This window comes from Marinobacter changyiensis (assembly GCF_009193265.1).
GTDB classification, from domain to species: domain Bacteria; phylum Pseudomonadota; class Gammaproteobacteria; order Pseudomonadales; family Oleiphilaceae; genus Marinobacter; species Marinobacter changyiensis.
Genome location: NZ_VZZZ01000002.1, coordinates 459781 through 517451 on the forward strand (window position 1 = coordinate 459781; position 57671 = coordinate 517451).

Annotated in this window: 50 protein-coding genes and 2 tRNA genes (1 of these 52 running past the window's edge); 35 read left to right on the forward strand and 17 right to left on the reverse strand. The window is 54.1% G+C overall.

Going from position 1 to position 57671, the window contains the following annotated elements:
- Positions 1-301 precede the first annotated feature (301 nt).
- The 5 genes from F6Y09_RS07830 to F6Y09_RS20520 all read right to left on the reverse strand — a co-directional run bounded on the left by F6Y09_RS07830 (position 302) and on the right by F6Y09_RS20520 (position 2889).
- Entirely contained in the window at positions 302-691 is a 390-nt protein-coding gene (locus F6Y09_RS07830) for a glycosyltransferase family 4 protein (RefSeq protein WP_343031088.1), read from the reverse strand.
- A 350-nt stretch (positions 692-1041) separates the two neighbouring features.
- On the reverse strand, positions 1042-1629 hold the full coding sequence (locus F6Y09_RS07835; protein ID WP_152206353.1) for a fibronectin type III domain-containing protein: 588 nt from the start codon (positions 1627-1629) through the stop codon (positions 1042-1044).
- 485 nt (positions 1630-2114) lie between these two features.
- Positions 2115-2429, reverse strand: a complete 315-nt coding sequence (locus tag F6Y09_RS20510) for a glycosyltransferase (protein ID WP_343031082.1) — start codon at positions 2427-2429, stop codon at positions 2115-2117.
- Complete coding sequence (locus F6Y09_RS20515) at positions 2429-2647, reverse strand: glycosyltransferase (protein ID WP_343031089.1); 219 nt, start codon at positions 2645-2647, stop codon at positions 2429-2431. Before F6Y09_RS20515 ends, F6Y09_RS20510 begins: the two co-directional genes overlap by 1 nt.
- Positions 2614-2889, reverse strand: a complete 276-nt coding sequence (locus F6Y09_RS20520; protein ID WP_246180397.1) for a glycosyltransferase family protein — start codon at positions 2887-2889, stop codon at positions 2614-2616. The genes F6Y09_RS20515 and F6Y09_RS20520 overlap by 34 nt, the downstream gene beginning before the upstream one ends.
- Positions 2890-3375: 486 nt before the next feature.
- On the opposite strand from F6Y09_RS20520, the gene F6Y09_RS07845 reads away from it, so the two are divergent.
- The gene (locus F6Y09_RS07845) at positions 3376-3906 is read left to right on the forward strand and encodes a PEP-CTERM sorting domain-containing protein (RefSeq protein WP_152206354.1); all 531 of its coding nucleotides are present in this window, start codon (positions 3376-3378) and stop codon (positions 3904-3906) included.
- A 237-nt stretch (positions 3907-4143) separates the two neighbouring features.
- On the opposite strand, the gene F6Y09_RS07850 is transcribed toward F6Y09_RS07845, so the two are convergent.
- The 6 genes from F6Y09_RS07850 to F6Y09_RS07875 form a co-directional block, all read right to left on the reverse strand.
- Positions 4144-5571, reverse strand: a complete 1428-nt coding sequence (locus F6Y09_RS07850) for an exosortase/archaeosortase family protein (protein WP_152206355.1) — start codon at positions 5569-5571, stop codon at positions 4144-4146.
- Positions 5572-5686: 115 nt separating this feature from the next.
- Positions 5687-6259: a PEP-CTERM sorting domain-containing protein gene (locus F6Y09_RS20525; RefSeq protein ID WP_246180398.1), complete on the reverse strand. Its 573-nt coding sequence runs from the start codon at positions 6257-6259 to the stop codon at positions 5687-5689.
- Between the two features lie 295 nt (positions 6260-6554).
- Positions 6555-9191 (reverse strand): tetratricopeptide repeat protein, encoded by a 2637-nt coding sequence (locus tag F6Y09_RS07860; RefSeq protein WP_152206356.1) that lies wholly within the window; start codon positions 9189-9191, stop codon positions 6555-6557.
- A 268-nt stretch (positions 9192-9459) separates the two neighbouring features.
- Positions 9460-10497 carry an ExeA family protein gene (locus F6Y09_RS07865; protein WP_152206357.1) on the reverse strand — a complete coding sequence of 346 codons (1038 nt, stop codon included), beginning with the start codon at positions 10495-10497 and terminating at the stop codon, positions 9460-9462.
- A 78-nt stretch (positions 10498-10575) separates the two neighbouring features.
- Positions 10576-10740, reverse strand: a complete 165-nt coding sequence (locus tag F6Y09_RS07870; protein WP_152206547.1) for a polysaccharide deacetylase family protein — start codon at positions 10738-10740, stop codon at positions 10576-10578.
- Positions 10741-11871 (reverse strand): glycosyltransferase, encoded by a 1131-nt coding sequence (locus tag F6Y09_RS07875; protein WP_152206358.1) that lies wholly within the window; start codon positions 11869-11871, stop codon positions 10741-10743.
- 322 nt (positions 11872-12193) lie between these two features.
- Here F6Y09_RS07875 and F6Y09_RS07880 point away from each other — a divergent pair, with 322 nt between their 5' ends.
- The 4 genes from F6Y09_RS07880 (at position 12194) to F6Y09_RS07895 (ending at position 15095) form a co-directional block, all read left to right on the forward strand.
- Positions 12194-12511, forward strand: a complete 318-nt coding sequence (locus tag F6Y09_RS07880; RefSeq protein ID WP_343031083.1) for a DUF6639 family protein — start codon at positions 12194-12196, stop codon at positions 12509-12511.
- Positions 12512-12580: 69 nt separating this feature from the next.
- Positions 12581-13075 carry a nicotinamide-nucleotide amidohydrolase family protein gene (locus tag F6Y09_RS07885; protein WP_152206360.1) on the forward strand — a complete coding sequence of 165 codons (495 nt, stop codon included), beginning with the start codon at positions 12581-12583 and terminating at the stop codon, positions 13073-13075.
- Positions 13076-13221: 146 nt separating this feature from the next.
- Complete coding sequence (recA, locus tag F6Y09_RS07890; RefSeq protein ID WP_152206548.1) at positions 13222-14271, forward strand: recombinase RecA; 1050 nt, start codon at positions 13222-13224, stop codon at positions 14269-14271.
- Positions 14272-14624: 353 nt separating this feature from the next.
- Positions 14625-15095, forward strand: coding sequence for a flavodoxin family protein (locus F6Y09_RS07895; protein ID WP_152206361.1), 471 nt, complete (start codon positions 14625-14627; stop codon positions 15093-15095).
- Positions 15096-15145: 50 nt separating this feature from the next.
- Here the strand turns inward: F6Y09_RS07895 and F6Y09_RS07900 are convergent, their stop codons facing one another.
- A complete protein-coding gene (locus tag F6Y09_RS07900) occupies positions 15146-15430 on the reverse strand; it encodes a hypothetical protein (RefSeq protein WP_152206362.1) in 285 nt (94 codons plus the stop codon).
- A 205-nt stretch (positions 15431-15635) separates the two neighbouring features.
- Between F6Y09_RS07900 and F6Y09_RS07905 the strand changes: the two genes are divergently transcribed.
- From F6Y09_RS07905 to F6Y09_RS07925, 5 genes are all read left to right on the forward strand, one after another.
- The gene (locus F6Y09_RS07905; protein ID WP_152206363.1) at positions 15636-18041 is read left to right on the forward strand and encodes a Lon protease family protein; all 2406 of its coding nucleotides are present in this window, start codon (positions 15636-15638) and stop codon (positions 18039-18041) included.
- Positions 18010-18870: a M23 family metallopeptidase gene (locus F6Y09_RS07910; protein ID WP_152206364.1), complete on the forward strand. Its 861-nt coding sequence runs from the start codon at positions 18010-18012 to the stop codon at positions 18868-18870. The genes F6Y09_RS07905 and F6Y09_RS07910 overlap by 32 nt, the downstream gene beginning before the upstream one ends.
- A gap of 72 nt (positions 18871-18942) precedes the next feature.
- Positions 18943-19569 (forward strand): response regulator FixJ, encoded by a 627-nt coding sequence (gene fixJ, locus F6Y09_RS07915; protein WP_152206365.1) that lies wholly within the window; start codon positions 18943-18945, stop codon positions 19567-19569.
- A 45-nt stretch (positions 19570-19614) separates the two neighbouring features.
- A complete protein-coding gene (locus tag F6Y09_RS07920; RefSeq protein WP_152206366.1) occupies positions 19615-21183 on the forward strand; it encodes an ATP-binding response regulator in 1569 nt (522 codons plus the stop codon).
- 138 nt (positions 21184-21321) lie between these two features.
- Positions 21322-21398: transfer RNA gene (locus tag F6Y09_RS07925), tRNA-Asp, on the forward strand.
- Between the two features lie 217 nt (positions 21399-21615).
- On the opposite strand, the gene F6Y09_RS07930 is transcribed toward F6Y09_RS07925, so the two are convergent.
- Positions 21616-22677, reverse strand: coding sequence for an AraC family transcriptional regulator (locus tag F6Y09_RS07930; protein WP_179959372.1), 1062 nt, complete (start codon positions 22675-22677; stop codon positions 21616-21618).
- Positions 22678-22800: 123 nt separating this feature from the next.
- Here F6Y09_RS07930 and F6Y09_RS07935 point away from each other — a divergent pair, with 123 nt between their 5' ends.
- Both F6Y09_RS07935 and F6Y09_RS07940 read left to right on the forward strand, forming a co-directional pair.
- Positions 22801-24882, forward strand: a complete 2082-nt coding sequence (locus F6Y09_RS07935) for an oxidoreductase (protein WP_152206368.1) — start codon at positions 22801-22803, stop codon at positions 24880-24882.
- A 216-nt stretch (positions 24883-25098) separates the two neighbouring features.
- On the forward strand, positions 25099-26373 hold the full coding sequence (locus F6Y09_RS07940) for an AAA family ATPase (RefSeq protein WP_152206369.1): 1275 nt from the start codon (positions 25099-25101) through the stop codon (positions 26371-26373).
- 47 nt (positions 26374-26420) lie between these two features.
- Here F6Y09_RS07940 and F6Y09_RS07945 read toward each other — a convergent pair whose 3' ends face one another.
- The gene (locus F6Y09_RS07945; protein ID WP_152206370.1) at positions 26421-27359 is read right to left on the reverse strand and encodes a DUF1853 family protein; all 939 of its coding nucleotides are present in this window, start codon (positions 27357-27359) and stop codon (positions 26421-26423) included.
- Positions 27360-27461: 102 nt separating this feature from the next.
- Between F6Y09_RS07945 and F6Y09_RS07950 the strand changes: the two genes are divergently transcribed.
- From F6Y09_RS07950 to F6Y09_RS08055, 22 genes are all read left to right on the forward strand, one after another.
- A complete protein-coding gene (locus F6Y09_RS07950; RefSeq protein WP_152206371.1) occupies positions 27462-28346 on the forward strand; it encodes an NAD(+) kinase in 885 nt (294 codons plus the stop codon).
- 2 nt (positions 28347-28348) lie between these two features.
- Entirely contained in the window at positions 28349-29359 is a 1011-nt protein-coding gene (locus tag F6Y09_RS07955; protein WP_152206372.1) for a metallophosphoesterase, read from the forward strand.
- 79 nt (positions 29360-29438) lie between these two features.
- The gene (locus tag F6Y09_RS07960) at positions 29439-30239 is read left to right on the forward strand and encodes a rhomboid family intramembrane serine protease (protein ID WP_425481819.1); all 801 of its coding nucleotides are present in this window, start codon (positions 29439-29441) and stop codon (positions 30237-30239) included.
- 116 nt (positions 30240-30355) lie between these two features.
- Complete coding sequence (locus tag F6Y09_RS07965; RefSeq protein ID WP_152206373.1) at positions 30356-30616, forward strand: YeaC family protein; 261 nt, start codon at positions 30356-30358, stop codon at positions 30614-30616.
- 9 nt (positions 30617-30625) lie between these two features.
- A complete protein-coding gene (locus tag F6Y09_RS07970; protein ID WP_152206374.1) occupies positions 30626-31471 on the forward strand; it encodes a DUF2797 domain-containing protein in 846 nt (281 codons plus the stop codon).
- Positions 31472-31523: 52 nt separating this feature from the next.
- Positions 31524-34166, forward strand: coding sequence for an aminopeptidase N (pepN, locus tag F6Y09_RS07975; RefSeq protein ID WP_152206375.1), 2643 nt, complete (start codon positions 31524-31526; stop codon positions 34164-34166).
- Between the two features lie 193 nt (positions 34167-34359).
- A complete protein-coding gene (locus F6Y09_RS07980; RefSeq protein ID WP_152206376.1) occupies positions 34360-35748 on the forward strand; it encodes a DUF1329 domain-containing protein in 1389 nt (462 codons plus the stop codon).
- A 157-nt stretch (positions 35749-35905) separates the two neighbouring features.
- Positions 35906-37051, forward strand: a complete 1146-nt coding sequence (locus F6Y09_RS07985; protein ID WP_152206377.1) for a WD40/YVTN/BNR-like repeat-containing protein — start codon at positions 35906-35908, stop codon at positions 37049-37051.
- A gap of 47 nt (positions 37052-37098) precedes the next feature.
- Positions 37099-39486 carry an efflux RND transporter permease subunit gene (locus tag F6Y09_RS07990; protein ID WP_152206378.1) on the forward strand — a complete coding sequence of 796 codons (2388 nt, stop codon included), beginning with the start codon at positions 37099-37101 and terminating at the stop codon, positions 39484-39486.
- 171 nt (positions 39487-39657) lie between these two features.
- On the forward strand, positions 39658-40641 hold the full coding sequence (locus tag F6Y09_RS07995) for a TAXI family TRAP transporter solute-binding subunit (RefSeq protein WP_152206379.1): 984 nt from the start codon (positions 39658-39660) through the stop codon (positions 40639-40641).
- Between the two features lie 83 nt (positions 40642-40724).
- Positions 40725-43349: a TRAP transporter permease gene (locus F6Y09_RS08000; RefSeq protein ID WP_152206380.1), complete on the forward strand. Its 2625-nt coding sequence runs from the start codon at positions 40725-40727 to the stop codon at positions 43347-43349.
- A gap of 115 nt (positions 43350-43464) precedes the next feature.
- Positions 43465-45390 (forward strand): threonine--tRNA ligase, encoded by a 1926-nt coding sequence (gene thrS / locus F6Y09_RS08005; RefSeq protein ID WP_152206381.1) that lies wholly within the window; start codon positions 43465-43467, stop codon positions 45388-45390.
- Complete coding sequence (infC, locus tag F6Y09_RS08010) at positions 45387-45932, forward strand: translation initiation factor IF-3 (RefSeq protein WP_152206382.1); 546 nt, start codon at positions 45387-45389, stop codon at positions 45930-45932. Before thrS ends, infC begins: the two co-directional genes overlap by 4 nt.
- A gap of 93 nt (positions 45933-46025) precedes the next feature.
- Entirely contained in the window at positions 46026-46217 is a 192-nt protein-coding gene (rpmI, locus tag F6Y09_RS08015) for a 50S ribosomal protein L35 (protein ID WP_152206383.1), read from the forward strand.
- A 31-nt stretch (positions 46218-46248) separates the two neighbouring features.
- Entirely contained in the window at positions 46249-46608 is a 360-nt protein-coding gene (rplT, locus tag F6Y09_RS08020; protein WP_152206384.1) for a 50S ribosomal protein L20, read from the forward strand.
- A gap of 144 nt (positions 46609-46752) precedes the next feature.
- A complete protein-coding gene (pheS, locus tag F6Y09_RS08025) occupies positions 46753-47751 on the forward strand; it encodes a phenylalanine--tRNA ligase subunit alpha (protein WP_152206385.1) in 999 nt (332 codons plus the stop codon).
- Positions 47752-47848: 97 nt separating this feature from the next.
- A complete protein-coding gene (gene pheT, locus F6Y09_RS08030) occupies positions 47849-50221 on the forward strand; it encodes a phenylalanine--tRNA ligase subunit beta (protein ID WP_152206386.1) in 2373 nt (790 codons plus the stop codon).
- Between the two features lie 3 nt (positions 50222-50224).
- Positions 50225-50527, forward strand: coding sequence for an integration host factor subunit alpha (gene ihfA / locus F6Y09_RS08035; protein WP_152206387.1), 303 nt, complete (start codon positions 50225-50227; stop codon positions 50525-50527).
- Complete coding sequence (locus F6Y09_RS08040; protein WP_152206388.1) at positions 50508-50873, forward strand: MerR family transcriptional regulator; 366 nt, start codon at positions 50508-50510, stop codon at positions 50871-50873. Before ihfA ends, F6Y09_RS08040 begins: the two co-directional genes overlap by 20 nt.
- 135 nt (positions 50874-51008) lie before the next feature.
- Positions 51009-51085, forward strand: a tRNA-Pro gene (locus tag F6Y09_RS08045).
- A gap of 318 nt (positions 51086-51403) precedes the next feature.
- On the forward strand, positions 51404-52687 hold the full coding sequence (locus F6Y09_RS08050) for a PQQ-dependent sugar dehydrogenase (protein ID WP_152206389.1): 1284 nt from the start codon (positions 51404-51406) through the stop codon (positions 52685-52687).
- A gap of 4 nt (positions 52688-52691) precedes the next feature.
- Positions 52692-53099 carry a c-type cytochrome gene (locus F6Y09_RS08055; protein WP_218944124.1) on the forward strand — a complete coding sequence of 136 codons (408 nt, stop codon included), beginning with the start codon at positions 52692-52694 and terminating at the stop codon, positions 53097-53099.
- A 90-nt stretch (positions 53100-53189) separates the two neighbouring features.
- On the opposite strand, the gene F6Y09_RS08060 is transcribed toward F6Y09_RS08055, so the two are convergent.
- The 3 genes from F6Y09_RS08060 to F6Y09_RS08070 form a co-directional block, all read right to left on the reverse strand.
- On the reverse strand, positions 53190-54248 hold the full coding sequence (locus tag F6Y09_RS08060; protein WP_152206390.1) for a betaine/proline/choline family ABC transporter ATP-binding protein: 1059 nt from the start codon (positions 54246-54248) through the stop codon (positions 53190-53192).
- 10 nt (positions 54249-54258) lie between these two features.
- Positions 54259-55293: an ABC transporter permease gene (locus F6Y09_RS08065; protein WP_152206391.1), complete on the reverse strand. Its 1035-nt coding sequence runs from the start codon at positions 55291-55293 to the stop codon at positions 54259-54261.
- A gap of 118 nt (positions 55294-55411) precedes the next feature.
- Positions 55412-56380 (reverse strand): ABC transporter substrate-binding protein, encoded by a 969-nt coding sequence (locus F6Y09_RS08070; RefSeq protein ID WP_152206392.1) that lies wholly within the window; start codon positions 56378-56380, stop codon positions 55412-55414.
- A 395-nt stretch (positions 56381-56775) separates the two neighbouring features.
- On the opposite strand from F6Y09_RS08070, the gene F6Y09_RS08075 reads away from it, so the two are divergent.
- A protein-coding gene (locus F6Y09_RS08075) for a BCCT family transporter (protein ID WP_152206393.1) crosses the window boundary here: on the forward strand, positions 56776-57671 show its 5' portion. Its footprint extends 700 nt past the window's final position; 896 of the gene's 1596 nt are visible here — the first part of the coding sequence; the start codon lies at positions 56776-56778; its stop codon lies off the right edge, out of view.

Genomic DNA, 57671 nt, shown 5'->3' on the forward strand with positions numbered 1-57671 from the left:
AAAAGACTCATGTATTTAAAATACATATGTAAACAGCGCTGTTTAAGTTGCTCTGCTGATTAGACTTTCAGCCCGTCTTTGTGTCACGGATTAAAAGTGGTTTGTGTATAATCTCACATTACATAAAAATCATTTTCAGTCCGTCGGAATGTCCCAGTGTCAGCAGGCGGCCGGAATCGGCGTGCTGATAATGCCTCGACCCGCTGGACTATTTTACTTGTCAGTAGAAAAAGAGAATTTTTCAGTAAGCGGCGGCTGTTGTTAATTTCGTCTGGTTTTTATAAACAGTGGTGCGGGTAACCTAATAGCCCGTGCCTGCCTCGTAAAGCCGCTGGTATTGCTTAACCATTTTTGCAACTGAGAATCGGTCGCGGAATCGCTGTTTGGCCTTTTGAGCCCTCTGTTTGCGTTTGGCCAGCTGCGAAAGAAGCAGCTTCAGTGCACCGGTGAATTCACCCAGGTTATCACTTTCAGTCAGGATGCCGGTTTCGTCGTCAGCGACGATTTCCGGGGTTCCGCCCACACGGGTAGCGACCGTCGGTATGCCCAGGCTCATGGCTTCAAGAAGTGTCATCGAGGTGCCTTCGGTGAAGGAGAGCAGCCGGAAGATATCCATAAGGCCAAGGAAGTCGGCAGGTTGTGATTGGAAGCGTGCAAAGATTACTGAATTACTGAGCCTCCTAGTTTTAATTTGTTTGCCAGTGCTTCCAGGTTTCCACGTTCGGGGCCGTCTTCAACGATAATAAGTCGCACCGATTTTAGGACATCGTTACACCTTGTTTTTTAGGCGTCCAGCTTAGTGATGAGTTGGCGGATGATCTGTTCGTTTCCACCGAAACCCATGTTGAAGGTTATATGAAAGCTTCAGATCGTTTTTATAAGATCTGCCTTGCGCGCGCAGCACCTTTGTTATGGACGCCAAGGGTCTGATTATAGGGGGCATTACTAATCGTTGTTAGCTGTGCCGCGTACCAACATCATAAAAAAACCAGCAAAGAAGCTGGCCATCCCTGGCAGCGCTAGTCGGTTGACATGGAAATACTATTCTATGATGTGCTCAACTGGCTCCGAAAACACGCTCTGCAGCCCGCTTGAGTCGATTACCCGCATCGAAAAGTACCAGGTGCCGGCCGCCAGGTCACTGATCTCGGCGCTTGTGGCGTCGCTCGGGGCGGTCATGCTCTGGTCCTGGCTAGCCGGATCCTGGCCGTAGCGCATCCCGAAATGGTCAATCTCTGCGAGGGAAATGGAGCTGCCGTCGGTACGCTGCAGGGGCGCGGTCCACGACAATGTAAGCGCATTGGCAGCAGGCTCCGGCGCCGGTTCAGGCTCCGTAGTTACCGGCTCAGAGTCAGCTGTTGCCGGTGCATCTGCCGGATCGCTCGGGTCGGTGTTTGCCAGGTACTCCTCCAGGTTGCTGGAGCCGTCGCCATCCATGTCCTGGTTGGCGTCTGAAGGATCCAGCGGATCAAGTCGATAGGAGAACTCGACACCATCGGGGATACCGTCGCCATCAGTATCGGGATTGTTCGGCTTCGTTCCGAGCCAGGCCTCCTCCTGGGCGGTTAGCAGATCATTGTCACGATCCGAGCTGGTTGTTGATGCGCTCGCAATTTGAAATGCGCACATTATTGCAATAGCACTTACTAGCCCGAGGGCTTTGGTTATGGACATAGATTCCCTCAAAAATTTGGTCTACAAATAAGAGCGGGGCATTGTCATTGCGAGGGAGGTATATTGCTATGATCATTCTGTAACGTTTTTTTAAGTGCGGGATGATATTGTATGAAATTTAAACGACAATATAGTTTTTAAAAAGTCATGCATTTAAAATACATATGTAAACGACCCTGTTTAAGTTGTTCTGCTGATTAGACTTTCAGCCCGTATTTATGTCACGGATTAAAAAAAGTTTGACTATAATCTCAGATTACAAAAAATTATTTTCAGTCCGTCGGAATGTCCTAGTGTCAGTAGGCGGGTCGGGATCGGCGTGCTGATAATGCCTGGGCCCGCTGGACTACCTGGCTGTCAGTAGAAAGAGAGAATTTTTCAGTAAGCGGCGGCTGGTGTGTTAATTTCGTCTGGTTTTTAATAGACAGTGGAGCGGGAGCTTAATAGTCCGCTCTTGCCTCGTAAAGCCGCTGGTACTGCTCGGCCATTTGTGCCACTGAGAACCGTTCGCTGAATCGCTGTTTGGCCTGGTGAGCCATCCGGTCCCGTTTGGCCGGCTGTTCAAGAATCAGCATCAGTGCACCGGTGAATTCGTCCAGGTTATCACTTTCAGTCAGGATGCCGGTTTCGCCGTCAGCGACGATTTCCGGGGTTCCGCCCACACGGGTAGCGACCGTCGGTATGCCCAGGCTCATGGCTTCAAGAAGTGTCATTGACGTGCCCTCGGTGAAGGAGGGTAAAAGAAAGACATCCATCAAGCTGGGGTAGTCAGCGGGTTGATGAAGCGGGCTTTCTTCCGGTGCTGGTCCGGATGAAAACGGCCGTGCTCAGTAAACATCACCCTGGCACCGGTACCCCAGTGGGCGAACCAGCCATAGGTGTAGGGGGAGTATTGATGGCAATAGACGATATCGAAGTTGCCACTTTTTATGAGACTCCTCAGCCAGAAAATCTTATGAGACCCCTCAGCCAGAAAATCATTTTCAGATCGAGGCCCGCTGCTCGTTGTCTGGCGTGGATTTTTAGTCCTTGTTCAGCTTCCAGGGTTTGCCCGATCGCTCCCACATCGCCATCGATACAGGCAATTTCGCACTGGAAGCCTGCTGGATCAAATTTGGTAACCAGTTGGCGGATAACCTGTTCGGTGCCACCGAAGCCCATGTTGAAAGTTATTTGAAGTACTCGGGTGGGACAGGCCGCATCCTTATGGCTCACAGGGTTACCTCAGTTTGTTGTTTGCAGATTCGGGGCAGAGTATAGCAGTAACCGCTGCTTGGATTGGGGCTGGGGAAGTTGTTCACTTGAGTAGGTGGGTCGAAAAGTCAGAAATTTTTACACATTTTTTTATTGAGCAGATGAGTCGCGTTAGCAACCATTTGTAATAAATCGTTGTTTTTATTTTGGCTCAAAAAATGCTTCGGTATCGTTGCAGTTGGTTTGAAAGTTGGGCACCACCGTTATATTGCCATGATTCCGGCTGGGGGGAACAAGATCATTGGCCACAATCGTGCAATTGATTGAAAGAAAGAAAGGAATTGATTGAAGGGACGGAAAAATGGACCTTTCGACAAAGACCAAAATTGCTGTAATCGTTCATATATTTTTGGCCTATTCCTTATGTAGTAGATCGGAGTGTCGAGATTCTTGTCGATTTAGATCAAGAATCCAGGGATACATCACTAAACTACAGGAGTAGTAAAAATGTACATAAAAAATGCTTTGGCGAGTATCGTATTGGCTTTAGGTCTGGCAAGCAGTCCAGCCTACAGTTATGTTTTGACGGATGGAACAGATGTGGGTGGCTTGGATACATTCATCGCTGAAACAACAACGCTGGCGAATTCTAGTGAGGCTGTGGAAACGGCGTGGGCATCTGGCGAAGCCGGGACTACCCTGACTTTTAGTGGTAAGACCGATCCAGCCGAATTCCAAGTCGTACAAGGCGAGACGAGCATTATTGCGTTCTTACTGAAATTCAATCCGACGTACTTCCTGGTGAAAGATGCTCAAAAACATGTGCTCTTCAAGAACGAAATCGAGATTGATTGGGGGGTATTCAATTTGGCCACGTACTTTCCGAGCAAGGATCCGTCCGAATTGGAGTTGAGTCACCTGACCGAGTTTAATGGTAATGGTGATGTGCCAGTCTCCGAACCCGCCACAGCTTTGCTGCTTGCCATCGGTATTTTCGGTCTGGTTGCCAACCGTAAGCGGGTGAAGAAATCAGTCTGATGAGGCGACTGCTCTCAGCCTGAGAAATCAGGCGCTAGCGTGATGCCCGGCAAAGGACTTGCCGGGTTTTCTTTTTTTAGACACCATTCCAGTCTTGCGATCAGGCAACCTTTTAGGCGCTGCGATGCTTTCCATGGGAGTAACCTTGTTTTGGTGAATGTGAGGTTACTGTAGGACGAAATCCAGTGGGTGGCAGCACTCTCGGAATGAACGTGTATGGGTGCCAACGATCGTGGTTCATAGCTGAGAGCTGACAGCTGCCCTGATATTCTCCAGCTTGGCAGAGGCATCGTTGCAGTTTCCTCTACTGCACGGAATCTGTATTGTCACCAGCGCAAACCGGCTCTCTCCTGTGAGCGTGGCGGGGATCTGTAACAGCTTTGCCTCTCGGTAGCTCTCGCTACTTTTTGAACCTACCCGATACCACTGGGCCATCAGCACCTGATCTCTCGTGAGGATATTGCGGTAGACCCGGGAGCCTGCCTCTAGTTGCTCCTCGACTTGCCAGGTGGATCTTTCGAACATTTCAGGAATGTAGGGCACGATTTTTCCGTCGGAATCCGCTTTCTGACTCTGAGCAAGGGATACCCAGGTATTGCCTGACCTCCAGGTCCGGTTTGTCAGCACGCCCGGGAGCGACAGGGGTAATGGCAAACTGGTATCGGCGCGAGTTTCCTGGAAGCCGGAAAGTTCAAGTGTCCACGGAGATGACTGGCCGGATGAGGTTTTTGCAAGAAGCAGTGCCCCGGGGCCGATCAGAAACGCAATTATGACGGCCGCTATGCCGGTTTTCGGTACTGTAACTGTGGTGGTTGTTCCCACCGGAAGCTGAGATCGTTTACGTCCTGGCGAAAAGTAGAGTGCGGGCAGAATAAAGCCGCCGAAAACCAGCCAGCCCATCGCTTCGTGATCGGTAAGGAGCTCACTCTGCATGTTGGTTTCGTAAGCGACAACAACCAGGATGGTTATCCTTACCCAGTTGGCAATCAGCCCGATCAGCATGGCCACTGCCACCGCAATTACCCAGCCTTTCCAGCGATAATCATTCAGTATTGAAGCCATCGTTGCCAAAAGAATCGAAACAGCGAAGTAGCGGATACCCGAGCAGCCATCTTCAATGAGAAGTCGTCCGTACGGTAGGGTGATGGTGCTCCCTTCTATCAGGGCGGTCATTCCGAACCAGCGAACTCCCTCTCCGACAACAACACTGGCTAACGCCACCAGGCCTGGCACTATGTCCGCCCAGAAGGGCAGGGAAAGTGCCAGGAGCAGTACGTAGGGCAGAAAGCTCAGAGTTCGGTGTAAACCCAGCAAAGCCCACGACACGGCAACGATGCTCACTGGAAGCATCAGGAAGGCAAGGGTATCGATCCGTACCAGTTCCAGTACCCCCCATGCGAGAGTCACTCCAATCAGAAATATTGAGCCTGTAACCGTGTAGGGGCGCCTGATGGTGCGGCCAGATACGGACGGTTTTGGAGGGTGAATCAGCAGCAGGCCGAGAAATATAACAGCGGTAGCGAGGCCGTGTGCAAGTACCTGTTCAAACTCCAGCCAGATTCCTGTGAGCCGGTACCAGGTAGGAAAGAAGATCACCACGGCGACCGCGGTAACAATCAGGTAGGGCTTGGAGTAGGTGAGGTTGTCTAATGTCTGCCTTAACATCTTTTACCCGCCAGACTTCGGTGTTTCACGAAGCATACTGTGTATCTGGTTTGCGGAAAATCAAAATGCATAAAAAAGCCAGCTGGCGCTGGCTTTTTTCAATTCCCGGTCGGAATCAGGCTCTCTGACGACGACGGGCTACGCCAAGGCCGGCAAGGCCAATGCCCAAAAGGACGAGTGTGCCGGGCTCAGGAACTGAGATTGAAGCAGACCAAGAGAAGTTGTTCCGGGTGGCTTGGTTTCCAGTGAAACTCCACATTACATCTACTCCATCACCAAGGGTACCACCTCTAATAAATCCAGTACCCGAAATGATGAACTGGTTAGTAGAAGAATTTAAGCTGCCTGATGAAACGTTTTTCAAGAAAAACTGCATATTCGTGGGATTAAGGGAACCAGAACCGTCCCATATTTTCTTTGTTCCGCTGTAAGGATTGTAGATAAAATCGTAAAACTCAACTGTGTCGTTAAATGCAAACAAGTTGGCATAATTACCAGAGGTTGCCTTGATTTGGGCGTTATCTCCACTGGGATTAGGACTAGTTCCGAACGTGACCGAGTTGGCATCATATCCAGAGTTCGGAGCATTTGCTACGAAGCTGCCCCCCCCTGATATCGGCAGGGCTGCCGCAGCGGCCGTAAAGCCAACTAGTGCTGCGCCAAGCAGCGCTTGAGTATAAAGTTTCATTTTTTCTCCATAGAAAAGAGATCGCATTCCGTGCCGCCCGGCTATCTCCTAGAGACCCGTAGCTTTCAGCCCCACCCTCGCGAATGGTTTGGCTCCTGATCGGGAACTACTCCGATCTTCTTTTTTTACCTATGCGAAAATCGTTCCATAGTCGTAAGTAGATGATTTTACTTAATAAACTATAAATCGCTTAACTGTACGTGTAAAAAAGTTCGACATATTAATGAAAGAAGCCGGGGAATGCTGTTTTCCCCGGCCTCGATGTTTGGCTTTGTATAGTGTTATGTCGGGTTTTTTACATCACCTGTCTAACGGTCTCGAGATGAGCCTGGATCTCGGCGTTGTCCGGGGCCAGGGTTAGGGCTCTTTCAAGGGCCTTCTTCGCTTCGGAATGCTTGCCAGAAAGGTGCAGAATCCAGCCATAAGTATCCAGCACGGCCGGATTTTCCGGTGCCAATTCGCTGGCGCGATTGGCAAGCTCAAGGGCTCGAGTGGGGTTGTCTTCGCGCAGCAGCCAGGCGAGATTGTTAAGCGCGGCGATGTTGTCGGGTTGCCGGGCAATAACCTGCTCGTAGTGATTACTGGCGACAATCTCCTGTTTGTTGGTCATCAGCCAGTCGGCTCTGGCCATGTGTGCGGCCACGCTGTCTGGCGTCGCCTGTAGCCAGTGGTTGGTGAGTTCATTCAGGGTTTCGGGGGCTTCTGTTTTTGCAAGTCCAATGAGAGAGGGCATCAGGTCGGTATCCCGGGAGGTCTGCCATTGTTTCAGAAGATAATCATAGGCTGAATTGTTACCCTCCCGTTGCCTGCGGAGAGTTGCCCGGGACAGTACAACAGCGCTTTCATTGCCAAAGGTTTCTTCAACTGCATCGAGGGCAGAAACCGCCTCCTCCAGCTTGCCTTCCATCTGATAAATACCTACCGGCAGAAGGGCGAGCCCGAGATTCGCCGGTTCCAGTGCAATGGCTTCGGCCGCTTTTGCGCGTGCGATTGCGTAGTCGGCGGAGTTCGCTGCTACCTGAGCCTCGGCGCGCAACAGTTGTCCAATGGTGCTTCGAATAACGGCCGATTCTGAGTATTTCCATTCGTCAAGAAGGGAACGGGCCTCAACCAGATTACCCTGGCGAATTTTGCTCTGCGCCGCGAGGGCATCAGTATTCATCTTGAGCTCGGGATTCTCCTGCCCAACTTTACCAAGCCATTGTTCAACTTCCTGTGTCGAATGGTCCTGAGCGTAAATTTGACCGGCTTGCTGAAGCGGATGAATCGCCTCCGGCGTTATCCTGGCGGCATCGACCAATGTCTTCACCGCCTCGTCGTTCTGGCCGGCTTGAGCATAGATCATAGCCAGGGCAGTTTTGGGAGGTTGTAACTGCGGATTTTCTCTCACCAGCGTCTCGAGGCGCTTCCTGGCAGTGTCAATATTGCCCAAATGCGCGTCTGCCATGCTTGCCAAGAGTAACGCGGAGGGTTCTTCCCCATATCCGTTCAGTAGTGAGTCCCGGATTTCAATGACTTCGGAGGTTTCTTCCTGTTGGATAAGCAGGTTCAGATAGGTTGCCGTTGTGTCCCAATCCGCCGGATTGGCGGTAAAGGCCATTCGAAGTTGGCCCAGTGCCTGTTCAGGTTGATCGTTGCCAATATGGTACTGGGCCAGGGCGAGCCGCAGACGTACCCGCTCCGGTTCGTTGCTAATGGCTCTGTTCAGGCTTGTGACCCCGGCTTCCTCATAATCAGGAAGGCTCAGGGCGAGAATGCCATGGATGGCCAAAAGCTCGTTGTCATTCGGTCGCGCCTTGATTGCCCGCTCGAGAGTCTTCAGGGCATCTTCTCGTTCACCGGCGTCAATCCGGGCCATGGTTGCGGCGCGAATGAATTCGGTGGGGGTGGTTTCAGGGTCCAGATTCTCGGTGAGAAGGCGGCTGCCCTCTTCAAGCTCTCCTGTACGGGCAGAAAATACGCCAAGCATCAGGGCTACCTGCTCGTTATCCGGATCCAGCTTGAGCACATCGCGCAGGATGGTCTTGGCCTCCTCAATATTGCCATCCTGGATGGCGACGATGGCCGCTCTACCCTGTTCAGCTGCATCGGTGTTGAGGTTTTCCGCGAGAATTCGGTTGTAGATCTGAGCTTCTGTAATTTTGCCCTGTTCCGTGAGCACTCTGGAGAGGGTGGAGAGGAGGTCACGCCGGATAGGCAAGAATATGTCGGACGTTGGTAATTCGCTTACTGCCTCTGTAAGCGTCTCAGAGGCAATTTCAAGCTGGTTTTCCCGATACTGGGCAACGCCTTTCCAGTAAAGTACTTCCGCCTCTGGACCGTTTTTTGCCGTCCATTCGTCCAGCGTTTCAATAGCCTGACCGGTCTGCTTCAAATCAAGGTGGCTTCTTGCTACTCCGGTCACTGCCTCTATGCTTGCGCCATGGCTGTCCGCGAGGTTTCGGTAACGCGACAGTGCTTCTGTGGATGCTCCCGCGATTCTCATTGCTTCTGCGCGTATCAGGGAGGCCTCAAGCTGATCTTCCGGGGAATCCGGCGAGAAAGCTTCCAGCGTTTCTGTTGCTGATAGTTGCTTTCCTCGCTCCACGTAGGCTCTCGCCAGCAGAAGCGCAACTTCCCGGGGGTGATCTGCCAGCCAGGGTTCGAGAAGCTTTGATGCGCGTTCAAAAGCACCAATCGTCAGATAGAGCTCGGCGAGCCGCACAATGTGCCCCACGTTATCCGGATCAGACTGCATCGCATTCTGAACTTCCAGCAGCGCAGACCGGTATTGTCCCTGGTTGGCATAGGTATCGGCACGTGTTATGTGCGAGGTTGCTTCCGATGAGTCTGATTGATTATTGCACCCCGCCAGAAATGGTAACGGCAAGGCAAGGGCGCTGAGCAAAAACAGGCGGGGCAGAGGGTGGGATGTCTGTTTCCATGGTTTCATTATTGTTTTACTCCCTTAAACATTCCAGGTAGACGTTCTCATGACCGTCGACAGCTACACTTCATCCGTTTCAGCTGAGGTTTCGATTCGGTATTTGTTTGCCAGGTTATAATAAAGGGCAGCCCGCTTCACTCTGTTGATCATCTCGCGAACATTGCCGGGCCACGAGTAGCACTCCTGATTCTTAACCTAACATTGACACTTTGTAATGCCAGTCTTCGGTGGATTATATCTTCGTCATTTATTTGAAGTTGTGCCGTGGCTCGCTTTATTTTTGTCCAGGGGATAATGGCTTCACACTATTTGTAGCCCCGGGTCGGTCCGTGAGGTGTTTTTTCTCCGGCACCATTTGAGCCAGTCGGCTATCAATGCTTTCAAGCGCTTCAGCAATCCTCCTGAGAGTTTCGGTTGAACCTGACGATTCGTTGGCTTCCACCCTGTTTCGGATCTCAGGTGGTTGGTCTCTCTTATTGCTTGTTTGTGGTTTTGAAGTCTCGTCTGGAACATCCTCACCTAAAAGATCTTTCCGGATGCCTTGAAGATCGTAGGGATCGATAAAAGGACGATCTTCTGAGTAAGCACACATCATCAATCCGTCACAAAGCTTGTTAATGAGCCTTGGAATACCTTTACTCATCTTATAAATTTCTTTGACTGTTTCATCGTCGAACAGTTTGTTTCCGCCATGCCCAGAAACCAGCAAGCGGTAATCAACGTACTCCGCGGTTTCTGCAGCAGTAAGACCCTCGAGGTGGAAAAAAAGCTTTACACGCTGGCAGAGTTGAGGGATTGAGCTAACTGACTGTTTTAACTCGGGCTGTCCCAGCAAAATGACTCTCATGGACGGCCCGCCCATGCTCTCCATTCCTATCAACATCCTAATGTCTTCGAGATTTTCCCGGGTCAGGTTCTGTGCCTCGTCGATCGCAAGCACAACTGGGGTACCTGCCGCCGCCATTAGCTCTAAATACTCGGTAATCTGAAACAGCATCGCCACCTTGCTGTCCGTTTCGACCTCGAGACCGGCTTTGCGCAAAATAAGGCCAAAAAGATCCTTGGACTCAAGGTTGGTGTAAGAGATGTTGAGAAGCTTAAGGTCGCCTTCAAGATTCCGTATGGTTTTCTTCAGCAGGGTGGTTTTGCCGGAACCGATTTCCCCGCTGATGACAACAAACCCTTCCGAGCTCCAAATGGCGGAAGACATGTACACATAAGCCCGGGAATGCTGCTGGCTCATATAGATAAAGTCGTCTTCAGGAGTGATGCGGAACGGGTGCCTGTGTAAACCAAAAAAATCAAGATACATCGTCTGTTCCTGTCCTTTGCCTAGGCTAAGCGGGTCATTTGGTCACAGCGCAGGACGGTTTTATCCGGCTCTTAGGCATTATAGCTCTCGCTGACCATCCCGAAAAACCTCCCGTGACTGATAATAGCTAATTTGGTAACAGTAACCATGAGAGGCGATTTCGTTTCCATGATCAGAAAGTTTCTTTATAAGTTCGGGAAATCTCTCAGCAATCTGGCCCAGTACGAATAACGTAGCCTTGATTTAACGGGTTACTCTCGTTTCGTAGCATTGCTCGTACTGTTTAACCATTTTTTCTACTGAGAATCTTTCCTCGAATCGCCTTTTTGCCTGGCGCGCCATTTGGTCAAGCTTTGCTGGTTCGTCCATCAACATTTTTAGTCCGCTGAAAAATTCATCCAGGTCGTCACTTTCAACTAAAACCCCCGTTTCTCCGTCGGCTACAATTTCGGGTGTGCCGCCAACGCGGGTTGCAACCGTGGGGATGCCTAGGCTCATGGCTTCAAGGAGTGTCATCGAGGTGCCCTCGGTGAAAGAGGGCAGCAAAAAGATGTCCATCAAGCTGAGGAAGTCGGCAGGTTGTGATTGAAAGCCTGTAAAGATCACTGACTCCCCGAGTTCTAATTCGGCTGCCAATGCTTCCAGGTTTCCGCGCTCTGGGCCGTCCCCAACGAGAAGGAGTCGAACGTTATAATTCCGATCGAGTAGGGCTCGGGTCGTTTTCAGCATGAGCGCCTGGTTTTTCACGGCATCCAGTCTTGCCACAGTGCCGATGACGGTTTCCTCTGGTTTTAAGCCGAGTTCCTTTTTCAGGGTTTCCCGCTTTTCCTCGTTCACGGTAAGGGGGGCGATACCGTTGTAGATAACCTCAATTTTGTCTTTAGGCAGGTATTCGTATTCAACCAGTGCGTCCCTTGTTGCGGCGGATATGGCAATCAGTTTGTGGGATGTGTGGGCAATGATCGGGTTGATAAACCTTGCCTTCTTTCGGTGTTGGTCCGGATGAAAGCGGCCGTGTTCAGTGAAGACTATCCGTGCTCCTGTACCCCAGTGAGTAAACCAACCATAGGTATAGGGGGAGTATTGATGGCAGTGGACGATATCGAAGTTGCCGTTTTTTATGAGTCGTCTTAGCCAGAGGATCGTTTTCAGGTCGAGGCCCGGGGCTCTTTGTCTGGCGTGGATTTTTATACCATGTTCGGCTTCCAGAGTTTGGCCTATGGCGCCAACTTCTCCGTCAATACAGGCAATTTCGCACTGGAATTTCGCCGGATTGAGATTGGTAACGAGTTGGCGAATTACCTGTTCTGTGCCACCGAAGCCCATGTTGAAGGTTATGTGAAGGATTCGGATCGGTTTTTGGGGATCTGCCATGCGCGCGGAGCCACTTTATTATGGAAGCCAGGAGCCTGAGTATAGCGGGTTATTATTGAGTGGTCTTGGGCGTGCTTGGCAGGAGATGTCGTGGTCAAATGAAACCGGAAACCGACGTAGGTGGTAATATTGCTTTAAATCAGGCGAATAGATAGTTAACAAATGCAGGCAGGGACGCTCCTGTCGTCGTGTCCCTGCGGCAAGCGTCAGGATGCTATCCTCAGGAGTCAGTGCATGACGTCAGCCATTAGAGTCGGGTTTCTCTCAAATGAATGGAAGGAGATCGTGTGTTCCAGGTGGGCGAGGTTGCGAATAGGAGGAGGTGTGGGGTGAGGCGCACGAGGTAGCCCACGCGGTGGCCCAAGCAAACTTCCGGCTGCCGAAGCCTTCGCTTGAGACCCATGAATACATCGCCTACGTGGTGCAGCTCGCGACCCTTCCCGTGGCACTCCGGCAGCAGCTGCTCGTGCTGTTCGGTAATCCGGCGTTCCAGAATGAGAGGGAGATCAACCGAATTTTTCTTCAGCTGGACCCGGAGGTCTTTACGGTGAAAGCCTACAGGCACTTTATCGCCCATCCCGATTCGCAGGCATTTTTTCAGCGCCTGCTGAATAGCAGGTTCAGCTCGCCCCGTTACTGAGAACTTGCCGTGGTGATGTGGTCGGGAGTGTAAGAAAATAACGCCTCGGATGAAATGGAGGAGAACATTATGCCGGTAACAGACACGCAATTGGCAGAAGCCGGTACCAGATTGGCGGACTTGCTCGAACGGCAGGGCCTGATGATAACCACAGCTGAAAGTTGCACCGGGGGGTGGGTTGCCAAGGTGCTGACCGACCGGTCTGGCTCGTCTGCGTATGTCCACAGCGGTATCGTTACCTACAGTAATGACGCCAAGCGCGGGCTGCTCGGCGTCAACGAGAGCAGCCTGGAACGGCACGGCGCCGTCAGTGAAGCTGTCGTCCTTGAGATGGTGGCGGGCGCCCTGGCGGTAACCGGCGCTGATGTAGCGGTGGCGATCAGTGGAGTTGCAGGCCCCGCTGGGGGCAGTGAAGACAAGCCCGTGGGTACCGTCTGGTTCGCCTGGGGGCGGAGCCAGAGTGCCGCGGAAGCGGTTGTCCGGCTGTTCGAAGGTGACCGGGACGCAGTCAGAAGGCAAGCCGTTTTATGTGCTCTGGAAGGTTTGCAACGCTTTCTGGAATAATCCTCGAACAGGGGTTGGTCTCCCTCGAAGGTTATGTTTTAATACTGGTCAAATATACAGTTAATTACCTGGATGGCGTCGAGACGTTATCCGGTTCGGCTCCAAAAACGCCACAGGGCGGCACAGGTGAAGAAGGTATGGCAGCAATGGAAGACAACCGTAAAAAAGCACTGACCGCAGCGCTTGGGCAAATCGAGCGTCAATTTGGCAAGGGCGCCATCATGAAGATGGGCGATCATCCCCGCGAGGCGATCCCGTCCGTTTCCACCGGTTCTCTTGGCCTGGACGTTGCTCTTGGTATTGGCGGCCTGCCTTACGGCCGGATCTGTGAAATCTACGGCCCTGAAAGCTCCGGTAAAACCACGCTGACGTTGCAGGTTATTGCCGAAGCTCAGAAACAGGGTAAAACCTGTGCCTTCGTTGATGCCGAGCACGCCCTTGATCCCCAGTATGCTGAAAAGCTGGGCGTGAACGTTGACGACCTGCTGGTATCCCAGCCCGACACCGGCGAGCAGGCATTGGAAATTTGCGACATGCTGGTGCGCTCCAACGCGGTGGATATCATCATCGTGGATTCGGTTGCCGCATTGACGCCAAAAGCTGAAATTGAAGGTGAAATGGGCGACTCTCACGTGGGTCTTCAGGCCCGCCTGATGTCTCAGGCCCTGCGAAAGCTGAATGGCAACGTCAAGAACGCCAATTGCCTGATGATTTTTATCAACCAGATCCGCATGAAAATTGGTGTCATGTTCGGCAGCCCGGAAACCACCACCGGCGGTAACGCACTCAAGTTCTATTGCTCGGTACGTCTGGACATCCGCCGCATCGGCGCGGTCAAGGACGGCGATGAAGTGATTGGTAACGAAACCCGCGTCAAAGTGGTCAAGAACAAGGTGGCGCCGCCGTTCAAACAGGCGGAATTCCAGATTATGTACGGCAAGGGCATCTACCGCATGGCCGAAGTGCTGGACATGGGTGTGAAGGAAGGCTTCGTTGATAAGTCCGGCGCTTGGTATGCCTACAACGGTGACAAAATCGGCCAGGGCAAAGCCAATGCCTGCAAGTTCCTTGAAGAAAATCTGGACCTTGCCCGAGAAATTGAAGCCAAGATCCGTGAAAAGCTGATGCCCAAGCCTGTCAAGAAAGGGTCTGAGCCAGTAGAAGAAGCTATCGAAGAGACTGGGGAGCTGATCTGAACTGACTTGGCTATCCAGCCCTGAAAGGCGATCAAATCTCTACCATTTTAAAGCTGGCCAATGCGCCAGCTTTTTCGGTTACAGAACACTTTAATCAGAACGCATAAAATTTTTAGTGATAAGCGTCTACCGCACATGTCTAGTCGAGCGGGGTGGGGGAGGTCTTTTCCGGACTGTTGGAGGCCATGGATGGCCGGAAACAAGCTTACAGGGACGTACTTGCAGCGTGTCCGGAAAAGACCTCCCCCACCCCGGCCAGGCACCTCATTAACAGTCTGCTCCGGCTGCAGACTAAAGTTGCTTGGCCTTCAGCTGCTAGACTGGCGGGAATACAGTAAGAAAGGCTTGTTCTCATGGATACTCGCAAGAAACTGCTCATCGTCGCCCATGCGCCTTCCCCGAACACCCTCAAGCTACGAGAAGCGGTTGAGCGGGGCGCAAACAATCCGGACATCGAGGCCGTGGAAGTGACTGTGCTGGCGCCGCTGGAAGCAGGTCCGGAGGACGTGCTCGCCTGCGATGCCATTATCCTCGGTACCACCGAAAATCTCGGTTATATGAGCGGGGCGTTAAAAGACTTCTTCGATCGCAGCTACTACCCCTGCCTGGAGAAAACCCAAGGCTTGCCTTTCACATTCTATATTCGGGCCGGACACGACGGCACTGGCACCCGCCGAGCCATCGAGTCGATTACCACAGGTTTGCGGTGGCGAACGGTGCAGGAGCCCTTGCTCTGCCGTGGTGAGTATCAGGATGACTTCGAAACCCAATGTGAAGAGCTCGGGCTTTATATGGCGGCCAGTCTCGATGCGGGCCTATTCTGACCAACGCGGCCTGAGTGGGCGTGAGCCTTGATAGCATGCGTGGGGCGCGATCAGGCCCTGGTGCTCACCAGCCGGCCCCGGCGATCTTCGAGAGGCGTTGCTTCGCCGGTCCGGGGATGGAGCAGACTCGGGCTGCGCCGGGTTCTTCGCTTGCGCCGATCAGCGCCGTCAAATTCTTCCTGGCGTCGCCGGCGATCAGGCTGGTACCGGCGGTCGCTGTCATGCTCGCGCGGCAGCGCCTTGATACCTTCGGCAACCGGCGTGCGCTGGGTATTGCCGGACTTGGGCTTGTCCAGTGACGTCAGAGGTACAGTGTGAGTTCGGAAAATATCCATAGGCGTTGTAAACCCTCGCGTTTCCGGCCGCTAACTTTCTGTCGGCCCGCTATCATCCAGTATAGCTAACGGCAGTTTACCGCAAAACTTGAGCCAACATGGCGACAGGGCGGGTGTCAGGTTCTACAATGGCCGGCTCGGGAAGCTCTTTTTCATTTCGTTCCCTTTATCTATTGCCATGTTCTCACCGTTACAGGACCGAACCTTGAAGTCACTGTCCCTGAATCAGCTTTACAAAGCCTGTGTTCTCAAAGATTTTCCGTTCAAGACCACCCGCCAGCTCGAACCCCTGGCAGAAATCGTTGGCCAGCACCGTGCCCAGGAAGCAGTGCGGTTTGCACTAGCCATGCCTCACGGTGGATATAATGTCTACGCGGTGGGTCGTAACGGCCTCGGCAAGAGCACCATGATGCTGCGTTATCTGGAACATCATGCCGACACCGAACATAAGAGTCATGACTGGTGCTATGTCGCCAATTTTGAAGAACCCCGCGTGCCGAAGATCCTGCGTTTGCCAGCGGGTATGGGACAGGCTCTGAAGCAGGACATTGACCGGCTGATGAGTCGTCTGATGAAGGTGATCCCTCAAACCTTCGACAGTGATAGTTTTCTTGAGCGTGCAGAGCAGCTCAAGAACGAATATGGCAAAAAGCAGGAAGACGAGCTTGAGAAGGTGGCGGCTCAGGCGCGACGGAAAAAAGTCAGCCTCACCGTAACTACTCCCGGTGGCTACCGGTTGGTTGCGATGAACGGTGATGAGCCGCACACCGTGGAAACCTTCAAAAAGCTGACCCAGGAACAACGGGACAAATTCGAAGAAATTATCGACAAGCTTGAAAAGAAACTCCGGCAGGCACTGAGAAAACTGGCTGAATGGGAACAGGAGTACGTCGATAAACAGCAGGCCTTAAACCAGGAAACGCTGGAAAGCATTGCCGGCCACCAGATTGATGAGCTGATTGCCAAATATCAGACCGAGCCAGAGGTGACGGCCCATCTTGATGCGGTCAGAAAAGACCTCGAAGACAGCCTGGAAATTTTCCTGGAAGACAACGAAGAGCAGGCAGCGATCGCCTATGCCTCGCTGGACAAGAAGATGCCTCGTCGTTACCAGATCAACCTGATGGTCAATCATAAAAACAAAGAGGTGCCGCTGGTAGTGGAGGACAATCCTAACTATCACAACCTTTTTGGTTACGTTGAAAATGTCACCTACAAGGGCACGGTGTTTACCGATTTCTCACTGATCCGCCCCGGCAGCCTGCACAAAGCCAACGGTGGCTACCTGCTGATGGATGCCAACAAGATGCTGGAGCAACCGTTTGTATGGGACGGACTGAAGCGCGCGCTGCGCTCCCATACTATCCAGATCAACTCCCTGGAGCGGGAACTCACGCTTTCCGGCACCATATCGCTGGAGCCTGAGCCGATTCCGCTGGACGTAAAACTGGTGCTGTTTGGTGACCGTGAAACCTGGATGTTGCTGCAGGAATACGACCCGGAGTTCGCCGAGCTCTTCCGGGTTACCGCTGATTTTGAAAACGAAATGATGCGCACCTCGGAGAGCCAGCTGCTGTACGCGAAGTTTATCGCCAGCCTGGTGATAGAAAAGAAGCTGCTCCATTGCCACCAGAAAGCGGTCGCGAGGGTGATCGAGCACAGTTCCCGCATGGCGGAGCATCAGGACCGGCTGTCCCTGCATGCGGCAGATATAGCCAACCTGCTCCGGGAGTCGGATTACTGGGCCCGCCAGGCTGGGGCAAGACTGATTCAGGCGACTCATGTGGAGCAGGCCCTGGCCAGCGCCCGTTACCGCAGTAGCCGGATTCGCGATCAGTTTTATGACTCGATTCGCGATGGCACCACGCTTGTGACTACTACCGGTGTTCGGGTGGGACAGGTTAATGCTTTGTCGGTGCTGTCTACTGGCGGCTTCGAGTTTGGTCTTTCCAACCGGATCACCGCCATTTGTTACTATGGCGACGGCGATGTCATCGATATCGAGCGAGACGTCAAGCTGGGCGGCAATATCCATTCCAAAGGTGTGATGATCCTGACTTCCTGGTTGTCATCCCATTTCGCTGCCACCGAGCCAATGCACCTGTCCGCAAGCCTGACCTTCGAGCAGAATTATGGCGAAGTTGATGGCGATAGTGCCTCGCTCGCAGAGCTCTGTGCGCTGGTATCGGCGTTGTCGGGCTTTGCGGTACGGCAGGATCTTGCGATCACCGGTTCAGTCAATCAGTTTGGTGAAGTGCAGCCTATTGGCGGCGCCAATGAAAAAATCGAAGGCTTCTTTGAAACCTGTCGTCTGACCGGCATGACCGGTACTCAGGGGGTTATTGTGCCGCATACCAATGTGCAGAACCTGATGCTTGAAAGTGAGCTGGTGGATGCGGTGCGCAACGGCCAGTTTGCAGTTTACAGTGTAAGTACTGCAGAAGAGGCCATTACATTGTTGTTGGGTCAACCGGCAGGCAAGATGGATGGCAACGGCCGCTACCCGAAGCAGAGTGTGTTCGGCGTGATTCAGCAGCGGTTGGACAAGATGCGCGAGCGCGAGCGGGAGGAGCATGGGCATGGCGATAATAAAGACCCTTCAATTCACTAGGCGTTCTGTGCTTGGGCTAATGGCCGGGCTGGCTATCAGTTGGCCGACCATGGCGCTGGAATTTGAGGGCAACCTGGTCCAGGGTGGCTTGTTGTTCGGTGATGCCGAGCCTGGCAGCCAGGTCTGGCTCAATGATCGGCCCGTTCGGGTCACCGGTGATGGCCGGTTTGTATTGGGTTTTGGCCGCGATGCCGAGCCGAACCAGCAGGTGCGGATTGCAGCGCCGGGCGGCAACGAGCAGGTACGTGAATTGACGCTTGCCCAGCGGGACTATGATATTCAGCGGGTCAACGGGGTGCCGTCCCGTACCGTGACGCCGTCGGAAGAACACCTCGCCCGGATTCGTCGTGAAGCGGCCAGGGTGCGGGACGTCCGGGCGACGGACTCAGATCTGAGGGGCTTCCTGCAGCCGTTTATCTGGCCCGCAGAGGGTCGTATCAGCGGTGTTTATGGTAGCCAGCGGGTTTACAACGGTGAGCCGCGTTCACCCCATTACGGCGTTGATATAGCCGCGCCCAAAGGCTCCCCGGTGATCGCACCAGCCGCCGGCATGGTTACAATGGCGGAACCGGATTTGTTCTATTCCGGCGGAACCCTCATTATTGATCACGGTTACGGCGTAAGCTCCACCTTTTTGCATCTGGATGGTTTTGAGGTTGAGCCGGGCCAGCGGATTGAGCAGGGTGATGTGATTGGACGGGTAGGCAGTACCGGCCGTTCAACCGGGCCCCACCTCGACTGGCGCATCAATTGGTATGGCGTGCGGGTGGACCCGACCACCGTTGCACCAGCCATTGTGTCGGGCCATACGCCCGGGTCTGACAAATAACTGCACCGAACAGACAGCCAACAATAACCATGGAACGCAAACAGCCATGGACTGCCAACAGAGAGGAAGCACATGAGCGACATTGATCAAACCGTCTATGTGGTGGAAGACGATGAAGCGGTAAGGGATTCACTGGAGCTGTTGCTGAAATCCGCCAAGAAATCCGTGAAGCCCTACAGCACCGCCAACGCCTTCCTGAGTGATTATTCCGAGAAAATGGCAGGCTGTATTGTTCTGGACATCCGTATGCCCGGTATGGACGGCATGGAGCTGCAGAAAAAGCTCAATGATCGCCACTCCATCCTGCCGATCATATTCGTGACAGGCCACGGTGATGTGCCGCTGGCGGTTGATGCCATGAAAGAGGGTGCCGTTGACTTTATCCAGAAGCCCTATCGCGAAGGCGCCCTGCTGGAAAAGATCGAATCTGCTCTGGAGCAGGACCGGGAACAGCGCAAAACCCTGGGTGAAGAGCAGGAAATCCTGCGCCGTGTAAAAACACTGACGCCCCGGGAAACCGAAATCATGGGCCGGATGATCGCAGGCCAGGCCAACAAGGTCATCGCCATAGAGCTTGAAATCAGCCAGCGCACAGTAGAAATCCACCGGTCCCGGGTGATGCACAAGATGGGCACTCATTCACTTGCCCATCTGGTCCGAATGATCTTGTCCGTAAAGGACCGTATCGACGCGAAGTGATTTGAGCGTCAAGATTCGGGTATCTTTCGAACCGGGCAAGGCTTTATGACTGAAAACGTTGACGGGGTGACAGAAGCGACAATACTTCTGGTGGATGATAATGCCCAGAATCTGAAGGTGCTCTATGAAACCCTGAAAGACCGGGGTTATCGCCTGTTGATCGCCAACGATGGCGAAAAAGCCATTTCCCTTGCCCGCCGCCACCAACCTGAAGTCATCCTTCTGGACATCATGATGCCGGAGATGGATGGCTACGAAGTCTGTCAGTATCTCAAAGCCCACCGCTCTACCGCCGACAGCGCCATCGTATTTCTGTCAGCGCTCGACGATGTTGATGCCAAGGTCAGGGGATTTTCCCTTGGTGGCGCCGATTATATCTCCAAGCCCTTTCAGGCCCAGGAAGTGATTGCCCGGGTAAAAACCCACGCCCAGGTGATCCGCCTGGAGCGTGAACTGCATGCCCGCAACCGACAGCTGGAGAGCGACCAGAGCCGCATTCTGAATGCGATCAGCGAGGGCATTTACGGTCTCGACGAGGTTGGTGACATTATTTTTGCCAACCCGGCGGCGGCTATGACCGCAGGCTGTACGGCGGAAGAACTGATCGGACGCAATTTTTTTGCGCTGCATTTCGGTGACAAGGATGTTCCCTGTCACACCATGGAGCAGTCGGGGCGCCCGGTGCAGGCGACATGCAGCCAGGGCATACCGGAGCACCAGCGTGCCATTGTCATGCGTCGGCTCGACGGCACCTGTTTCCCCGCCGAATACCGCTCAACACCGAAGCTTGACGGTGACCGGCTTCGCGGCGCGGTGGTGGTGTTTCGCGATATTACCGTCGAACTCGAGAACGAACAGGCCCTGGAGGAGGCTCGATCCGTGGTGCAGGCCCAGCGCGACCAGCTTGCCCATGCCTCACGGATGTCGACCATGGGGGAGATGGCTGCCGGTTTTGCCCACGAGGTAAACCAGCCATTAACAGCGATAACCAATTACGCTCGGGTGGCCCTGAGGCTGATCAGTGACGAGCCATTCGACAAAGACCTGTTGGAAGAAACCCTAGGCAAGATTGAAGCGCAGTCCCATCGCGCCAGTGAAGTCATTCGCCGCATCAGGCGGTTTGTGAAAAAGCCTGCCATTGGCAAGGAAGTTCTGTCGTTGTCTTCCCTGCTTGAGGAAACCCGGCAGTTTGCCGAAGTGGATGCCCGCAACAACGATGGCGGGGTCGAGGTGTTCGTGGCCGAGGATGTGCCAGACGTCATGGCGGATCCCGTTCAGGTGCAGCAGGTCGCACTGAATCTGATTCGCAATGCGTTGGAGTCGACTCGTAGTGCCGGCAGCCACGCCCCGGTAGAAGTCAGTGCCGAGCGCAGAGGCCCTGAGTGCGTCAGGATCACGGTCACGGACCATGGCAAGGGCGTGACCCGGGAAGACGAGCACAAGCTGTTTCAGCCGTTCTACACTACCAAGGAAGAGGGCATGGGCATCGGGCTTGCGTTGTGTCAGTCACTGATTCACGCCCAGGGCGGTGATATCGGCTACGAGCGCCCGGAACACAGCGGCGCGCGATTCTTCTTTACCCTCCCCGTCGTTACCCGACCTCAACCGGCCTGAATGTTTTACCGGGGATTGATAAGTTCTGCCCGTCATACAAACAATTTCATGATAATCGTTGACATCATCTCCCCCCTCTTTATAATGCGCCCTCGTTGTCACCCCGCAGTCTTACGAGTCTGTCAGACAACGCAGCGCGGAGCGGTAGTTCAGCTGGTTAGAATACCGGCCTGTCACGCCGGGGGTCGCGGGTTCGAGTCCCGTCCGCTCCGCCATTTTTTCCTTCCTGTTTGATGTCCTCGTCCTGGTTATTTGGTTACGTCTCGGTAACCGTCATTGTTTTGTCACCTTCGTTGTTTATTCTCGATCAAATCACCTTATCGGGAGCAAACCTATGTCTGACTATCAGGAAGATCTTGTCGAGTGTCAGTGGGAAGATTTTGATGACGATGAAGGGCTTTACGACGGTATAGACATGTAGTTTGCCTGCGCTCACCCGACGTCTGCCCTCAGGCGGGACACGAGTTGTTTCCTGTGCTCTCCGGGGCTCACTTTGAACCAGCGCTTATAGGCTTTTTGAAAGGCCGCGGGGTTGGAAAATCCCAGCAGCCAAGCTATTTCCGCCAGTGATAGCCGGGTCTCCCGGATATAATCCAGCGCCAACTCCCTTCGAGTGTCATCCACCAGTTGCCGGAAGCCTGTACCTTCGGAGGCTAGCTGCCGCTGCAGGGTCCAGGGCGCCACACCGAGCTCAGCCGCAACCCTGTCCAGTGTCATGGTGCCACCCTGCAGCAAGGGCGCGAGCTTTTCGGTAACCGAATCTTTTACACCCCAGCCCGAGCGCAGCTTACGCAGCAACCCCGCACATTCGTCGGTTAACTTTCGGTGCATGGCTGGCTGGGCACCGTCACAGGCCATTGCAGCCAGGCCCGGCGCCAGGTAGATGCTGTTGCTGCTGGCACCGAAGACCACGGGGCAGCCGAACCATTCTTCAAAGACGGCATCCAGGCCCTGAGAGGGGTATTCAATGGTTACCCGCGACAGCACAAAAGGTTGCCCGGTGGCACTTCGCAAGAATTGGGTCCAGGCGGCCAGTACTGAATCCACCACAAAATAATTGAAGATGTTGTAGGGGCGGATGGAGTAGAAATCGGCCTGACCGGTGGTTAAATCCAGCCTTGGGTGACCGCGGCTATTCCGACTGGTGAGCAGGGCATATTCAATCAGATTGGCCAGACCTTGCCCGGCGGTGGCGGCAGCCTGGGCCGCAAGCCCCGCGAGCCCCGCATCCACTGGCCGTGTCAGTTGGCCCATGGTTAACCCCAATGCTCGATTGCCGGTCAGAGCGATAGCGGCCTGACCCAGGCGCATAAACCTGGGGATGCTGATTCTTGCGTCCGGGGCGGCCAGGCGCTCGGGGTCGAGGTTGAATTGCCGGTACAGGTCGGTGTGGTCAGCGCCTTCGTATTGAATAGCGCGGGCCATAACCGAGACGTAAAGTACGCTGATATCACCCAGGGTATTGCGAGACGGGATTAGCTTCGGATTGTCCATATTGTCTGACAAGTTATTTGAAGAATATAAAATGTTATTTCAGGATATTGAGCGTCGCAAGATGGAAGACTAACTTAGAGCGACGTTTTAATACAGAACCAGTGAATCCTGAGGAGAGCCATGATGACCGACACAACAGCCACTGAGGCCACGCCCGGCCTCACGCATTACCCCAACCTGCTTGAGCCTCTGGATCTGGGTTTCACCAAATTGCGTAACCGCACGCTGATGGGCTCCATGCACACCGGTCTGGAGGAAGCCAAAGACGGCTTTAACCGACTGGCGGTTTTCTACGCGGAGAGGGCTCGTGGTGGCGCAGGGCTCATTGTGACCGGTGGTATTGGTCCGAATGAGGAAGGCGCGGTGTTCCAGCATGCGGCCAAAATGAGCACGGAGGAAGAGTCCGACAAGCACAAGGTCATCACCGAGGCTGTGCATGAGGCCGACGGCAAGATCTGTATGCAGATACTGCACGCCGGACGTTACGCTTATCATCCGGCCCTGGTGGCGCCTTCGGCGATCCAGGCTCCGATCAATCCTTTTACGCCGAATGAGCTTGATGAGGCGGGTATCGAGAGGCAGATACAGGCCTATGAGGATTGCGCCGCACTGGCCCAGCGGGCGGGTTATGACGGCGTTGAGGTGATGGGGTCTGAGGGCTATTTCATCAACCAGTTCATTGTTGCTCACACCAATCATAGAACGGACGCCTGGGGTGGCAGTTACGAAAACCGTATTCGCCTGCCCATCGAGATTGTGCGCCGTGTACGGGAGCGCGTAGGCTCCGACTTCATCATCATTTACCGGCTGTCGATGCTGGATCTGATCGAAGAGGGCAGTACCTGGGATGAAGTCGTCGTGCTGGCCAAAGCGATCGAGAAAGCCGGCGCCACTATCATCAACACCGGTATTGGCTGGCATGAGGCCCGGGTGCCCACCATCGCCACATCAGTGCCCCGTGGCGCCTTCTCCAAGGTGACAGCGCGACTGAAGGACGAAGTCAGCATCCCGCTGGTCACTACCAATCGGATCAACATGCCCGAAGTGGCGGAGAAAATCCTCGCCGAAGGGGATGCGGACATGGTTTCCATGGCACGGCCTTTCCTGGCAGATGCGGACCTGGTCAATAAGGCTGCGGCTAACAGGTCGAACGAAATCAACACCTGCATCGGGTGCAATCAGGCCTGCCTTGACCATACGTTTAGCGGAAAACTGACCTCTTGCCTGGTGAACCCGCGCGCCTGTCACGAAACCGAACTCAGCTATGTCAAAACGACCTCGCCGAAGTCCTTTGCGGTGGTCGGCGCGGGCCCTGCCGGCCTGGCGTTCGCATCGGTCGCCGCTGAGCGCGGTCATCGGGTGACCCTGTTCGATGCCGGGTCGGAAATTGGTGGGCAGTTCAATATCGCCAAACAGATCCCCGGTAAGGAAGAGTTTTACGAAACCCTGCGCTATTACCGGACCATGCTGGATAAACACGGCGTGGATGTCCGTCTCAATGCCCGGGTAGGTGTGGAAGAACTCAAGGCAAGTGGTTTTGATGAAGTGATACTGGCCACAGGTGTCGCACCCCGGACCCCGGACATCGAAGGTATCGAGCATCCCAAGGTGATGGGTTACCTGGATGCGATTCTCGGGCGCAAGCCAGTCGGGCAGCGGGTGGCGGTCATCGGTGCCGGGGGCATCGGGTTCGATGTATCCGAGTTTATTGTGCACAAAGGCAAATCACCGGCCCTGGACACCGGCCACTTCATGCGGGAATGGGGAGTTGATCTCACCGTGGAGCATCGGGGTGGCATCAAGGGCATGGAGCCCGAACTGCCGGAACCCGCACGTGACGTTTATCTGTTGCAGCGTAAAACCTCCAAGGTAGGTAAGGACCTGGGTAAAACGACGGGCTGGATTCACCGAACGTCGCTCAAGCATCGCCAGGTGAAAATGGTTCCGGGTGTGACCTATCGACGCATTGATGATGAAGGCCTGCACGTGACGATTACCCCTAAAGGGGCTGAGCATGGTGAAGATAAAGTTCTGCCGGTGGATAGCATCATCATCTGCGCGGGTCAGGAGCCGTTACGCGAACTCCAGCAGGGTCTGGAGGCTGCGGGGTTGCCGGTTCATCTGATTGGCGGGGCGGATGTGGCCGCAGAACTGGATGCAAAGCGAGCCATCAATCAGGGCAGTCGCCTGGCTGCAGAGCTTTAAGTTAAAAAGCACAGCCTGGTTAAAGGTGCCGGAGCCAGCCCGCTTGGGTTGGCTTTTTCGTATCTGACTCGCCGTGCTCACAAATCTTTTCAGTTTTCATCCTGTCTGTTGAGAGGACTATGGCTACAATAGAGCCAGCAGAGGCCCGATGTCCGGAATGCTTCGGCATTCACGGTCATGTGCTCCGAGTGTGGATTAGCAGAGCGGGAGTCATCGATGTTTTCGGTCGATCAGTCAACTGACGGTTATTCGGCAGTCTTTCTTATGGAAGGGGCCCAGGTGGCACGCCAGATGCGCGCCTCTGAATTCGGGGCGTTTCTGGATGGCTATGTGGGCCTGTCGGACCTTGCAGACACGGACGTACGGGCTGTGTATGTACTTATGGGTAAAGACTTGCTGATCCGCTCACTGGTGTTTTTTCGCATCTATTTTGATGAAGAGGGCCGGGCAGACAGCCACTGGAACATCCCGGTTGAAAAGCTTGCCTTGAAGGGCGCGAAAGGCCCGGATCTCGGAGCTGGCCCGATACGCCTGATCTGCCGCAGCCAGTGTCCCCCATCGGCGTCCTCGGATGAACTCTGGGACCCGGACATGACACCGGGCGGCAACCATTTTCAGGCGGTCAGGAAAGCGACAGCGGCCAATGCGCTGAAATTTCCGAAGCAGGTCGATACGGTGGAAGTGGAGGAAAATATCCCCATTCTCCGCTCCGAACTCATCAAGCCGGCTACTGCATCGGAGGACCCGGAAGCCGGATTGCAGCGCACCCGCCTGGCGAGAATGATCCGGGAACAGCGCCTGCGAATCAAAACCCTTCAAAGTGTCCATCGGGATGCGATGACGGATTTGCAGCGGGAAAACCGTCTGGAAATTCAGCAGTTACGCAATGAAATGGCAGACCTGCAGCAGCAGTACGAACGCAAGCTGCTTACCAACGAGCAGCTCAAAGAACGTCTTGCTGACCGCAACGAGCAGTACCTGTCAATCCAGGAAAAGTTGGGCGAGGAGTCAAATTCCCGCAGTCAGGACAGCCAGACCAGCCATGCCGAGGCGGTTATCCTGCGCGAGCAGCTTGAGCGCAAGCAGCATGAGCTGGAATTGCGCAACGACAAGATCGCTCTGCTGGAGCAGGAAAACCACGACCTGCGTCATCGCGAACCGCCCGATGAGTCCCTGATGAAGCAGCTTAATGAACAGAGCGTGTTTCTGGTGGCCTACCATGCCGGCGTTGGCCATATCACGCTGCCATACGGCGACATTGAGCGATACTTTGAAAATCCGGTAGCCTACGCCGCCCAGAAATGCGGCCTTAATGAGCCCGCCTACCGGGAATGGTTCATCCATTATGAAAAGCCCGTCTGCCTGCACAAACTAAAAAACAACAAGCCGTGCGGTCAGCCCCTGTTACGGGTGAGCCAGCCTTCCGAGTTTGTACCCGGCCAGGATGATCACTGTGACGAGCATCAGGTAACCGCTGCACAAACGGTTTGAGGTTTTAAGTTAAAGGTTTGAAATACGGGGTTAAAGGAACCCTGTAGTCACGTCGTGGGCGGAGTGGGCCAAGTCTCCGGCACCACAAAATAACGTCCGGCTTCCTGGTATCCCTGTCCGTCCGGCCTGGCTTCAAGCTTTGCAAACAGGCGTGGCCGGTTGGTTTCAATAACGGCGTCAAGTGCCGCTTTGGTGAGGTCAGCGTTCGGGGCATGGCTGGCTTGATAGGACCCCAGCCAGTGAGGTTTTTGCAGGTGAGTCCAGGCTGAAAAATCAACTCGCCGCAAGTCGCTGTGACGAATCCAGTATCCGCGCTCATGGTGGGCGTGAGTCCAGCCCGGGGCACTCGCCCGGGGACCAAATGCCGGGTAAAACAGGTTGCCCGGCAACGCCATCGCCGGGGTAATCGGGCTTTCGAGCTCATGGGTCCCCAGCATTACCCGGGTTTCCGCACGTTCTGTCATTCGGCATTGGTGGTCGATCATGCGCCGGGTTTTGAGGTCCAGGCGGTCATGGGCATTAGGTCCGAACCAGATCGTTTCACTGCCATCCACATAACCGAGATAAAACTTCACTGCGACCTCAATATGCGCTAATTGCCCGCTTGAAGGGTTTCGCACGACAAAGTCCAGTTCGCCCAGGGTACGACCGCTGCTGTCTCTGACAGGTGTATTGCGTAACAACACCGGCCAATCCAGAATAGAGGCCAGCGCGTAGTGGTAGAGGCGCTCGAAATAGTGGCCCAAGCGACGTGATGTGCCGTTTTCGAGGTGCACAAGCAAGGGTTCAGGATTGCGATCAAGTGTTAGAAGACGTTCCATGGTGTCTTCGGGCAAGTAGTCGGCTATGCAAAACGCCGGACCGCAATTCACCAGCGACGGCGCACAGCATAGCCACGCCAGATGCCGGACTGCTGGCGTTTGCCAATAGCGTCGACGCTGGAAATCTGGAGTTTTGTCTTGTCCGGATGCATTGTGCAAAAACATTCATCGCGCCTTGTTCTTCGAACGATCTTTTTCAGAAGTACCCCATTGTTCGTTAAGATGTGAGCATAACGTACATCAAAGTCTTAATTTACAGGAATTTCCATGGATCAATTCAGGAATATTGGCGTGATTGGCCGAATGGGCAGCGTGAAGGTTGTCGAAACCTTACGCCAGCTGAAGCACTATCTGGTCAACGAGAACTACCACGTCATCCTGGAATCCGATACCGCGGCCATGATGCCAGGCCATGGCTTGCAAGTTGCCAGCAAGAAAATACTGGGTGAAATCTGTGATCTGGTGATTGTGGTTGGCGGTGACGGTAGTTTGCTGGGGGCGGCCCGGGAGTTGGCGAAATCCAAGATACCTCTGTTGGGCGTTAATCGTGGTCGCCTCGGGTTTCTGACTGACGTCTCGCCCAACGATATGGAAGAGCGCCTGGGCAAGGTGCTGCAGGGTGAATATATTGAAGAACATCGGTTCCTGCTCGACGCCTATGTGGAACGTAATGGCCAGCCTCTCGGATTCGGCTCCGCACTGAACGATGTGGTGTTGCATCCCGGCAAGTCGACCCGGATGATCGGCTTTGATCTCTACGTGGACGGCCACTTCGTTTACAGTCAGCGGTCTGACGGGCTGATTGTTTCAACACCGACGGGGTCGACGGCGTATTCGCTGTCTGCTGGCGGGCCGATTATGCACCCCAAGCTGGACGCCATCGTCCTGGTGCCCATGTTTCCCCATACCCTGAGCAGTCGTCCCATCGTGGTAGATGGCAAGAGCGAAATAAAACTCGTTATCGGGGAAACCAATGAAACTTACCCCCAGATAAGCTTCGACGCGCAGACCGATATTTCCTGCGCGCCCGGTGACATCATCCGCATCAGCAAAAAGCCGTTCAAGATTCGTCTGATTCATCCGACGGATCACAATTTTTACGCTACCTGCCGTGAAAAACTTGGCTGGGCCAGCGAAATAGCAGCGAGCTAACGATGGTTGTTCATAACTCAGCTTCCCGTGGTTTCGACATAATTGGCGACATACATGGCTGCGCTAATACGCTTGCGCGACTGCTCGACCAGATGGGATACCGTAAAGTTAACGGTATTTACCAGCACGCTCAGCGTCAGGCCGTGTTTATCGGAGACATCATTGACCGTGGCCCGCGGATCCGCGAGGCTCTGCATTTGGTGCGGGACATGGTAGACCACGGATTCGCCCAGATCGTCATGGGTAACCATGAATACAACGCGCTCGGGTATTGCACCCGTGCACGACCGGGCAGCGGTCGCAAATGGCTGCGTGAGCATAACACCAGGCATGACCGGCTGATCAAGGAAACCCTCGACCAGTTCGAGCACTATCCCCATGAGTGGAACGAGTTCCTGGAGTGGTTCTACACCATTCCGCTGTTTCTGGAAGAACAGGATTTCCGTGCCGTACACGCCTGCTGGGACAGAAACCTGATCGAGAAATTCAAGCAGATTCAGGGCGGCAATTGTATTGATGAAGACTTCCTGCATGCCTCGTCTGCCATCGAGTCTTTTGCTGGTCAGGTAATGGACAATCTCCTCAGAGGCACCGACTTGCGATTGCCCGAGGGGCTGTCGATTACGGGTAGCGACGGTTATACCCGTGAGTTCTTCCGCACCCGGTTCTGGGCCAACAACCCTCAGACCTATGCGGATGTGGTGTTTCAGCCGGACCCGTTACCCGCAGAAATCGCCCAGCGCCCATTGAGTTCCGAGGAGAAGAAACAGTTGCTCAGTTACCCCGAGTCGGAGCCACCGGTGTTTGTGGGCCATTACTGGATGGAAGGTGAGCCGGCGCCATTGAAATCCAATGTGGCCTGCATTGATTTCAGCGCCGTAAAATATGGCAAGTTGGTGGCGTACCGCATGGACGGCGAGCAAGTGCTGTCAAAAGACAAATTTGTTTCGGTGGATGTGGAGCGGCCGGAGCAGGCTGGCACCCGTCAGTCGGAAGACAGCGTGGCGAGGTAATCGGGTGTATCGGGTAAAACAGATCGAGACCAGTATAGATTTATCTGGCTTCAGCTTGTGGCTAAAACAGAATCACATCGTGCACCGGATCACAGAAGAAGGCGGGCAGCAGGTACTCTGGCTGGAGGATTCTGACGAGGCCGAGCCTGTTCTGGCCGCACTGGACCAGTTTATCGCCCAGCCGGAACTGAGGGCGGAGGTAAACGCTGCCAGCCGCTCACCCGTCCACGTAGGGGGTCGCTGGCAACCGTCACCCAAGCACGCGCCGCTGGTTCTGTCGGCCATCGTGTTGGCTGCGATTACAGCGTGGGCAACCGGACTTGGCCAAAGCGAGCTCACAGCGTGGCTGATGTTTGTGGACCCCAGAGAATATGGCTGGGGTAGCTTCGATCTGCGGCTTACAGCTTTTCTGGACACCCTGGCGTCCGGGCAGATCTGGCGCCTGGTAAGCCCGGACTTCCTGCATTTCAGCTGGCCCCATGTGATTTTCAACTCGGTTATGCTGTGGTTTCTGGGCAGTCAGGTTGAGTGGTTTGATGGAAAAGGGCGGCTGATAGCGCTTTTTCTGGTGGCGAGCCTGGTATCAAACGGTCTTCAGTATCTGGTTTCAGGGCCGCTGTTTGGTGGACTGTCAGGTGTCGTATACGGGGTGCTGGCCTATTGTTGGCTTAGCCAGCAGCGAGCGCCGAGATTCCAGTTCCCGCCAGCATTAGTGATATTTGCAGTGGTGTGGATGTTGATCGGTTTCACACCCTTGCCGGAGTGGTTGGGCATGGGCCGGATGGCTAACGAGGCTCACCTTGGCGGTTTTCTGGCCGGTCTGTTGATGGCGGTAACGATGCCCCTGTCAAAAAAAACCCCGCCAGAAGGCGGGGTATAAAAAGAGCATAAAGCTCCTGATGAGAGAAACCAAATGCAAACGACCTTTGCGACTTGGTTTAATAATGATAATCGTTATCATTTAGTTCTGTCAACCTCTTGTGGAGAAGAATTTTGATGACTTATGAAGAATTGATAGAGCGCCTGGACCCGGCTGTTTACCAGAGCCTGAAAAAGGCGATTGAGCTGGGTAAGTGGCCGGATGGCCGAATTATTTCGCCCGAGCAGCGCGCTATTTGCATGGAGGCGGTGCTGCACTATGAAAGCTTGCATAACATTCCTGAGCATGACCGCGTAGGGTATATCGATCGGAAAAAAGCCGACGGCGACGCCTGTGGCCCGGATGATGGCACTTCGCCCATTCGTATTCTGAATTGAGGTATTGGTTTGACTGCTGTGATTGACGTTTCCGGTCGCTTGACCAAAATGCCGGCCGAAGCCGGACTGCCGGTAATCTATAACCTCAAGGTCGGTGACACCAGGCTGCCACTTAACGAGTTGATCGGGCGACCGATACAGATCGATTTTGAGGGTACGATCCGGTGTATTCACTGTGACAGAAGCACCAACAAGAGTTTCAGTCAGGGCTACTGTTATCCCTGCTTCCGGAAACTGGCTGCCTGTGACACCTGTATAATGAGCCCCGAAAAATGTCACTATCATCTGGGCACCTGCCGCGAGCCCGAATGGGGTGAAACTCATTGCATGGTTGATCACGTGGTGTACCTCGCGAACTCCTCCGGCCTGAAAGTCGGCATTACCCGGGGAACCCAGGTGCCAACGCGCTGGATTGATCAGGGGGCGGTATCCGCCATTCCGATGTTGCATGTGGCGACCCGTCAACTCGCGGGACTGGTGGAGGTGGTTTGCAAACAGCATGTAGCTGATCGCACCAACTGGCGTGCAATGCTCAAAGGGGATGTGCCGGAGGTACACCTGGCAGAGGAACGCGCTGCATTGTTGGCAAGGATTCAACCCGAGCTGGCGGAGTTTCGAAAAGAACACGGTGACCAGGCGCTGCGGGAAGCAACGGGCGAGGCTCTGGATCTGAGTTACCCGGTGGAGGTCTGGCCGGAGAAGATTAAAACCCATAATCTGGACAAGACACCGACTGTCAAGGGTGTTTTGCAGGGGATCAAGGGCCAGTATCTGATGCTGGACACGGGTGTTATCAACATCCGAAAATACACGGCGTATCATATTCGTATGCAGGTTTTTCCCCGCGCGGAATAACTCTGCCCCAAATTTTCGGTGCGTTATATCTGCACCCTATCGGAGACACTTCATGCGTACCCAAGAGCATCGCACCATTTATCTCAACGAATACCGGGTTCCGATGTTTCTCGTGGACCATGTTGATCTCCGGTTTGAGCTGTTCGAGGAGGGCGCCAGAGTCCACAGCACGATGAAAATCCGGCGTAATCCTGATTCAGAAGACCGTGAGGCCAGGCTGGAGCTGGATGGTGATAGCCTGACGTTGGAAACTATTTCACTCAATGGCCAGACTCTTGCCAGCGGGGATTATGAGGATAAAGGCGACAAGCTGATTGTGCGTGAGGTGTCGGATGAATTCAGCCTGACCATCGTCACCTGGATCGAGCCCCAGAATAATACCCGGCTTGAGGGTTTGTACAAGTCCTCCGGGATGTTCTGCACCCAGTGTGAGGCCCAGGGCTTTCGCTGCATCACATTCTTTCCCGATCGTCCCGACGTGATGGCCCGTTTCAGCACCCGCATCGAGGCCGATAAAGCCCTCTATCCGATCCTGCTGTCCAACGGCAATGATGTCGAGCGTGGCGAGCTGGACGATGGCCGGCATTTTGTCACCTGGGAGGACCCGTTCCCCAAGCCCAGCTACCTGTTTGCACTGGTCGCCGGGGACCTGGTTGAAAAGAAAGACCGCTTTACCACCATGTCCGCGCGCGAAATCGACCTGCGCATGTACGTGGAGCCGCGCAACAGCGAAAAATGCGAGCACGCGCTGGATTCCCTGAAGCGCGCCATGCGCTGGGACGAAGAGGTATATGGGCGGGAGTATGATCTTGATATCTTCATGATTGTCGCTGTCGATGACTTCAATATGGGTGCCATGGAGAACAAGGGATTAAATATTTTCAACTCCTCCTGCGTGCTTGCCAGTTCCGATACCGCGACTGATGCTGCCTACCAGCGCATTGAGGCGATCGTCGCCCATGAGTATTTTCACAACTGGTCGGGTAACCGGGTTACCTGTCGCGACTGGTTCCAGCTCAGCCTCAAGGAAGGGTTCACGGTGTTCCGGGATTCCCAGTTTTCATCGGATATGGGATCGGCTACGGTCAAGCGAATCGAAGACGCCACCTTGCTGCGCACCGCCCAATTCGCGGAAGATGCCGGGCCCATGGCGCACCCGGTGCGGCCAGCGTCGTATATGGAGATTACCAATTTCTACACCCTGACCATTTATGAAAAGGGCTGTGAAGTCGTTGGCATGATCCACACGTTGCTCGGTCCCGAACTGTTCCGTAAGGGCAGTGATCTATATTTCGAACGCCACGATGGCCAGGCGGTTACCACCGATGATTTCGTCAAGGCCATGGAAGATGCCAGCGGGCGTGATCTGACTCAGTTCCGCCTCTGGTATGAGCAAGCCGGCACCCCGGTGATCTCCGTTGAGGATGAGTACGATGCCGAGCGTAAAGTCTATCGGCTGAACATTCGTCAGCACATTCCCGATACCCCGGGGCAACGCAACAAGAAGCCCCAGCATATTCCTTTTGCCGTGGGCCTGCTGAATGAGCGCGGTGAAGACCAGCCCCTGAAGCTGGACGCGTCTGAAAACGAGGCGCCAACTGAACGCGTGCTGGAGCTCACCGAGGCTGAGCACACCTTCGAATTCCATGACATTGAAGCGCGGCCAGTGCCGTCCTTGCTCAGGAACTTCTCCGCACCGGTCCGGGTTCGTTATGCCTGGACCCGGGAGCAGTTGATGTTCCAGATGAATTACGATTCCGACGGCTTCAATCGCTGGGATGCCGGCCAGCGTCTGGCGATTGATGTGATCCAGTCGTTAGTACATCAGCCCAGCGAAACGCCGATTGAACCGCGGCTGGTTGCAGCCTATGGCCACCTGCTGACCGATTCAAGCCTGGATCAGGCAATGGTTGCAAAAATGCTTCAGCTGCCCAGCGAGGCATATCTGCTTGAGCTTAATGACGCCGCTGATGTGCAGGGCATCTGTGAGGCCCGTACCCGAGTGTTGAATCATCTCGCACTGAACCTGCGAGAAGAGCTGGTCGCCTGCTACCATCGCAATGGGGATTCTGGCCCCTATCAGCCGACTCCGGAAGCTATGACCCGGCGGACTCTGCGCAATTCGGCGCTCGGATGGTTGTTGCAGATTAACGACGAGGAAGGCCGGGTGCTGGCTTTGAAACAGTTCCGGGAAGCCGGCAATATGACGGATCAGTCCGCCGCACTCCGGGCGCTGGTGAATTCTGATTTTGAAGATGACAGGGCCCGGGCGTTGGCGGACTTTTATCAGCAGTGGCAGCACGACCCCCAGGTGGTCGAGCAGTGGTTCTCCGTGCAGGCCAGCAGCCCGAAAGCAGGTGGTCTGGATGCCGTAAAGGCACTGCTGGAACACAAGGCATTCGACTGGAAAAACCCGAACAAGATCCGGGCCGTGGTTGGCGTATTTGCGGGGCAGAACCTCATCAACTTCCACGCCAGGGATGCGTCAGGCTACAACTTCCTTGCCCGTCATATTGTTCGTCTTGATGACAGCAATCCGCAAATCGCCGCCCGTCTCGTAGCGCCGTTGACTCGCTGGCGGCAGTACGCAGAGACCTATCGGCACGGTATGAAAGCGGCACTGGAATCGGTGCGAGACAAAGCCAGTCTGTCGCCGGACGTATACGAGGTCGTGCACAAGAGCCTCGCCGACTGAATTTTTGAATGGCCCTTAACGGGACCCTGCAAACTTTCTGCCGCGCCATCTGGCCCGGCAGTTAGTAGCATCTGGATACAAAATCGCACTTTCGGTCGATGGACAATGCTGCCCAATCAGCTAATCTCTGACCCTGGCAATTACAATAATGAAAAGCCTTCAAGGCTTTCAGACGCAGGTAGGGTTGTAAACAATGACAATCAAGAAGAGTTGGCTTTTTGGCAGTGTTTTCGCTTTTTCTGTGGCCGCATCACCGGTAATGGCGACAGTTTCCGCCAACGAAGCCGCGCGCCTTGGCAACGAGCTCACACCGTTCGGTTCTTTGAAGGCTGGCAACGAAGCGGGTACGATTCCCGCGTGGACAGGCGGGCTGACCGAAGTTCCGGCTGGCTATAAGGGTTCCGGCCAACATCATATCAATCCGTTTCCCAACGACGAAGCACTCTTCACTATCAATGCCCGGAACGCCAAGCAATACGACGAATTTCTGTCAGACGGTGTAAAGGCATTGCTCGATACCTATCCGGCGAGTTTCAACGTACCGGTTTACCAGTCTCGAAGAACGCACGCAGTACCCGATCTGGTGGCCAGGAATACCCGGGAAAACGCCACCAATGCCTCAGTTGTAGGGCAGGGCGAAGGCCTGGATGGCGCTTATGGGGGTTATCCGTTCCCGATACTGCATGGTAACAATGAGGAGAAAGCGTGGCAGGTTATCTGGAATCACCTGACTCGCTGGCGGGGTATTTCCCTCACCCGTCGTTCCAGTGAAGTAGCGGTCCAGCAAAATGGCGACTATTCACTGGTCACCTCCCAGCAAGAAGCTTTTTTTAACTTCTATAACCCGGAAGGTGGTGAGGCTGAACTTGATAACATCATCTTCTACTATCTCTCGTTTACCCAGTCTCCTCCGCGGCTCGCCGGGGGCGCGATTCTGGTCCATGAAACTCTGAACCAGATTGTCAATCCTCGTAACGGGTGGGGCTATAATGCCGGCCAACGCCGTGTAAGGCGCGCGCCGAATCTGGGTTATGACTCCCCGATTGCCGCCGCTGATAATCTGCGGACCGCCGATGATACCGACATTTTCAACGGTGCACTTGATCGCTACAACTGGCAGTACGAAGGCCTACGGGAAATGTACATTCCGTATAATAACTATGAAATTGGCAAGAAAGGTCTGCCGTATTCCGAGATACTGGGCGTCTCCCACGTTAATCCGGACCTCACCCGTTGGGAGCTGCACCGTGTTCATGTGGTGGAGGCAACATTGAAGGATGACGAGCGCCATATCTACGGCAAACGCCGGTTTTATGTTGATGCCGATAGCTGGAACACCGTCCTTCTGGACCAGTATGATGGCCGGGGCGAACTCTGGCGGGTCAGCCTGGGCATTCTGAAAAACTATTATGAGCTGCCGGGGGTCTGGACGGCGATGGAGGTGTTCCATGACCTGCAAGCTCGTCGATACCACGTGCAGGGTCTGGATTCCGAGGAACCTCAGACACGGGTTTTCACGGACGAGGTGCCGAACAAACGTTATTTCTCGCCGGCATCCCTCCGGCGCCGGAGCGTTCGCTAAGCTTCAGGGCGTTTCGTGCAGGATAATGTGGAGTAATGAGATCGTTGTTTACCCAGCCAATGCTGGCGCTCTGACGGGTGCTGGCATTTGTATTGTGAGGTCCTTGAAAAGTGGGCTTCGAAAGAAAATGAATCAACACAACATGAAGGCAATCTGAATGGCTACAAGGTTAACGCGCAAGACAATCGGAGCGGTTTGCCTGGGCATGTCTCTGGTAATGGCGGCGCCTGCTGCCCATGCAGTCGGGGATTTGCTGGAGACACCGGCTCGGTCAACAACACTGGCGGCGGAGTATCTGCTCAATGACGTCGCGGTCGCAGGAGAGCGACTCGTCGCGGTGGGCGAGCGTGGCCATATTATCTATTCGGATGATGACGGCAGGTCCTGGGTGCAGGCTGAAGTGCCTGTTTCGGTCACACTCACCGCAATCGATTTTGGTACCACTACTGACGGTTGGGTGGTGGGCCATAGTGGTGTGGTGTTGCACTCCTCGGACGCCGGTGAAAGCTGGACCATTCAGCTTGATGGCATTCGGGCTTTCGAGCTTGCCATAGAAGCCAAGGAAGAGCGTATCGAGGTTCTTGAGGCGGAACTGGAAGACGCGCCGGAGGAAGATCGGGAAGATCTTGAGTGGGCGCTTGATGACGTGTATTTCACGCTCGAGAATATGAAATCTGATATGGACATCGGGCCGGTAAACCCGCTGCTGGATGTCTGGTTTGAAAATGCCGACCACGGCTTTGTGATGGGCGCATACGGAATGATCTTCCGTACCACAGACGGCGGCGAAAGCTGGCGTGACTGGTCTGATCAGGTTGCTAATCCCTCTGGTTATCACCTCAATGGCATCACTGATGTAACCGGTGGCGGGCTGGTTATTGTAGGAGAGGCGGGTCTCATACTGGTGTCCACGGATAACGGCGATACCTGGGAGGCGCAGGAAAGCCCATACACAGGCTCCCTCTTTGGTGTTATTGGAACGGGCAATGTCAATGAAATCCTCACTTACGGGTTAAGAGGTAACATATTTCTGTCCACGGATCTTGGTCGCAGCTGGAGCACCATCACCAACGAAGCCGGTGCAACCCTCAATGGCGGCACCATCGCTGAGGATGGTCGCATTGTGCTTGTCGGTAACGGTGGTGTGGTGTTGTCCAGCACAGACGGTGGTGAGAGCTTTCGCAGCTATTTCCGAACTGACCGGGAAGGCCTGATGACTGTTTTGCCAGTGGCTAAAAACCGGCTCCTGCTGTTAGGTGAAAGTGGAGTGGTGACAGCAGACGCACTCGGAAAAAATCTCTAATCACGCCCTGATGTGGCAACGACAGAATGAATTAAGAGGGTCATTGAATGTCCAACCCGAAGCACGACAAGGGCGAGCATTACTTAACAACGCCGAAAGCGGAGCCGTTTCTTGAGCGGATCATATTTAACAACAGGGCCATCATACTCATAGCGTTTCTGTTCCTGACGCTGTTTCTCGGTTACAACGCGATAAAGATTCAGCCGGATGCCAGTTTTGAACGGATGATTCCGCTCGAGCATCCTTACATTGTCAATATGCTTGATCACAGAGACGACCTGGAAAACCTCGGTAACTTCGTGCGTATCGCCGTTGAGGTTAAAGAGGGCGATATTTTCACCCAGGAATACATGGATACGCTCAAGCAGATTACCGATGAGGTTTTCTATCTTAGCGGCGTCGACCGTTCCGGCCTGAAGTCCCTCTGGACAGCCAACGTCCGTTGGGTGGAGGTTACCGAGCAGGGGTTTCAGGGCGGCACAGTGATTCCGGATACTTACGACGGTAGTCGGGAGAGCCTGGAGGCACTGCGGCAGAATATCCTGAGGTCGAGCGAAGTTGGCCGTCTGGTTGCGGATAACTTCAAGTCCACCATTGTATACGCACCACTTTACGAGACTGATCCGGGCACCGGAAAACCGCTGGACTATGCGTCGTTTTCCCGGGCGTTAGAAGAAAAGATTCGCGCCAAGTACGAAGCCCAGAATCCGAACATCGACATTCACATTGTCGGCTTTGCGAAAAAAGTGGGCGACCTGATCGAAGGCATCGGCTCCATTGCCTGGTTTGCGGGTATCACTATTCTGCTCACCACGGTGCTGCTGTTCTGGTACTCGCGCTGCATTGCCGGCACGTTGGTTCCGGTGTTTTCGTCCATCGTGGCAGTATTCTGGCAGCTCGGCATACTGAAACTGCTGGGTTATGGCCTTGATCCATACTCGGTACTGGTGCCCTTCCTGGTGTTTGCAATCGGGATAAGTCACGGGGTGCAAGTGGTTAATGCCATGGCAGTGGAGGCGGCCAAAGGTTTCGATCCGATCACTGCTGCACGCCTGGCCTTCCGGGCGCTCTATATTCCCGGCATGCTGGCGTTGATTTCAGATGCGTTTGGCTTCCTTACCCTGTTGTTTATCCAGATCGATGTCATAAAGGATCTGGCTGTTGCAGCGGGTGTAGGTGTTGCAATCGTTATCGTCACCAACCTGGTTTTGCATCCGCTCATCATGTCGTATATCGGCATTACAAAAGGCGGCATCCGGCATGTCCAGAACCATGGCGAGAAGCAGGATCGCAAGTGGCGTCTGATGTCGTACTTTGCCCACCCCGGTGTGGCACCAGTCTCACTGTTGATTGCGGTGGTCGGTTTGGGCGTCGGCCTCTATTTCAAGCAGGACCTGAAGGTCGGCGATCTTGACCAGGGCGCACCTGAACTGCGGGCAGATTCCCGTTACAACCTGGATAATGCGTTTATCATCGATAACTATTCCACCAGCGCCGATGTACTTGTGGTGATGGTGAAAACGCCGGTTGAGCAATGCACCCAATACAATGTGTTGCGCGCGATGGATCAGTTGCAGTGGGAGCTCCAGAACACGCCGGGCGTGCAGTCCTCGGTATCGCTGGCGGACGTGTCCAAGGCGGTGACCAAGGCGCTGAACGAAGGCAACTGGAAGTGGTATGAGATCTCCCGCAACCAGACCATTATCAACGCATCGATCCGTGAGGCACCGGCCGGGCTGATCAATACCAACTGCAGCCTGACTCCGGTACTGGTATTTCTCGAAGATCACAAGGCCGAAACGCTGGATTCTGCGGTTGACCGGGTTGAAGAGTTTGCCCAGAAGCACAGCAACGAAGAGCACACCTTTCTGCTTGCGGCTGGTAACGCAGGTGTCGAGGCGGCCACCAATGATGTGATTTCGGGCGCCAAGAACATGATGCTCGTTTTCGTCTACGGCGTTGTGAGTCTGTTGTGTTTCCTGACTTTCCGTTCGATTCGCGCGGTTGCCTGTATCGTGATTCCGCTGGGGCTTACCTCGATTCTGTGTGAGGCCATCATGGCAGTCTCCGGTATCGGCATCAAAGTGGCGACGTTGCCTGTAATCGCACTTGGTGTCGGGATAGGGGTGGATTACGGTATCTATATCTACAGCAAGCTTGAAAGGTTCATCCTGGAGGGCAAATCGCTTCAGGAAGCCTATTTCGAAACGTTGCGCTCAACCGGCAAAGCAGTTGTGTTCACCGGCGTCACCCTGGGTCTCGGCGTTGTCACCTGGATTTTCTCACCTATTAAATTCCAGGCGGATATGGGTTTCCTGCTGTTCTTCATGTTCCTCTGGAATATGATCGGCGCTATCTGGCTGTTGCCAGCATTGGCCAGGTTCCTCCTGCGTCCGGACAAGATGCTTGAGAGAGCTCGAGCCAAACAATCCTGATGGTTGATTCCAGAGCCCGCTAATGCGGGCTTTTTTTTTGTGCTTCATGTAGTTAACGAACTAAACCATTCTTTATTTTGTGGCCGTTTTGGACTATGTTTCTAAATGAACGATCTGTGTCTGTATGTAAAAACAGGCAACGTAATAAAACCAAGAACTAAGGATTATCTCATGGCACTTCGATCTGGATTAACAACCTTGGCGCTCGCTGGCGCTATCAGCCTGGCGGTCGGCTCCGCTGCCGTATCTGCCGAAGAACAGCGTTTTGTCACCATCGGTACCGGTGGTGTTACCGGCGTTTACTATCCTGCTGGCGGCGCGATTTGTCGCCTGGTGAACATGGATCGTAAAGAGCATGGTATCCGTTGTTCCGTTGAAAGCACCGGCGGGTCGATCTACAACCTCAATGCGATTCGTCAGGGTGAACTGGACCTGGCCGTTGCCCAATCTGACTGGCAATTTCATGCCTACAACGGCACCAGTGAGTTCAAGGGGGATGGCCCGAACGAGAAGTTGAGAGCGGTTTTCTCTCTTCACCCCGAGCCATTCACCGTCGTGGCCAGCAAAGGATCACAGATTGAGAATTTTGAAGATCTGGCCGGTAAGCGAGTCTCTGTCGGCAACCCCGGCTCCGGTCAGCGTGCCACCGCAGAGGTGTTGATGGCGGAAATGGGCTGGACCATGGACAAGTTTGCCCTGGCGGCCGAGCTGAAAGCTGCTGAGCAGTCACAAGCCCTGTGTGATGGAAACATCGATGCATTCTTTTACACCGTTGGCCACCCGTCCGGCTCGATCAAGGAAGCAACCACTTCCTGTGACAGCGTGATAGTGAATGTGGATAACGAAGCGACCAAGAAGCTGGTAGCTGATAATCCATACTATCGTGTTGCTACCATTCCGGGTGGCATGTATCGCGGTAACGATGAAGACACCACCACTTTCGGTGTTGCCGCAACTTTCGTAACCTCTTCTGACGTAGCAGACGATGTGGTCTATGAAGTTGTTAAAGCGGTATTCGAGAACTTTGACAGCTTCAAGCGCCTGCATCCGGCGTTTGGAAACCTCGAAAAATCTGAAATGGTTTCTGATGCTCTGAGTGCTCCGCTGCACCCGGGTGCAGAGAAGTACTACAAAGAAGCGGGTTTGCTGAAGTAAGGTTTTCTCAATGAAAGCCGGGCAGGACTAGCGCCTGCCCGGCCAATTTGCGTTTTTCACCGTAGTAAAAGCAGGATCTCAATATGGCCAAGGGCGAGTCCACTTCCTCCGGAACCTCGGACGTCGACAAGATTAGCGAAGTACTCCAGACCGAGACCGGCGGACGTACATTAATGGGACCCGCCGCAACCCTGTTGTTTGTGGTTCCGCTTTGTTGGTCGCTTTTCCAGCTCTGGATCGCGTCACCATTACCTTTCATATTCGAGTTCGGGATATTGAACTCCACTGAAGCCCGCTCCATTCATCTGGCCTTCGCAACGTTCCTGGCTTTCACTGCCTTTCCGATGTTCAAGAGCAGACATACGGGGCATATACCCATATTCGACTGGGTGTTGGCGTTGCTGGCTTCATTTACGGCGGCTTATTTGTATCTGTTCTACGATCAGCTCTCTGGTCGGCCCGGTGCTCCTCTCACGAGGGATATCATAGTAGCGCTGGGTGGTATTGTACTGCTGCTGGAAGCCACCCGTCGTTCGCTGGGCCTGCCTCTCGCCGTTGTCGCGGCAGTGTTTATATTTTACTCCCTGGCAGGGCCTTACATGCCGAATGTCATTGCTCACAAAGGTGCAAGCCTGAGCAAGCTGGCCTCCCACCAATGGCTGGGCACTGAGGGTGTATTCGGTGTCGCATTGGGCGTGTCTACCAGTTTTGTATTCCTGTTCGTGTTGTTTGGTGCCCTGCTCGAAAAAGCGGGCGCCGGTAATTACTTCATCAAGATTGCCTATGCCATGCTTGGTCACATGCGCGGCGGGCCTGCAAAGGCCGCCGTTGTGTCGAGTGGTCTGAGTGGTGTGATCTCCGGCTCATCCATTGCAAACGTGGTGACAACGGGCACCTTTACCATTCCTCTGATGAAACGCGTGGGTTTCCCTGCGACCAAAGCGGGCGCAGTTGAGGTGGCCGCATCGACCAACGGCCAGTTGACCCCCCCTATCATGGGCGCGGCCGCATTCCTGATGGTGGAGTACGTCGGTATTTCCTACCTCGAGGTGATCAAGCACGCGATTCTGCCGGCGATGATTTCCTATATCGCGCTGATCTACATCGTTCATCTTGAAGCCTGCAAGCTCCGGATGCATGGCATTGAGCGCCTGGACCGTCCGACCTTGCCGCAACGCATGCTGACCTGGGTTATCTTGTTGCTGGGTTTGATAGGGCTGACGCTGTTCGTTTATTACGGTGTTGGCTGGACCAAGTCTGTGATGGGTGATTACGCGCCCTGGGTACTGGGGCCAGCTGTGGTTGCGATTTACATAGGGCTGGTCGCTTATTCAACCAGATTCCCGCCCTTGGAAATAGATGATCCGGAGGCGGCCATGGATACTTTGCCTCCGGTAGGCCCGACCGTAAAAACGGGTCTCTATTTCCTGCTGCCGGTGGTCGTGCTGATCTGGTGTCTGACCGTCGAGCGCTTTTCGCCGCAGCTTTCTGCTTTCTGGGCGACGCTGTTCATGATTTTTATTATTCTGACCCAGCGGCCGTTACAGGCGTTTTTCCGTAAATCAGGTCCCTTGCTGGCGGCGGTAGCGGAAGGTTTTCGGGAGTTGTTGCAATCGCTTGCAACGGGTGGCCGGAACATGGTCGGTATTGGTGTTGCAACGGCAACGGCGGGTATCGTTGTTGGTACGGTCACTTTGACGGGTGTCGGGCTGGTGATGACCGAATTTGTCGAGTTCATCTCCGGTGGCAATCTGATGCTGATGCTGATATTCACGGCGTTGATCAGCTTGTTGCTGGGTATGGGCTTGCCGACCACAGCTAACTATATAGTGGTCTCGACCTTGATGGCGCCGGTTATTGTAACCCTGGGTGCGCAGAATGGGTTGCTGGTGCCGCTGATTGCAGTACATTTGTTTGTGTTCTACTTCGGGATACTGGCGGACGACACGCCGCCCGTGGGCCTGGCCGCCTACGCGGCGGCCGCTATTTCCGGGGCAGACCCGATTCGCACCGGTATCCAGGGCTTCACCTACGATATCCGTACGGCCATCCTGCCATTCATGTTCATCTTCAATACTCAGTTGTTGTTGATTGGATTGACCGGGTGGGTCGATTTACTGATCACCATCGCCAGTGCCGTGACGGCCATACTGGTATTTTCGGCGGCAACGCAGGGTTACTGGTTTACCAAAAGCCGGATATGGGAAACCCTGGCCCTGCTGCTGATCACCTTTACGCTGTTCCGTCCGGGCTATTGGTGGGATATGGTCTATCCGCCAAATGAGGAGCGCCCGGGTTCGCAAATTGTGGAATATATTGAAACGGTCCCCGAAGGCGGCAGTGTGATTCTCAAAGCGTCCGGCATGTCGATTGATGGCAGTGAGGTTTCAACTTACCTTGAACTGGAGGTTCCGGCCGGTGAGACGGCTGAAGACCGGCTGCTTGCAACCGGACTGGAGCTCAGCCCCGATGGGGACCGTATGATGGTTGATTTTATTCAGTTTGATAGCCACGCCGAGGACGCCGGAATTCAGTTTGGCTGGACCATTGACGCGATTCAGGTGCCGCTTGAACGACCCCACAAAGAGTGGTTGTTTATTCCGGCTCTATTACTCCTGGGTCTGGTGGCATTCAATCAGTTGCGGCGCCGAACGGATGAGGACAGAGGCGGCTATCAGCCTGTTTCCAAGACTGAAACGCCTGCCTGACATAGCAACATCAGTGGTGAGCTGGTAGACTGGCCAGCTTTCAAACCGCGATTGTAGCGCGGTCTATGTGAACACGTGGTCTCTCGTACGGATCACCGCTGATGGAGTTTTCTGAATGCCTGTTGTAACCCTGCCTGATGGAAGTCACCGCAGTTTTGCGGAAGCTGTTACTGTTCATGATGTTGCTGCCGATATCGGCGCTGGCCTTGCCAAAGCTGCACTGGCCGGTCGTGTTAATGGCCAGCTTGTGGACACCAGTTATCGCATTGAAGAGGATGTTGAGCTCGCCATTATTACCGAGCGCGATGCCGACGGTGTGGATATCATTCGTCACTCCACGGCCCATTTGCTCGCGATGGCTGTTCAGGAGCTTTTTCCTTCAGCACAGGTGACTATCGGCCCGGTCATTGATAACGGCTTCTATTACGATTTCAAATATGATCGTCCGTTTACCAATGAAGATCTCGCCAGAATTGAAACCCGCATGGAAGAACTGTCAAGGCAGGATCTTCCTGTGTCCCGATCAATCTTGTCCCGGGACGAGGCCGTCAAGCTGTTCGACAGCATGGGTGAAGAATACAAAGTCAGAATCATCCAGGACATTCCGGGTGAAGAGCCGCTGTCGTTCTACCGTCAGGGTGACTTTATTGACTTATGCCGTGGCCCCCATGTGCCCAGTACCGGAAAGCTCAAAGCCTTCAAGTTGACTAAAGTGGCCGGTGCCTACTGGCGCGGCGACACCAGCAATGAGCAGTTGCAGCGGGTATACGGCACCGCCTGGGGCAACAAGAAAGAGCTGAAAGCCTATCTGAACCGCCTTGAAGAGGCCGAGAAGCGCGACCACCGCAAGATCGGCAAAAAGCTCAACCTGTTTCACATGCAGGAAGAAGCGCCCGGCATGGTGTTCTGGCACCCGGATGGCTGGACTATCTATCAGGAAATAGAGCAGTATCTCCGTGTCCGTCTTCGCAGGCACGGTTATCAGGAGATTAAAACACCCCAGGTAGTGTCACGCGTGTTGTGGGAAAAGTCTGGCCATTGGGACAAGTTCGGTGACGACATGTTTACCACCGAATCCGAGAAACATGATTTTGCCATCAAGCCGATGAACTGTCCTTGCCACATCCAGGTGTTTAATCAGGGCCTCAAAAGCTACAAGGATTTGCCTTTACGACTTGCTGAATTTGGCTCCTGCCACCGTAATGAGGCATCCGGTGCGCTGCACGGGTTGATGCGGGTGCGTGGGTTTACCCAGGACGATGCCCACATTTTCTGTGAAGAGAATGCGATTCAGGACGAGGTGTCAGCGTTCATTGAGTTGCTGCATGAAGTGTACGCAGACTTTGGCTTCTCCGAGATTCTTTACAAGCTTTCCACCCGGCCGGAAAAACGGGTAGGGTCTGATGAGGTTTGGGATAAATCCGAGGCTGCGCTCGAGAAAGCGCTCAATCGCGAAGGCGTCGATTGGGAATTGTTGCCGGGAGAAGGCGCCTTTTACGGGCCGAAGATTGAGTTTTCCCTGAAAGACTGTATTGGCCGGGTCTGGCAGTGCGGTACGATTCAGGTGGATTTCTCCATGCCGGGTCGCCTGGGAGCGCAATATGTTGCCGATAATTCCGAGCGCCGGACGCCGGTTATGCTTCATCGTGCAGTGCTGGGATCATTTGAGCGGTTTATTGGTATCCTGATCGAAGAATACGAAGGGGCATTCCCGGCCTGGCTGGCCCCGACTCAGGTTGCAGTGCTGAATATTACCGATAATCAGCGTGATTATTGTGAGAATTTGGCAAAAAAATGGGATTCTTTAGGCTTTCGGGTAAATGCTGACTTGAGAAACGAGAAGATCGGCTTTAAAATCCGCGAGCATACTATCAACAAGGTTCCGTATCTGGTTGTCGTCGGCGACAAAGAAGTCGAAAACAACGCCGTTACGGTGAGAACCCGCAAAGGTGAGGATCTCGGAACCATGACGCTGGAAGCGTTTGAAGCCTTGATGGCTGACGAAATCAAACGCAAAGGCAGAACCAAAACGGAGAACTGATTATTAAACAGCGAACGAATCGGGGTGGGCGCGCTCCACGCGCGTCAATTAATGAGAACATTCAAGCCACAGAGGTCCGTCTGATCGATGCCGAAGGTAATCAGGTAGGCGTCGTAACGATAGAGGAAGCCCTCAAGCAGGCGGAAGAAGCTTCTCTGGATCTGGTTCAGATCACGGATTCCGATCCGATCGTCTGTAAAATCATGGACTTCGGCAAGAAAATCTTCGATGAGAAGAAAGCGAAAGCTGCTGCCAAGAAGAAGCAGAAACAGGTGCAGGTGAAGGAAGTAAAATTCCGTCCCGGCACCGAAGAAGGGGATTATCAGGTAAAACTACGCAACCTGTTACGTTTCCTTGATAACGGGGACCGCGGAAAAGTCACTATCCGCTTCCGGGGACGTGAGATGGCACACCAGGAAATCGGTATGAAACTCATGAACCGGGTTGAAGCAGATATTGAAGAGTTCGCCCAGGTAGAACAGCGGCCGAAAATGGAAGGCCGCCAGATGACCATGGTCGTGGCGCCCCGCAAAAAGAAGTGAACCTGACCGGGTAACGTCTCCCCCGTAATCTGCGGGGGATTTGTCGTTCAGGCTCACACATTACTTTTAAAAGAGAATGCGGAGTTTTAAAAAATGCCCAAGATGAAAACCAAAAGCGGGGCCACCAAGCGGTTCAAGAAAACCGCCAACGGCTTCAAGCACAAGCAGTCCTTCACCAGTCATATTATGACCAAGAAGAGCCCAAAGCGTAAGCGTCAGCTCCGGGGTACCAAGCTGATTGCCAAGGCTGATGTTGCTTCCGTCAAACGTATGATCGCGCTGTAAAGCGCATACTGGATAAGAGAAGGATTAAACTATGCCTCGCGTAAAACGTGGTGTCGTCGCGCGTCGTCGTCACAAGAAGATTCTTAATCAGGCCAAAGGTTATTACGGAGCTCGTAGCCGTGTTTACCGTGTTGCCAAACAGGCGGTTATCAAAGCCGGTCAGTATGCATATCGCGACCGTCGTAACCGCAAGCGTGCATTCCGCGCACTGTGGATCGCCCGTATCAATGCGGGTGCCCGCGCTAACGGTCTGTCGTACAGCCGTTTGATTGCTGGCCTGAAGAAAGCAAATGTTGAAATCGATCGTAAGGTTCTGGCCGATCTGGCCATGAACGAGCAGCAAGCGTTCTCCGCTGTTGTCGAAAAGGCAAAAGCGTCTCTGACGGCTTAAGCTCTTTCATCGATTTATGATCGGTTGAGTGCCCATAAAGAGCACTCGTTAATAGGGGAAGAGCACGCTCTTCCCCTATTTTTTTGGCTTGATTTATTCCGGGGTGTTGCCCCAATATCTCGAATTCTGACTGGAGCAGGGTCAATGGAAAACCTGGATCAACTTGTTGAAGAAGGCCTGGCAGCAGTTCATCAGGCAGACAGTTTACAGACACTTGATCAGGTGCGAGTGGATTACCTCGGTAAGAAGGGTGTGCTCACTCAGCAGTTGAAATCCCTTGGTCAACTCTCAGCAGAAGATCGCCCGGCTGCAGGACAGAAAATCAACGATGCCAAGGCCCGGGTTCAGGAGGCTATAACCGCTCGGAAAAACGACCTGGAAACTGCGGCGATCGATCAGAAGCTCGCCAGCGAGTCCATAGACGTCACTCTTCCCGGAAGAGGGCAGGATCTGGGTGGTTTGCACCCGGTTACGCGCACTCTGCAACGAATTGAACAGTTTTTTGCCCAAGCCGGGTATACGGTGGAGCAGGGGCCGGAAATCGAAGACGATTATCACAATTTCGAAGCTCTTAATATCCCCGGGCATCATCCGGCCCGTGCCATGCACGATACCTTCTATTTCGACCCCGGCACTTTGCTCCGCACCCATACCTCACCGGTTCAGATTCGAACGATGGAAGCTTCCGAGCCGCCCTTCAGAATGATCTGTCCCGGACGTGTCTATCGCTGCGACTCGGACATGACCCACACGCCCATGTTTCATCAGGTAGAAGGGCTGCTGGTTGAAAAAAACGTCAGCTTTGCCGACCTCAAAAGTACGGTCGAGGCGTTCCTGCGGGTGTTCTTTGAACGTGACCTGAAAGTCCGTTTCCGTCCGTCTTACTTTCCCTTTACCGAACCCTCCGCGGAGGTGGATATCGAGTGGGGTCGTGAACCGGATGGCAGTATCAAATGGCTTGAAGTCATGGGTTGCGGCATGGTGCACCCCAAAGTGTTCCAGCATTGCGGTATCGACTCCGAGATCTATCGCGGCTTTGCATTCGGTATGGGTGTAGAGCGCCTCGCGATGTTGCGCTATGGCGTGAAGGACTTACGGATGTTTTTCGATAATGACTTGCGGTTTCTGCGTCAATTCCGCTGATTCACTGGCTCGAGCGGATAGAGTTGGTCCCGGGCCACAGTGATCAGCAAAAGCACCAAATAATCAGGCGTTATCGCATCAGAACAAGGCACACATCATGAAATTTAGTGAACAATGGCTGCGCGAATGGGTCAACCCCCCGATCGATACACAGGCCCTGGTACATCAGATCACCATGGCCGGCCTGGAAGTAGACGGCTTTGAACCTGTAGCCGGGTCATTCTCCGGTGTTGTCGTCGGCGAAATTCTGGCGGTAGCGTCTCATCCGGATGCGGACAAACTGCGAGTGTGCCAGGTGGCCGGTGGCGACGAGCCGGTTCAGGTCGTCTGTGGCGCGCCCAACGTGCGGGTGGGAATGAAAGTGCCCTTTGCAGTGGTGGGTGCTGTTCTGCCCGGTGATTTCAGGATCAAGAAGGCCAGGTTACGCGGTCAACCATCCACCGGTATGCTCTGCTCCGAATCTGAACTGGGTTTGTCTGAACATCATGACGGCCTCATGGAACTGCCCCACGATGCGCCGGTGGGCAGGGATGTCGCAGATTACCTGGGCCTGAATGACGTCACCATAGACGTGGACCTGACTCCAAATCGCAGTGATTGCCTCTCGATTCGCGGCCTGGCTCGTGAAGTGGGGGTGCTGAACCAAATGGTTAGCGAAAGCCCCGAGATAACGCCGGTACCGGCCACGCATTCTGAAGTAATGGACATTGCCGTGAGTGCCGCGGAAGATTGCCCTCGCTATCTGGGGCGGGTGTTACGCGACGTTGACCTGACGGTGCCTGCGCCACTCTGGATGCAGGAAAAGCTGCGTCGGTCCGGTATCCGCTCCATTGATGCGGCAGTGGACGTGACCAATTACGTGATGCTTGAGCTTGGCCAGCCCATGCATGCGTTTGACCGGGATGAATTGCAGGGCGGGATTGTCGTTCGGTTAGCTCGTCTAGGTGAGAAGCTGGTTTTGCTGGATGGTCAGGAAGTAGAGCTGACTGAAGGCACCCTGGTAATTGCCGATCATGATAAGCCCGTTGCAATTGCGGGTGTTATGGGAGGTGAACATTCCGGGGTCAGTCCGAAAACCCGCGATCTGGTTCTCGAAGCCGCGTATTTCGAACCGGTCCGGCTGGCCGGAAAAGCCCGACATTACAGTCTCCACACTGACGCCTCTCACCGCTTTGAGCGGGGCGTTGACCCGGAGCTCGCCAGGGCTGCTATGGAGCGGGCCACAGAGCTGCTGATGGCCATTGTCGGGGGCGAGCCAGGGGAGATAGTCGAGGTTGCCAGCGATGCGCATTTGCCTGAGGCCCGGGTAATCGATCTCCGGGAACAATTGGTCGCCGATGTGCTGGGGGTAAAAATCGATCGCACCACGGTTGAGGAAATCCTGACCCGGCTGGGCCTGCATATTGATAAGTTGCTCAAAAATGGCTGGCGGGTCCGGGTACCGAGTTTTCGACCGGATATCGCTATTGAAGTGGACCTGATCGAAGAAATTGCCCGAATCTTTGGCTATAACAATCTGCCTGTGACCCAGGCGGAAGGTTCGCTCGAGCTCAAGCCGCAGGCGGAAGCGCGGCGTCCGGTGTCCGCGGTACAGAGCTTCTTTGTATCCCGGGGCTATCAGGAAGCCATCACGTACAGCTTTGTGGACCCGAAAATACAGTCGGTTGTCGATCCCGACCATGAGGGCATTGCCCTGGCCAATCCGATCTCCATGGACCTTTCAGTGATGAGGACGACGCTTTGGAGTGGCCTCCTCAAGTCGGTCGATTACAACCAGAAACGGCAGCAATCCCGCGTAAGGCTGTTTGAAACGGGTCTGCGATTTGTCAAAAACGGTTCTGAAATCGACCAGCAACCGATGTTGGCAGGAGTCGTTACCGGTGCGCAAGTACCTGAGAATTGGGCAAACGGTCGTCGTAACGCCGATTTTTTTGACCTCAAGGGCGAACTTGAAGCACTGTTTCAACTGCTGGGCATTACCGTTGAATTTGTCGCTGGCCAGCACCCGGCACTGCATCCGGGACAAACGGCCCGGATGAATCTCAATGGGCAACCGGTGGGTTGGATGGGCACCTTGCACCCCCAGGCACAGAAAAAACTCGACCTGAATGGCACGATCGTCGTGTTTGAGCTATTCTTGAATCCAATCCTTTCGGGATATGTGCCTAATTTCAATGAATTTTCAAAATTCCCTGAAGTTCGGCGGGATTTGGCTATTATTATCGGAAGTGATGTTACGTTTGCTGACGTTGAGCGCACCGCAAGAAAGGTGGCTGGCGAGCGGTTGACGGCACTGCGTGCGTTTGATGTATATGAGGGGGCAGCTTTGGGTGAGGGCAACCGTAGCCTGGCACTGAGCCTTTTCTGGCAGCATCCGGATCGCACGCTTAACGATGACGAGGTGCAAGAGCTCTTCGACGGCGTCACCTCGGCGCTATCAGAAGAGCTTGGAGCAAGATTGAGGAGTTGAGGAATGGCGGCTTTGACAAAGGCGGAAATGGCCGAACGACTGTATGAGGAACTGGGCCTCAACAAGCGTGAAGCCAAGGAGATGGTAGAAGCTTTTTTCGATGAAATCAGAGACGCTCTCAGTCACAACGAGCAGGTGAAGCTGTCCGGTTTTGGCAACTTTGATCTGCGCGATAAAAAGCAGAGGCCGGGACGGAATCCGAAAACCGGCGAAGAAATCCCTATCAGTGCCCGTCGTGTTGTTACGTTTCGCCCAGGACAAAAATTAAAGCAAAAAGTAGAGGCGTATGCTGGAACCCAGTCATAATAACGAGCTACCTACGATACCGGGTAAGCGTTACTTCACTATCGGTGAGGTCGCAGACCTGTGTGCGGTAAAGGCGCACGTTTTACGTTATTGGGAGCAAGAATTCCCACAGCTTTCTCCGGTCAAGCGCCGGGGTAACCGTCGCTATTACCAGCGGGCCGATGTTCTCACCATACGCCAGATACGAAGCCTGCTGTACGAACAGGGTTATACCATTGGCGGTGCCAAGCAAAAGCTCAGCAGCCACGAAAACAAAGATGACACTACCCAGTACAAACAACTGATTCGCCAGATGATTACGGAGCTGGAAGACGTCCTTGAGGTGCTCAACAGCCACACACGCTGAGTGGCCCGGACTGGTTCTGCCGGTGAGTCAGTATTGTTTCAACAAACTCTTGCCATAGTGTTTATTTTTGCAGGGAGCTGGTGTAGACTTCGCTCCCGCTAAGCCATTGAGATTCCTCTTGTTGGCTCAGCGTCTCGGGGCGTAGCGCAGCTTGGTAGCGCACTTGCATGGGGTGCAAGGGGTCGAAGGTTCAAATCCTTCCGTCCCGACCAATTAGATTACATACTTAGCCCGGCATCGAAAGATCCGGGCTTTGTTGTTTCTGGAAAACAGCCTTTATCGTCACCGTTTCTCGAACGCCAGGAAGGCTCGTCACCACTCCGTCTCCGTTTCGCATGCCTCCGCAACACCTCCTGTCAGTAATCCTCCGGGTTTCAAGTAGATCCGTACCCGCCAGTCTCCTTCCATCCGACGTTCGTTGAGCAGAACTTTTGACCGCATAATTAGTCAAGCTACACTTATTTCGGTGTACGTGGAAATCGATAAAAACTACAACGAATGAATAACAACGAATGAAAGGAGAAGTTTCAATGTCTCAAAAACCAACGATCCGGCCGTTCTGTGCGGTCCTCGCTTCTGCGGCGATTATCGGCGTGCCGGCCACTGCGACTTCAAGTACCGATACGCCCGAGCTCAGTCACACCACCGTGCTGTCCGATCTGGAAAACCCGTGGGATATGGCCTTCCTGCCTGATGGGACGATGTTCTTCACTGAAAAATGTCGCGGCCTGTCGGTGCGGCTCCCGGACGGCGAAGTTAACAATCTGCTCGGGATGGAGGGCACCGAAGGCTATGCCACCACAACAGACGATCTTGTCTGCCAGGGTCAGGCCGGGATGAACGGTGTCGCGATTGATCCCGATTTTGATGAGAATCGAACCATCTATGTGTACTCGGCATCCAGCATGTCCGATCCACGCACGAATCGGGTTCTCCGGCTGAAGGTGAACAGTGACGTCAGTAACGTCTCGGACCGCACCGATATTGTCGATGACATTGCTTACAAACCAGCCCCCACCGACCATCCGTTCGGCGATGCCGGCGCCCACAACGGCGGACGTATCCGTTTTGATCGGGATGGCCGTTTTCTCTACGTGACAACCGGCGACACCCATAACGGTGAAGTACCCCAATCGCCGACCCGTCTCGGCAGCAAGGTTCTGCGCATAGACCGGGACGGCAAAGCAGCGGAAGGTAACAATCCTCCGGAAGGGTTTGATCCACGGACCTTTACCTACGGCCACCGCAATGTTCAGGGCCTTACCTTCCACCCGAAAACCGGTCAGCCGATCGTGACCGAACACGGCCCCTGGCACTCGGATGAGGTCAATGCCTTGGTGAATGGCGGCAACAGCGGTTGGGATCCGCGCCCGAATATGGCCGGCCGTGGAGACTGCCCTGACGATTATTGCGGCTATGAACCCAATCAGAATGAAGGCATGGACCCGAAGGAACGGGCCGCCTATATGCCTTTGACGGACACTGAAACTTACCCAGATGCCCTGCAGCCAGCATGGAAAAACAATAACTTGTCCCAGGGCATTTCCGGTGCCGATTTTCTTACCGGTGATCAGTGGGGCGCCTGGAATGGCCGCCTGCTTGTTGGTTTCATGGGAATCGGCTTCGGAGGTACACCGGTGGGACAGCGAATCAGCATGATTGACATCGCGGAAGATGGTCTCTCGGTCAACGATGTGGCTGAAATGCCTCTGCCCATGGGGTCAGCCCGCTTCCGGTCAATTGTTCAGGGTCCGGACGGCGATCTGTTCGTTGCAGTGGATGAAGGTGCAATCTACCGAATCACACCAGAGTGAGTCCATGAAGCGGCGCTGTCATCAGGCAGCGCCGCTTCATGCCAGCCTAAGGCTTTCTTTTGATTCCAATACAACCTATCTGGAAAAGACCACCATGAAGAGACCACTGTTTTTTGGCATTACTGCAGCTTTGACGATCGGTTGGGCCAGTGCCCAGGCTGCGGACATGTCGGCCGGCAAAACAATGTTCGCGGATGCTTGCGCCCAGTGCCATGGTCCGACGGGGAAGGGAATGGCGAGCTTCCCGTCGCTTAGAGGGCGGGATACGGATTACATCGAGTCCCGCCTTAAGCAGTATCGCGCAGGTGAGCGGGTGGGCGCGAACTCCTCCCTGATGATCCCCAACGCTGCCAATTTATCCGATGATGACATCGCCAATCTTGCTGCCTATATCGCAGAAAATTTCGATTGATCATTCCGGCGCGTTAGCCTGTTGGTTTGCATCAAAGGATCCGGTTTTATTGTTTCCCGGCTGTGAAGAAGGAGCCGCGCGGCCAAAAATTCAGAGTTGGCCGCGCTCACTGTCGGTATGAGCCTCGGTCGGCACAAGTGCTCTGATGAGCTCTTTCATATCGAGCACTCCCACCTGTGCGCCCTTTTTCATGACCCGGTAGGTGTGCTCGGTATCGCCTCCGGAGAGCGCAATAACGGATTCGAGGTTATCCCGTTCCGAGATGTCTCCGGCACAGTCAGTTGGCGGCTCGGATGTTCGCGTCATTACGGATCTGACCCGAAGTACCCGCGCCCGGTTAATGTCACTGATGAAATTAATGATGTAGGGGTCATTCGGGTTGAGCAGGATGTTCTGTGGTTCGCCCTGCTGCACAATATAGCCGTCTTTCAGGATGACCAGGTTATCCGCCAGTTTGAGTGCTTCGTCCAGGTCATGGGTGATGAAGACGACGGTTTTCTGCAATTCATCCTGCAGTTCCAGCAGCAAATCCTGCATGTCGGAGCGGATGAGTGGGTCCAGCGCCGAGAACGCCTCATCCATAAGCATTATCGGGGAATTGGATGCCAGCGCCCGGGCAATGCCTACCCGCTGCTGCATGCCGCCTGAGAGCTGATGAGGGTATTGATTGGCGTTGCCTTCCAATCCCACCCGGTTGAGCCATTTGTTGGCTTCCGTTTCAAAGTCTTTGATGGTGAAGCCGCGCACAGCCAGGGCCATGCCGGCGTTCTCGAGTACAGTTTTGTGGGGCAGCAGGGCGAACTTCTGGAACACCATCGACATGCGTTCCCGCCGCAACTGGCGGAGTCTGGTTTCGTTGAAGGCAAGAACATTCTCGCCGTCGACCTCAATTTCGCCACTGGTCGGCTCGATCAGACGGTTCAGGTGACGGATCAGCGTCGATTTTCCGGAGCCGGAGAGCCCCATGATGACGGTGATCTCGCCCTCCCGAATATCGACGTTGATGTCCTGGAGCCCGAGCACATGGTTATACTTTTCCAGTAGTTCGGCTTTGCCCATGCCCGCTTTGACATGTTCCATAGCGCCCAGTGGGTCAGTACCGAACACTTTGTAGAGATTGCGGATGGAAATCTTGATATCGCGCGCCATGCTGCTTTTCCTATTGCTTCTGGGAGGCATTGATTCGGGCCAGGGAGGCCTTTGTGACGCGGTCGAGCACCACTGCAAGGATCACGATGCCCAGCCCGGCGACCAGTCCGACGCCCAGTTCCAGATTGCGAATGCCTCTTAACACCAGCACGCCCAGGCCGGGTGCCGAGACCAGTGACGCAATAACGACCATGGCAAGACTCATCATGATGGTCTGGTTGACCCCCGCCATGATGTTGGGCAACGCCAGCGGAATCTGTACCCGGTAGAGTTTCTGACGGCTGGTCATGCCAAAGGCGTCGGCGGCTTCGATAACGTCCTTGTCCACCAGCCGGATACCCAGGTTGGTCAGCCGGATTACCGGTACGATGGCGTAGAGAATAATCGCAATGCCATAGAGTTTGGACTCGGTGACACTGAACAGGAAGATCAGCGGAATAAGGTAAACGAAGGGCGGTAGCGTTTGCAGCATATCGAGTACGGGAATGGTCAGCCTTTGAAGCATGTCACTCCGGGACATCGCTATGCCGATTGGTACCCCGATCAGAACGCATAGAAAAGCGCAGACAAAGATGATGGACAGGGTCTGCATCGCGTATTCGTAATAATCGATGAACGCCAGTAATACCAGGCATATTGCGACAAAACCCACCAGTTTCCAGGACCGGGTAACCGCAAATACCACGAGTAGCAATAACGGAATGACGATCCACCAGGGCGTGTTCAGCATGCCGTAAAGGGTGCCGTCCAACAGCCAGCTCAGTGGTTGGGTTATGGGGTCAAGCACAATGCTGAGACTGTCTTTGATCGACAGGAAGCCTTGCTCAAGGCCTTTGGTCAGTTCGCGAGATTGTGGGAAAGCGCCGCAGGCTTCGTTGAGCGCATCCATCGACGGGAAGGGCGCATCCCACAGGGATTCGGGTTCTGCGTCGCCACCCCGATTTTTGGTCAGTAGATCCTGCATGGACATGGGGGCGCTGCTTTCACTGCTTGCGCACCACTTTTCAAGGCCCAGTGCCGAAAACAGAACGTCGTAGGTTGCCATCTTTATCAAATCCCAGTGCGGAGTCGAGACAGGGCATGCCTGTCATCCGGTTACTGTTTCAGGGCAAAAGGGCAGGGCCACAGGTTGGCCCTGCCTGGTCACTTATAGATCGGAGTGATCAGTTTTCCAGCACAGCCGCGAGGTTGGCCCGTGCGGAGTCGTTCAGCCAGGAGGACCATTCGCTGGTGTTGTTGCTCAGGTAATACACCGCAGCTTCTTCAGCGGACGCGTTGTTGTCGTCCATCCAGGCCAGGATGCTACTCATGGTGGACGTCTGGAACGTCATTTTGCTGAGCATCTCGGTTACTTCTGGTTGGCGCTTCTTGAAGTCTGTGGTTACGGACGTCAGCACTGGCGCGGCAGGGAACTCAGACACACCGGGATTATCGGCATTCTGATTCATGTTATTTTCGTGAGCTTCTTGGTTATATTCCCCGAGCTCGACGCGGGTCATATCGTATTTACCCATGGGCACAGTAGGGCCCCAGTAATAGCCAAGCCAGGGCTCGCCATCCTGAACCGCGGACGCCATGGAAGAGCCCAGAGTCTCACCGGAACCGTGGTTGAACACTTCGATGCCCGAGCTTTCAAGATCCAGGGCACGTATCAGGTTGTCACTGACAACACGGCATCCCCAGCCGTCCGGGCAATTGTTAAAGCGGTTGCCCACCAGATCGGGATTTTCCATCACGCCTTCAATGGTGGTCAGTTCAGGGTGTTTTTCAGCCAGCGCGGTCGGTATCCACCAGCCTTCGACGCCGCCGGGCTCCAATACCCTGCCGAGGCGTTCGATCTTGCCCTGTTTCTCAAGGTCGTTATAAACCTCACCGGTGGAGTTCAACCAGAGCTCGGTAATGATGTCCGGCTCACCGTTTTCAGCGACAGAGGTAACTGCCGGTACCGTATCGGACGGGATAACGGCGACATTGCATCCATAGCCCTGTTCCATCACAAACTTGGCTACGTTGGTCACGACAGACGCCGAAGCCCAGTTCATTTCTGTAATGGATACTTCACCGCATTCGGCTTGGGCGAATGCAGGGGCTGTTGCAGCGCAAAGCAGTGCAACTGACATTAGCTTTCGCATGGTCGGTACTCCTTTTCAGGTTTCTTTTCAGATTTGTGAAGACACGACAAATATGTCGCGGAGACGGGATAAATCAACTGCGCGGGGATGATTTGCTGAACGCGTTCTCGCATGAACAAGTGGTTACGCCTCGGTTACAGCTTAGTAACAGAGTAGCGATCTTAGTTGAGGTTACAACCTGTTTTTAAGTAAATCCTCTGGGCTTCAGTGAGAATTTACCGCTAACTCCCAGAAATTTAGGTGATATTTTCAATCTGTCGATTCAGGAGTCATGTTCGAGAAAGAAGATGACTTTGATATTTAGAGTTCAAAACAATAAACTAACTGCTTGGTAATTTTCCGGATCTACGAATCGAACGCACAAACCGGTGAAGTTTAATGAGGGAGGCGCCACTGTGAGCCAAGTTGATAAAGACGCATACCAGACCGACTATGTAGTGGGGCAGGACAATGTTAATCGTTTCGGCCTCGATCTGCATAACGTAGTTTTCCCCGTAACAGCGGTGCTGATCATTTTGTTTGTCGTTGGCACACTGATTTTCCCTTCGGCTTCAAAGGAACTGCTTGAAGGTGCGAAGAATAGTGCCATCAACGGTTTCGACTGGTTCTTTTTGTTGAGCGCCAACATATTTGTGGTGTTCTCCCTGGCATTGATCTTTTTACCGGTGGGTAAAATACGCATCGGTGGTATGGATGCGAAGCCTGACTTTTCGACCATATCGTGGTTCGCCATGCTGTTTGCCGCAGGCATGGGCATTGGCCTGATGTTCTGGGCGGTAGCAGAGCCTGTTGCCTATTACACTGACTGGTATGGCACGCCGCTGGGAGTGGAAGCCAACACCGAAGCTGGGGCGAAACTCGCCATGGGCGGGACAATGTATCACTGGGGTCTGCATCCCTGGGCCATCTACGCTGTGGTAGCACTTTCCCTGTCGTTCTTTTCCTATAACAAGGGCCTGCCACTGACCATCCGGTCTGCATTCTTCCCGATTCTGGGTGATCGCATCTGGGGCTGGCCTGGCCACATTATCGATATCCTCGCGGTGTTGGCGACCATCTTTGGCCTGGCGACTTCTCTGGGCTTTGGTGCCCAGCAAGCGGCATCCGGACTTGCCTACCTGGTTCCCGCGATCGAAGGCGGGATGAATGTCCAGATGGCAATCATCGTGGGTGTCACCCTGCTTGCCCTGATGTCAGTGCTACGTGGCCTGGAAGGCGGGGTTAAGGTGCTGAGTAACCTGAACATGATCATTGCGGGATTGCTGCTGTTCTTTGTTATTTTTGCAGGTCC

Excerpts from the sequence above, each read along its gene's own strand:
- F6Y09_RS08055 (WP_218944124.1), top strand. The coding sequence starts at position 52,692 with ATGAAGCGGCGCTGTCATCAGGCAGCGCCGCTTCATGCCAGCCTAAGG.
- F6Y09_RS08065 (WP_152206391.1), bottom strand. The coding sequence starts at position 55,293 with ATGGCAACCTACGACGTTCTGTTTTCGGCACTGGGCCTTGAAAAGTGG.
- F6Y09_RS07945 (WP_152206370.1), bottom strand. The coding sequence starts at position 27,359 with ATGTTTTTGCACAATGCATCCGGACAAGACAAAACTCCAGATTTCCAG.
- F6Y09_RS07835 (WP_152206353.1), bottom strand. The coding sequence starts at position 1,629 with ATGTGCGCATTTCAAATTGCGAGCGCATCAACAACCAGCTCGGATCGT.
- F6Y09_RS07990 (WP_152206378.1), top strand. The coding sequence starts at position 37,099 with ATGTCCAACCCGAAGCACGACAAGGGCGAGCATTACTTAACAACGCCG.
- F6Y09_RS07850 (WP_152206355.1), bottom strand. The coding sequence starts at position 5,571 with ATGTTAAGGCAGACATTAGACAACCTCACCTACTCCAAGCCCTACCTG.
- recA (WP_152206548.1), top strand. The coding sequence starts at position 13,222 with ATGGAAGACAACCGTAAAAAAGCACTGACCGCAGCGCTTGGGCAAATC.
- rpmI (WP_152206383.1), top strand. The coding sequence starts at position 46,026 with ATGCCCAAGATGAAAACCAAAAGCGGGGCCACCAAGCGGTTCAAGAAA.
- pheT (WP_152206386.1), top strand. The coding sequence starts at position 47,849 with ATGAAATTTAGTGAACAATGGCTGCGCGAATGGGTCAACCCCCCGATC.
- F6Y09_RS07920 (WP_152206366.1), top strand. The coding sequence starts at position 19,615 with ATGACTGAAAACGTTGACGGGGTGACAGAAGCGACAATACTTCTGGTG.
- F6Y09_RS07935 (WP_152206368.1), top strand. The coding sequence starts at position 22,801 with ATGACCGACACAACAGCCACTGAGGCCACGCCCGGCCTCACGCATTAC.
- F6Y09_RS07900 (WP_152206362.1), bottom strand. The coding sequence starts at position 15,430 with ATGGATATTTTCCGAACTCACACTGTACCTCTGACGTCACTGGACAAG.
- ihfA (WP_152206387.1), top strand. The coding sequence starts at position 50,225 with ATGGCGGCTTTGACAAAGGCGGAAATGGCCGAACGACTGTATGAGGAA.
- F6Y09_RS07985 (WP_152206377.1), top strand. The coding sequence starts at position 35,906 with ATGGCTACAAGGTTAACGCGCAAGACAATCGGAGCGGTTTGCCTGGGC.
- pheS (WP_152206385.1), top strand. The coding sequence starts at position 46,753 with ATGGAAAACCTGGATCAACTTGTTGAAGAAGGCCTGGCAGCAGTTCAT.
- F6Y09_RS07950 (WP_152206371.1), top strand. The coding sequence starts at position 27,462 with ATGGATCAATTCAGGAATATTGGCGTGATTGGCCGAATGGGCAGCGTG.
- F6Y09_RS07910 (WP_152206364.1), top strand. The coding sequence starts at position 18,010 with ATGGCGATAATAAAGACCCTTCAATTCACTAGGCGTTCTGTGCTTGGG.
- F6Y09_RS20510 (WP_343031082.1), bottom strand. The coding sequence starts at position 2,429 with ATGGATGTCTTTCTTTTACCCTCCTTCACCGAGGGCACGTCAATGACA.
- F6Y09_RS07860 (WP_152206356.1), bottom strand. The coding sequence starts at position 9,191 with ATGAAACCATGGAAACAGACATCCCACCCTCTGCCCCGCCTGTTTTTG.
- F6Y09_RS08000 (WP_152206380.1), top strand. The coding sequence starts at position 40,725 with ATGGCCAAGGGCGAGTCCACTTCCTCCGGAACCTCGGACGTCGACAAG.
- F6Y09_RS07980 (WP_152206376.1), top strand. The coding sequence starts at position 34,360 with ATGACAATCAAGAAGAGTTGGCTTTTTGGCAGTGTTTTCGCTTTTTCT.
- F6Y09_RS08070 (WP_152206392.1), bottom strand. The coding sequence starts at position 56,380 with ATGCGAAAGCTAATGTCAGTTGCACTGCTTTGCGCTGCAACAGCCCCT.
- F6Y09_RS07845 (WP_152206354.1), top strand. The coding sequence starts at position 3,376 with ATGTACATAAAAAATGCTTTGGCGAGTATCGTATTGGCTTTAGGTCTG.
- rplT (WP_152206384.1), top strand. The coding sequence starts at position 46,249 with ATGCCTCGCGTAAAACGTGGTGTCGTCGCGCGTCGTCGTCACAAGAAG.
- F6Y09_RS07995 (WP_152206379.1), top strand. The coding sequence starts at position 39,658 with ATGGCACTTCGATCTGGATTAACAACCTTGGCGCTCGCTGGCGCTATC.
- F6Y09_RS07885 (WP_152206360.1), top strand. The coding sequence starts at position 12,581 with ATGCCGGTAACAGACACGCAATTGGCAGAAGCCGGTACCAGATTGGCG.
- F6Y09_RS07930 (WP_179959372.1), bottom strand. The coding sequence starts at position 22,677 with ATGGACAATCCGAAGCTAATCCCGTCTCGCAATACCCTGGGTGATATC.
- pepN (WP_152206375.1), top strand. The coding sequence starts at position 31,524 with ATGCGTACCCAAGAGCATCGCACCATTTATCTCAACGAATACCGGGTT.
- F6Y09_RS08060 (WP_152206390.1), bottom strand. The coding sequence starts at position 54,248 with ATGGCGCGCGATATCAAGATTTCCATCCGCAATCTCTACAAAGTGTTC.
- F6Y09_RS07940 (WP_152206369.1), top strand. The coding sequence starts at position 25,099 with ATGTTTTCGGTCGATCAGTCAACTGACGGTTATTCGGCAGTCTTTCTT.
- F6Y09_RS07895 (WP_152206361.1), top strand. The coding sequence starts at position 14,625 with ATGGATACTCGCAAGAAACTGCTCATCGTCGCCCATGCGCCTTCCCCG.
- F6Y09_RS07965 (WP_152206373.1), top strand. The coding sequence starts at position 30,356 with ATGACTTATGAAGAATTGATAGAGCGCCTGGACCCGGCTGTTTACCAG.
- F6Y09_RS20525 (WP_246180398.1), bottom strand. The coding sequence starts at position 6,259 with ATGAAACTTTATACTCAAGCGCTGCTTGGCGCAGCACTAGTTGGCTTT.
- F6Y09_RS07865 (WP_152206357.1), bottom strand. The coding sequence starts at position 10,497 with ATGTATCTTGATTTTTTTGGTTTACACAGGCACCCGTTCCGCATCACT.
- F6Y09_RS07875 (WP_152206358.1), bottom strand. The coding sequence starts at position 11,871 with ATGGCAGATCCCCAAAAACCGATCCGAATCCTTCACATAACCTTCAAC.
- fixJ (WP_152206365.1), top strand. The coding sequence starts at position 18,943 with ATGAGCGACATTGATCAAACCGTCTATGTGGTGGAAGACGATGAAGCG.
- F6Y09_RS07955 (WP_152206372.1), top strand. The coding sequence starts at position 28,349 with ATGGTTGTTCATAACTCAGCTTCCCGTGGTTTCGACATAATTGGCGAC.
- F6Y09_RS08040 (WP_152206388.1), top strand. The coding sequence starts at position 50,508 with ATGCTGGAACCCAGTCATAATAACGAGCTACCTACGATACCGGGTAAG.
- thrS (WP_152206381.1), top strand. The coding sequence starts at position 43,465 with ATGCCTGTTGTAACCCTGCCTGATGGAAGTCACCGCAGTTTTGCGGAA.
- F6Y09_RS08050 (WP_152206389.1), top strand. The coding sequence starts at position 51,404 with ATGTCTCAAAAACCAACGATCCGGCCGTTCTGTGCGGTCCTCGCTTCT.